28 protein-coding genes are annotated in these 57,671 nt (G+C 61.0%); 11 read left to right on the forward strand and 17 right to left on the reverse strand.

Going from position 1 to position 57,671, the window contains the following annotated elements; genetic code table 11:
* The 9 genes from PO883_RS02715 to PO883_RS02755 form a co-directional block, all read right to left on the reverse strand.
* Window positions 1-15,729 (reverse strand): SDR family NAD(P)-dependent oxidoreductase (locus PO883_RS02715; RefSeq protein ID WP_289308393.1); only part of this gene is annotated, 15,729 nt, incomplete at its 3' end.
* A gap of 16 nt (window positions 15,730-15,745) precedes the next feature.
* On the reverse strand, window positions 15,746-25,195 hold the full coding sequence (locus tag PO883_RS02720) for an SDR family NAD(P)-dependent oxidoreductase (RefSeq protein WP_289308394.1): 9,450 nt from the start codon (window positions 25,193-25,195) through the stop codon (window positions 15,746-15,748).
* Window positions 25,195-27,168, reverse strand: coding sequence for an asparagine synthase (glutamine-hydrolyzing) (gene asnB, locus PO883_RS02725; protein WP_289308395.1), 1,974 nt, complete (start codon window positions 27,166-27,168; stop codon window positions 25,195-25,197). The genes PO883_RS02720 and asnB overlap by 1 nt, the downstream gene beginning before the upstream one ends.
* Before the next feature lie 101 nt (window positions 27,169-27,269).
* Window positions 27,270-27,521: a hypothetical protein gene (locus PO883_RS02730; protein ID WP_289308396.1), complete on the reverse strand. Its 252-nt coding sequence runs from the start codon at window positions 27,519-27,521 to the stop codon at window positions 27,270-27,272.
* Window positions 27,522-27,539: 18 nt separating this feature from the next.
* Complete coding sequence (gene fabD, locus PO883_RS02735; RefSeq protein WP_289308397.1) at window positions 27,540-30,887, reverse strand: ACP S-malonyltransferase; 3,348 nt, start codon at window positions 30,885-30,887, stop codon at window positions 27,540-27,542.
* 87 nt (window positions 30,888-30,974) lie between these two features.
* Complete coding sequence (locus tag PO883_RS02740) at window positions 30,975-31,685, reverse strand: histidine phosphatase family protein (protein WP_289308398.1); 711 nt, start codon at window positions 31,683-31,685, stop codon at window positions 30,975-30,977.
* A gap of 512 nt (window positions 31,686-32,197) precedes the next feature.
* Window positions 32,198-32,515 carry a transposase gene (locus tag PO883_RS02745; RefSeq protein WP_289308399.1) on the reverse strand — a complete coding sequence of 106 codons (318 nt, stop codon included), beginning with the start codon at window positions 32,513-32,515 and terminating at the stop codon, window positions 32,198-32,200.
* Window positions 32,500-33,198, reverse strand: coding sequence for a helix-turn-helix domain-containing protein (locus PO883_RS02750; RefSeq protein WP_289308400.1), 699 nt, complete (start codon window positions 33,196-33,198; stop codon window positions 32,500-32,502). The genes PO883_RS02745 and PO883_RS02750 overlap by 16 nt, the downstream gene beginning before the upstream one ends.
* Window positions 33,199-33,550: 352 nt before the next feature.
* Entirely contained in the window at window positions 33,551-35,209 is a 1,659-nt protein-coding gene (locus PO883_RS02755) for a metallophosphoesterase (RefSeq protein WP_289308401.1), read from the reverse strand.
* Between the two features lie 416 nt (window positions 35,210-35,625).
* Between PO883_RS02755 and PO883_RS02760 the strand changes: the two genes are divergently transcribed.
* The 11 genes from PO883_RS02760 to PO883_RS02810 all read left to right on the forward strand — a co-directional run bounded on the left by PO883_RS02760 (window position 35,626) and on the right by PO883_RS02810 (window position 48,549).
* Complete coding sequence (locus PO883_RS02760) at window positions 35,626-36,177, forward strand: transposase (protein WP_289308549.1); 552 nt, start codon at window positions 35,626-35,628, stop codon at window positions 36,175-36,177.
* A gap of 160 nt (window positions 36,178-36,337) precedes the next feature.
* Window positions 36,338-36,988 carry a TetR/AcrR family transcriptional regulator gene (locus tag PO883_RS02765; RefSeq protein ID WP_289308402.1) on the forward strand — a complete coding sequence of 217 codons (651 nt, stop codon included), beginning with the start codon at window positions 36,338-36,340 and terminating at the stop codon, window positions 36,986-36,988.
* Window positions 36,989-37,088: 100 nt separating this feature from the next.
* Entirely contained in the window at window positions 37,089-37,448 is a 360-nt protein-coding gene (locus tag PO883_RS02770; protein ID WP_289308403.1) for a cytochrome c5 family protein, read from the forward strand.
* Entirely contained in the window at window positions 37,445-38,833 is a 1,389-nt protein-coding gene (locus tag PO883_RS02775; RefSeq protein ID WP_289308404.1) for a D-arabinono-1,4-lactone oxidase, read from the forward strand. The genes PO883_RS02770 and PO883_RS02775 overlap by 4 nt, the downstream gene beginning before the upstream one ends.
* Complete coding sequence (locus PO883_RS02780; RefSeq protein ID WP_289308405.1) at window positions 38,830-40,107, forward strand: alanine racemase; 1,278 nt, start codon at window positions 38,830-38,832, stop codon at window positions 40,105-40,107. Before PO883_RS02775 ends, PO883_RS02780 begins: the two co-directional genes overlap by 4 nt.
* A 31-nt stretch (window positions 40,108-40,138) precedes the next feature.
* Window positions 40,139-40,558 (forward strand): DUF2147 domain-containing protein, encoded by a 420-nt coding sequence (locus PO883_RS02785; protein WP_289308406.1) that lies wholly within the window; start codon window positions 40,139-40,141, stop codon window positions 40,556-40,558.
* Window positions 40,555-41,448 carry a TorF family putative porin gene (locus PO883_RS02790; RefSeq protein WP_289308407.1) on the forward strand — a complete coding sequence of 298 codons (894 nt, stop codon included), beginning with the start codon at window positions 40,555-40,557 and terminating at the stop codon, window positions 41,446-41,448. Before PO883_RS02785 ends, PO883_RS02790 begins: the two co-directional genes overlap by 4 nt.
* A 33-nt stretch (window positions 41,449-41,481) precedes the next feature.
* Window positions 41,482-43,500, forward strand: coding sequence for a neutral/alkaline ceramidase (locus tag PO883_RS02795; RefSeq protein ID WP_289308408.1), 2,019 nt, complete (start codon window positions 41,482-41,484; stop codon window positions 43,498-43,500).
* A gap of 57 nt (window positions 43,501-43,557) precedes the next feature.
* Window positions 43,558-44,886, forward strand: a complete 1,329-nt coding sequence (locus PO883_RS02800; protein WP_289308409.1) for a sphingomyelin phosphodiesterase — start codon at window positions 43,558-43,560, stop codon at window positions 44,884-44,886.
* 5 nt (window positions 44,887-44,891) lie between these two features.
* Window positions 44,892-45,833 carry a lipase secretion chaperone gene (locus PO883_RS02805; protein WP_289308410.1) on the forward strand — a complete coding sequence of 314 codons (942 nt, stop codon included), beginning with the start codon at window positions 44,892-44,894 and terminating at the stop codon, window positions 45,831-45,833.
* Between the two features lie 94 nt (window positions 45,834-45,927).
* The gene (locus PO883_RS02810; RefSeq protein WP_289308411.1) at window positions 45,928-48,549 is read left to right on the forward strand and encodes a hypothetical protein; all 2,622 of its coding nucleotides are present in this window, start codon (window positions 45,928-45,930) and stop codon (window positions 48,547-48,549) included.
* Window positions 48,550-48,739: 190 nt separating this feature from the next.
* Here PO883_RS02810 and PO883_RS02815 read toward each other — a convergent pair whose 3' ends face one another.
* The 8 genes from PO883_RS02815 to PO883_RS02850 form a co-directional block, all read right to left on the reverse strand.
* Window positions 48,740-49,549, reverse strand: a complete 810-nt coding sequence (locus PO883_RS02815) for a hypothetical protein (RefSeq protein ID WP_289308412.1) — start codon at window positions 49,547-49,549, stop codon at window positions 48,740-48,742.
* On the reverse strand, window positions 49,546-49,728 hold the full coding sequence (locus tag PO883_RS02820; protein ID WP_289308413.1) for a hypothetical protein: 183 nt from the start codon (window positions 49,726-49,728) through the stop codon (window positions 49,546-49,548). Before PO883_RS02820 ends, PO883_RS02815 begins: the two co-directional genes overlap by 4 nt.
* Before the next feature lie 204 nt (window positions 49,729-49,932).
* The gene (locus PO883_RS02825; protein ID WP_289308414.1) at window positions 49,933-50,712 is read right to left on the reverse strand and encodes an enoyl-CoA hydratase; all 780 of its coding nucleotides are present in this window, start codon (window positions 50,710-50,712) and stop codon (window positions 49,933-49,935) included.
* A 73-nt stretch (window positions 50,713-50,785) separates the two neighbouring features.
* The gene (locus tag PO883_RS02830) at window positions 50,786-51,982 is read right to left on the reverse strand and encodes an acetyl-CoA C-acyltransferase (RefSeq protein ID WP_289308415.1); all 1,197 of its coding nucleotides are present in this window, start codon (window positions 51,980-51,982) and stop codon (window positions 50,786-50,788) included.
* A 43-nt stretch (window positions 51,983-52,025) separates the two neighbouring features.
* Window positions 52,026-52,472: a PaaI family thioesterase gene (locus PO883_RS02835; protein WP_289308416.1), complete on the reverse strand. Its 447-nt coding sequence runs from the start codon at window positions 52,470-52,472 to the stop codon at window positions 52,026-52,028.
* A gap of 61 nt (window positions 52,473-52,533) precedes the next feature.
* The gene (locus PO883_RS02840; protein ID WP_289308417.1) at window positions 52,534-54,948 is read right to left on the reverse strand and encodes a 3-hydroxyacyl-CoA dehydrogenase/enoyl-CoA hydratase family protein; all 2,415 of its coding nucleotides are present in this window, start codon (window positions 54,946-54,948) and stop codon (window positions 52,534-52,536) included.
* 167 nt (window positions 54,949-55,115) lie between these two features.
* Window positions 55,116-56,906, reverse strand: a complete 1,791-nt coding sequence (locus PO883_RS02845; RefSeq protein ID WP_167094083.1) for an acyl-CoA dehydrogenase C-terminal domain-containing protein — start codon at window positions 56,904-56,906, stop codon at window positions 55,116-55,118.
* An 86-nt stretch (window positions 56,907-56,992) separates the two neighbouring features.
* Window positions 56,993-57,619: a TetR/AcrR family transcriptional regulator gene (locus tag PO883_RS02850; RefSeq protein WP_289308418.1), complete on the reverse strand. Its 627-nt coding sequence runs from the start codon at window positions 57,617-57,619 to the stop codon at window positions 56,993-56,995.
* Between the last annotated feature and the right edge of the window lie 52 nt (window positions 57,620-57,671).

Genomic DNA, 57,671 nt, shown 5'->3' on the forward strand with positions numbered 1-57,671 from the left:
GTTCAACAGGTAACTGTCGCGCAGCACGCCGGCACTGTGCAAAATCCCGGTGAGCGGCCCGAACTCGTCGCAGATCGCCGCCACCAGCCGCTCCACGGCTGCGCCATCGGCCACATCGAGCTGACGGTATACGGCGCCAAGCTGCCTCAACTGCGATTGCTGCGCTTCATCGAGCGCCGAACGGCCGCTCAGTATCACCGTTGCCTGCGGCGTTTGCGCCAGGATGGCCCTGGCAAAGACCAGGCCCAGGGCGCCAGCGCCGCCGGTAATCAGATACACCCCCTGCTCGCGCCAGGGATGCGCCGCCACGGCCGCATTGAGCATTTCATCCAGCCGCGCCACCGAACGGGCCGCACCGCTATAGCGCACCACGGATGCCGTCTCCTGCGCACTCTCGGCGCGCAGGATGGCGGCCAGCTGCGCCGCCCCGGCAATCTCCGACAGCGCGATCAGTTGCGTCCTGATGCGCGGATTCTCCAGCGCGACCGTCTTCAGCAAGCCAGACAAGCCCGCCAGGACTGCCTGCTCGCCATCGGCCGGCACCACCACCTGCACCAGCACATCGCTGCGCGGTTTCTCTTGCAGCAAGGCTTGCATGGCCTCGAATACATGCCGGGCGATACCGGAGAAACGCGCCCCGGCATCATGGCCGGTACTCTGTAACGACTGGCACTGTGCAGATCCCAGTGCGTCCTTGATGCCGGCTGCGGACATGGCGGCCATATCGCATAGCAGCACCAGATGCCGGCTGAACCCGGCCACCTCCGCCACTGGCTGCAACGCTTGCCGCTGCCACTGCGGATGCAGCATCACGACGCCGGACAAGGCATCCGGCAAGAATGCGTCGGCGCTGTCATCGACGCCCGCTTCGCTCGCGGCCATTGGCATCGATGGGGTTGCCTCCCCGGGCACCCAGTAGCGCTCCCTGGCGAAGGGGTAAGTCGGCAAGCTGATACGCTGCGGCCGCTGTGCCGGATGCAGCAATTGCCAATCAAAACTCAAGCCTTGCACCCACATTTCCAGCAATTTCTCGTATTTGCGCTTATCCACCCAGCTATCGATGGCAGTACGCAAGTCGTCGTCGGCGGCAAATGCCGCCAGCACATGTTTGCTGCTCTTGATTTGTCCGCGGTGCACGTTTGCCGTCGCATCGTCACCATCGAGGAATTGCTGTAGTTTGGTACGCAACTCCGACATCGAAGCGGCAACGAAGCCAAGCCGCTCTTCCATTGCATCACGACCGACCTGCAAGGTATAGGCGAGGTCTTGCAGGGCAGGATGTTCTTCATCCAGATAGTGGCCCAGCTTGGCGACCACGTCACGTAACTGCGCGCCAGTCTTTGCAGAGAGCACGATCACCACGGGTTCCCCATCGCTGATAGCGGCACTCGGCTGCATCGCATACTCTTCAATCACCACATGGGCATTGGCGCCACCGGCGCCAAATGAACTGACACCCGCGCGCAATGGAGATTCGACCATGGCGCCGTCCAGTTCAATCAGTGGCCGCTGCCATTCGCTCAAGGTCTGCTGCACGACAAACGGGGTGCTCTCAAAGTTGATATGCGCATTGAGAACAGCGGAATGCAAGGATGGCACCAATTGACGATGCTTCATTTGCAGCAACACCTTGGTGACACCGGCAATCCCGGCCGCGCTTTCGCAATGGCCAATATTCGATTTGGCCGAACCGATGGCGCAAAATCCGGTGTCGGCGGTATGCATGCGGAAGCTGTTGCTCAATCCGGCGATCTCGATCGGATCGCCAAGCGCAGTACCGGTCCCATGCGCTTCGATATAGCTGACGCTGCGAGCGGAAATGGCCGCTTTTTCCAAAGCCTGCGTAATCACCTCTGACTGGGCGCCAGGATTGGGCACGGTATAGGCATTGCTCTTGCCGCCATGATTGATGGCGCTCCCTTTGATGATGCCGTAAATATGGTCGCCATCGGCTTGCGCCTGCGCCAGTGGTTTGAGCAGCAAGGCTCCCACGCCTTCGCTTGGCACATAGCCGTCGCCGCCTTCACCGAAGCTTTCGCAGCGTCCCTTGCTGGAGGCGAATTTACCCTGTCCCAGCGCCAGATATTTGTTCGGATGCAAATTCAGGTTGACGCCGCCTGCGATCGCCATTGCACAATCGCCTTGCCGCAAAGCCTGGCAGGCCAGATGGATGGCGGTCAACGACGACGAACACATGGTGTCGACTGCCATGCTGGGCCCGTGCAGGTCAAAGAAATACGATACCCGGTTGGCAATCGACGCTGCGCTCCCGGACAGCGCCATCGGCTGCCCGCGCAAGGTTTGCTCGGCGCCGTACAGCTGGTATTCCTCGTACATCACGCCAACAAAAACGCCGACCTTGCCGCCTTCCTCGGCCAGACTGCGGCGGCTGTAGCCGGCATCTTCCATCGCGTGATACACGCTTTCCAGGAATAAGCGTTCCTGCGGATCGATCATTGCCGCGTCGCGTGGCGAAATATTGAAGAACAGGGGGTCGAACTGATCGAAATCATCCAGGAAGCCACCCCATTTGCTGTTGGTGGTGCCAGGCTGTGTCTTGTCTGGATTGAAGTACAAGCTGTGATCCCAGCGCCCTGGCGGTATTTCGGTGATGCAGTCGCGGCCATCGCGCAGGTTGAGCCAGAACTGTTCCAGGCTGGCAGCCATCGGATAGCGTCCGGCGAGGCCGATGATGGCGACATCCTGCGTCGTCACGGCTGCGGGCGGTGTTGCCGTCCTGGCGAGGACTGGCTTGGGAGGCGCCACGCTGGCGTGGTGAGCCTTGACCATCGTCGCGGCTACGCTTTTGTTAGTACCAAGCAGCGACTCCAGCCGATCCGGATGTGCGGCGACAAAATAGCCGGCCAGTTCTGCCAGGTTCTTGTTTTCAAAAAAGAGCGTTTTCGACAAAGGTCCGAAATGTTTTTCAAGTTCGCTGGTCAGTTTGATGACCATGATCGAATCGAGGCCGTACTCCTCAAACGGCTGCTCCACAGCGATACGCTGCGGGGCGAGTTTGGTGGCGGCGGCCAGCATGGTCGTCAGATAACGACGCGTGCGTTGATCAAGCGCATCGTCTGTCGGCCGCTGTGGCGCACTGGCAGGCGTCGTGACACCGGGCGTCCCGGCCAGGCGGCGCGCAGCAAAGCCTTGCATGCGCACGCAAACGCGGCCGCTGTCGTCGCACAATGCAAAATCGAGCTTTTGTACCTGGCTACTGGTTTGCGCCGCCGAGCTGGGGGTGATCCAGACCCACATGGACTCACTGCATGGCGCCAGCACCTCAACCCGGGCCAAGGCAAAAGGCAGCATCGGCGTCGGCTGGGCCAGCACGCCATCGTCATCGAGCATGAGCGCCAGGCTTGCCTGCAGAGCCGAATCCATCAAACAGGGATGCAACACAAAGGCATCAGCGCCATCGATCAATGCAGGAGGCAACATCAGATGCGCCAGCACTGCCGTCTGGCCCGCATACACCGCGGCGATGCCGCGCTGGGCCGGACCGTAATCGATGCCGAGCGCCTCGAATGCGGCATACATTTGTCCGGCGTCGAATTGGGCGCGGGTCATCTGCGTCTGCAACAGCGATAGATCGAGCGGCGCCGGAGCGGCATCGAGCTGCTCCCAGCGCATGCTGCCCTGGCTGTGCACGGACGCACCCGTTGTGTCGTCGCTATGGATGTTGAAACCGATCCGGCCTTCCTCTTGCGGATGGAGCCCGATGTGCAAACTGGCCGCATCGGTGTCGATGCCAAACGGCCGTGCCCACACCACATTGCTCAGCACAATGCTTGCCGTTGCCGCCGGCTGCGGCTTGAGATGCTGCAGCGCGGCGCGTGCCATCTCCAGGTAGGCAACGCCAGGCAGCACACGCCGTCCCTGGACGACGTGATCGGCAAGGAAAGATTCCTGGCCGCTGAAATGCGAACTGAAGCGCAGTCCGTCCAAGCCAGAGGTATTGGCCTGCAACAGCGGATGCAAGACCTGCGCAGCAGTTGCCAGCCGGCCCTTGGCGCGCTCCATCCAATAATGTTCCTTGGCAAAAGGATAGGTCGGCAAGCTGATGCGGCGCGCTCCGCCATGAATGCCAAATCCCGCCCAATCGAAATTGGCGCCTTGCACCCACAGCTTCAGGAGCTTGGCATATTGCCCCTGCGCGGCCCAGGCAGCGAAGGTGCGTTGCATGTCGGCGTCGCCGTCGTAGGCAGCCATGCTGTCGCGTTTGCCATCGGCGCGCCCGGCATACAGCTCATCCTGCTGCTGATCGCCGGCGAGGAATGCCCGCAGCTTTTCCTGGACGACGAGGACCGAATCGGCCACCACCGCCAGGCGATACTCATGCGCCACCCGGCCAGTCTGCAAGGTGCAGGCCAGGTCGGCCAGGTCGGTGTGCGCTTGCGCCGCCAGGAAGGCCAGCAAATCCTGCGCCATGACAGCCAGGCGTTCAGCGCTTTTTGCCGACAGCAAGATCGCCGCCGGAGCGGCACTGGCGCGCGCCGGACCTTGCGCTTCCACGTACTCTTCGATAATGACATGGGCGTTGGCACCGCCGGCGCCAAAGGAGCTGATACCGGCCCGCAAGGGATACTCTTTTCCATCCACCAGCGGCCTGTGCCAATCGCCCAGCGCACGCTGCACCACAAAGGGGCTGTCGGCAAAATCGATACGCGGGTTCAGGGTCTCGGCATGCAGCGATGGTGCCAGCTGCCGATATTTCAATTGCAGCAGCACTTTAGTCAGGCCCGCCAGGCCGGCAGCGCTTTCGCAATGACCGATATTGGACTTGACCGAGCCGATGGCACAAAACTGTTTGTCTTGCGTCGTGTGCATGAATGCGCGGCTCAAGCCAGCGATTTCGATCGGATCGCCGAGCGACGTGCCGGTGCCATGTGCCTCGATATAGCTGATGGTGCGCGGATCCACACCAGCGCGCTGACAGGCATCGCGCACCACCTGCGCCTGCGCCAGCGGACTAGGCACCGTGTAGCTATTGGTCTTGCCGCCAGCGTTGATCGCCGTGCCCTTGATCACGCCATACACATGGTCGCCATCGGCCAGGGCCTTGGCCAATGGCTTGAGCAACACGGCTCCCACGCCCTCGCCGTCGATGAAACCGTCGGCATGATCGCCAAAGGAGCGGCATTTGTCGGACGGAGACAACATCACCATCTCGGACAAGGTAACGTAATGCTGCGGATCGACGATCAGATTCACGCCCCCGGCAAGCGCGCAGTCGCTCATGCCGCTATGGATGCTTTCGACAGCCAGATGCAATGCCGTCAGCGATGATGAGCATGCGGTATCGACCGCCAGGCTTGGGCCGGTAAAGTTGAACAGATAAGAAACCCGGTTGGCGGCCGACCAGTAGGCTGCGCCAGTGGGATAGCGCCCGTTCATCACACCAACGAACACCCCCACTTTTTGCTGCGCAGCGAGATGTTTCGGCGTGTAGCCGGCATCTTCGATGGCGCCATGGGCTTGCTGCAAGAACAGGCGCTCTTGCGGATCCATGCGTTCGGCTTCGGCTGGCGACAGATGGAAAAACAGCGGATCGAAATGCGAAATACCGTCGAGAAAGCCGCCAAACTTGCTATAGATCGCACCGGCCTTGCCCTTTTCAGCATCGTAATAATCGCGCCAGTTCCAGCGTTCAGGCGGAATTTCGGTGACGCAATTTTTCCCATCACGCAGGTTTTCCCAGAAGCGCTGCACATTCTCGGCCTGCGGATAACGTCCGGACAAACCGATGATGGCGATATCCTGATTGCTGGCAAGGGGACGGCCAAGCGGCTCAGCGCCAGGCGCAGCTGCTGGCGTCTGCACCGCAACAGGAGCTGGGGCCGCAGGAGTGGGCGCCACAGAAACAGGCGCTGCGGGCATCGCGGCAACCGCGCTCACGCCCAGCAGCGCGGCAAGCGCCTCGCGCTGGGTCGACATGAGATGGTCGATCAGCCCATCGATGGTCTGTACTTCAAAGAACAAGGTACTGCTGATGTTGTCGAGCACCGTGCGCAGGCTATTGGTCAGCTGTACCACCAGGATCGAGTCGATGCCATAGCGTTCCAGGGGTTCAAAAGCCTCGATTTCTTGCGCGGGAATGCGAATCGTGTCGCCAACCATCTTCTTGAAATAGTGGCGCGCCTTGTCGCGCAAGATATTGCTGTCGATCGCTGGCACAACGGCCGGTGCCGCTGCCGCTGCCGTTACCGTTGCCGCGACTGGCGCCGGGACCGCAGCCGCTGCCGGCAAGGGCTGCGCGATCGACGCCACGCCAGCTTGCTCATTGCGAAGCGGCATGACCGTGCGTGCTGTCTGCGCCGGCGTGATCTGGCGTGCCAGGCCATCGCTTTCGCCAACGATGATTTGCTGGCCCATGGCATGTGCCGCATCGGCGGGGAATGTCACCGAGCCGAAGCCTTCGCTTTCCAGTACCTGTTTCCACGCTTGCGGATAGAGTCCGGGCGAGCCTGGAATACGCAGTGCAGGATCGTCATACAACCACCATCCTTCCAGCAAACCGAAGGTGAGATGACTGAATAGCACGTTATCGCTCAGCTCATTCAATAACAGCAGGCCGTTGCGTCGCATCGCCGCCTTGGCGTTACGCATGGTGGTGCGGATGTTGCGCGTGGCGTGCAGCACGTTGGTGGCGATCACCACGTCAAAGCCGCCGGCGTCGATCTGTTGCCCGGCGATCGGGTTGCCGACGTTGAATAGTTTGTACGTCAGATAGGGATTGTCCGGTCCGTATTCACGTTGCGCATGCATCAGGAAAGCCTTCGACAGATCCGTATAGCAGTATTCGGCGATGTGCTGCTGGTAGGGACGCAGCTTGGGGAATACACGGGCGCTGGTGCCGCCGGTGCCGGCGCCGATTTCGAGGATGCGTATGCGGGCTGTTGGATCCTGCGCCAGTCTTTGCTGCACGTACGCGACCAGGACGTCGGACAGGACCGCATTGAAGTAATCCGCAACCAGGTTGTTCTTGTAGATGCCCTCGACCAGCTTGAGCGATGAGTTAGGGAACATGGCGTCCGTGGCCAGCCGCTTGCGCTGCAAGATGTCCGGCAAGGCGCGCAGCATGGTCTCGACCAGTTGCACCTGGGCGCGGCGGTTATCGTCCAGCAGCCACGGCGCTTTCTCGCGATCCCAGTCGGCCCAGGCCTCGGCCAGGTCGATCGTCTTGAGCGCCCTGCAAGAAACGCCGTTGCCGCTGATCCAGCCGTGACGGGTCAACACCACGATGCTCTCATCGAGCCAGCGTTCATACAATGGCGGCAATTGGGCCCGCATCGCAGCGATCTCATGGTCCGCTCCGGCAAACAGGCCGATGGCCTGCAGCTGTCCGAACAGCAAACGCGCCAGCAAGGTATCCATTTCGCTCATTTGCGCACCGACCTTGGCGCGCATGCCGATCACTTGCGCTTCTTGCGGACGGATGGTTTGCTGGATCTGGCCGATGCACGATTGCAGCGATTGCGGATAGGCCGTGACGGCTTGATCGAGCATCATGCCGTCCATCGCCGGCAGGCGCGTGCTCTTGAGCAGCGCAATCTGATTGCTGGCGCCGCTCAGCAGCGTTTCCAGCGCGGCCATGGCTTCCGGCGGTTCAATCGATGCCAGCCCTGCCGCAGCCATGCGTTGTTCATACTCCGCGGTGGCGACGATGCCGACCTTGCCCCAATAGCCCCAGTTCATGACCTTGACAGGCACGCTGCCATGCTGCCCCAGATAATGGGCGAAAGCATCCTTGAAGGTACAGCCGGCAGCATAATTGCTCTGGCCTGGCATTTTGGCAAACGACTGGATCGATGAGAAGAACAGCATGAAGTCCTGGGTCTTGCGGCCAAACACTTGCGCCATGCGCACACTGACGTCGACCTTGGCACGGTAACTGGCAAGGAAACGCTGCTCATCCATTTTCGCCAGGCTTTGATCGAGCAGCACGATGGCCGAATGCACCACGCCATGAATCACGCCGAACTTGTGCTCGATTTCAGCGCACGCCGCCTGCAAGGAAAGCAGATCGCTGGCATCGGCTGCGACATAGTGCGGCGCCGGGCCGAACGCCGACAAGGCGTCGAGCTTGGCCTGGAGCTGCGCATCCGGACGGCTGCGGCCAATCCAGATGAGCTGGGCCTGATAGGTGCGGATCATGTATTCGCTCCATACAGCGCCGACGCCGCCGGCACCGCCGATGACAACATACACGCCGCCCCGGCGACAGGCCGGTGGTTCTGCCTCAGCTTGCAGCATCGGCACAAAACGACGCCGATGCCATTCTGCGTTTCGCAATACCCAGGCATCCCCGCTAGGATCGAACGGCAGGCCGAGGACGGCGTTCAGCGGGTAGTCGTCGGCGTTATCCACGTCGGCAATCCGTATTGCCCAGTTCGGATACTCCTTGGCCAGCGAGCCAAACAATCCGTGCAGGCCGGCGTCTGTCGGCAGCACCGCATCGCTGCCATCGCAGGCCTGGCAGCGGGTGGTAATCACAGTCCAGTGCACGGCCCGCGCATCGTAACCGGCGCCGAGCAGTGCCTTGATCAGCCTGAATGCCCGGATCACGCCGTCACCTTGGCGCTCCAGCAAGGCCTCATCGGAGGGTGCGCTCAGCGCCCGCGCATCGGCGAACCAGAGCAGATGGTCGAACTCTTGCAGCGCAGCGAGCTTGGCTGTCATCTGCGCGATACTATCGTCGGTCCCGAACGCCAGTACCTGGACTGCGGGATGGATTGCCTGAACCGCCCGCCGCTGTTGCGGCGAGGCCCCGAGCAGCACCATGCGGCCGTGGAACGGCACAGCGGCCGGCAGCGGCAGCACATCCCAGACCGGCTGCAGCAAGACCGGAAACGCCGGGTCGGCGGGCGCGGATTTCTCCAGCACGCGCGAACTGTATCCCAGCATGCGCACACACACCGCACCGTTGTCATCGCACAGATCGATATCCATTTTTTCCATCCCGGCTTGCGCGGTGCTGGTACGGATCACCGCCCACATGCTGGCAACGCACGGTGCATACACTTCCAGGGTCTGCAGCGCAAAGGGGAGCGCGGTGTGAGGCGTACCCTCACCCATCAGCAAGCCGATCGACGCCTGGATGGCCGAATCAGTCATGCTCGGATGCAGCACATAGGCATGGCCGGCGACGGCGCCAGGCAAGCTCAGCCTGGCCATCGCCAGGCCCACGCCGACATGGATCTCGGCCACCGCTTGCAGGCGCGCGCCGTGCGCAATTCCCATCGCCCGGATCGCCTCATAACATTGATCTTTTGAGACATCGTTTTGCGTACAACTGGCGCGGATGAAATCCAGGTTCAGTTGCGGCGCCTGCGCCGTCATCGACTGCGCAAACCCTTGCGTATAGACGTGCCCGGCCCGGGCTGCATCGCGTATCTTGAATTCAACCTTGGCGCCGGCATCGCCGCCGGCGAGATCGATCTGCAGTTCCGTGTTCTGCCCGGCTATCGCAAACGGCCGTACCCACACCACATCGCTCAGGCGGATTCCGGTGTCCTTGCCGATGGCCGCAGCCAGTGCTGCGCGCGCCATTTCCAGCGAGAGCACGCCCGGCAGGATCGCCCTGCCTTGCACTTGATGATCGGCCAGGAAAAATTCAGCGCCGCTAAAGCGCGTGCTGAAAGCATGGCCCTGCGCCACCGCCAAAGTGCGTTGCAGTAAGGGATGCGGGCCGGCTGCCGCTTGCGTCATCGCTTCGGCACTGAGCCAGTAGCGGTCGCGGGCGAACGGGTAAGTGGGCAAGGACAGGCGCTCATAGCCGCCACCGTCAAACAGCGGACCGCTGATGGGCTCAGCGCCGGCCAGATACGCCTCGCACAAGTGCGCCAACCCGGCCCGGTAATCGTGCGGCTGGCGCAGGCCGGACAAATTCTGAACGGATTGATCCCACTGCCGCATCAAGACGCCTTGCTGGACTTGTCCGGCCTTGTTGCCCTGCGCGCGCGGGGCCGCCAGCCATGCTTCCAAGGCGGCGACCAGTTCATCGCCGCTTGCCACAACCAGGGCCAGCCGCTGTTCAAAGTGCTGGCGTCCGCTCATCAAGGTGAAGCTCAGATTGCCGCAATCGAGTGCAGGCACCCGCCGGCAGTGGCCGAGCAATTGTTCGGCCTGTTGCCGTAACTGCGGCGCGCTGCGTGCCGAGAGCGTGACCAGATAGGCTGGCTTGATCGCATGCTGGCGCGTGTGCAGCGGCGCTTCGCCAATGACCAGGTGGGCATTGGTACCGCCTGCCCCGAACGAACTGACGGCAGCCAGGCGTGCGCCCGTGGCCGGCGCCGCCCACGGCTGCAACTGGGTATTGACGAAGAACGGGCTGTCGGCGAACTGGATCGCTGGATTGCCTTCGCGATAATGCAGTGACGGCGGTATCTGGCGATGTTGCAGCGCCAGCAGGATCTTGATCACGCCGGTGACGCCTGCCGCGTATTGGCTGTGGCCGAGATTGGTCTTGATCGAACCGATCGCGCAATATTGCTTCTGATCGGTATCGGCGCGGAAGGCTTTGCTGAGCGCGCCGAATTCGATGGGATCGCCCAAGCGGGTGCCGGTGCCATGGGCCTCGACCATCTGGATCTGCGCGGCGTCGATATCGAACTTGTCGTAAATGCGGCGCAACAGTGCTTCCTGCGATTTGGCACTGGGCGCGGTGATGCCGTTGGTGGCACCGTCCTGATTGACGCCCGAGCCGCGGATCACACCATAGATATGATCGCCGTCGGCTTGCGCCTCGCTCAGGCGCTTGAGCACAAGCACGCCGACTCCCTCGCCCGGAACGAAGCCGTCCGCGCCCGCATCGAATGCGTGGCAGCGTCCGCTGGGCGAGAGCATGCCGGCGCGATTGGCCGCGGTGTACAGCTTGGGCGTGGCCTGGAGAAATACGCCACCGGCCAGGGCCATCTCGGTTTCGCCGCTGCGCAGATCCTTGCACGCCATGTCGATCGCCACCAGCGAGCTCGAGCATGCGGTGTCGATCGCCAGCGCCGGACCTTTCAAGTCCAGGTAGTAGGCAATCCGCGACGGAATCACCGACGCCATGTTGCCCCACAAGGATTGCGCCGACGGTTTGCCAAGAAACAGGTCTTGATAATCGCCGCCGCAACAGCCGACATAGACCCCGCAAGCGCGTCCGGCGATCGCCGTACCGGCATAGCCGGCGTCTTCCAGCGCGCTCCAGGATTCCTGCAAGAACAAGCGTTGCTGCGGGTCCATATAAGTCGCTTCGACGCCCGAAATATTAAAGAACAAGGGATCGAACTGATCGATACCGTCGATAAAGCCGCCGTGGCGGCACGCGGCCGGATCGACGTCGCGGCCTGGCAAAGGCCAGCGCGAGACTTCCTCCACCAGGTCGCGGCCGCCAGCGAGATGCTCCCACAACTGCGCCACGTTGGCGGACTGCGCAAAACGGCCGCTGATGCCGATGATGGCGATGGCATCCAGAGCGGCGGACGGTGCGGCAGGCGGCGCTGCCGCAGCACTGCGGGCGGCCGGCTGGTGATCCTTGTACTGGGTACCAATGAAGGCGCTCAGTTTGCGCACGGAGCTGTAATCAAACAGGCAGGTAGTTTCCAGCCCGATCCCGAACGCTGCGTTCAAGGCCTCGACCAGATTGACGCCAAGAATGGAGTCCAGTCCATAATCGGCAAAGGATTGCTCGAGCCTGATCTCGTCCGCTTCCAGATTCAGTGCTGCGCCAAGCTTGTCGATGATCGTCTGGACAATGAATGCCTGTACCTCTGCGGGATCGGCGACGGCGACGGCAGCGGCAACGACAGCGGCAGGCACAGCGGCAGCGGCAGGCACAGCGGCAGCGGCAGCGGCAGGCACAGCGATGCTGGCCGCTGGCGGCCGGGCTTGACGGTCGGCGATCCAGTAGCGGTTCCTGGCGAAAGGATAGGTCGGCAAACTGATGCGGCGCGGCAGGGCGCCCTTGTAGAGAACCGACCAGTCGATACGCTGGCCGCCGGTCCAGAGAACGCACAGTTGTCCCAGGTCGGTACTGGCAATGGCATCGGCCAGCTGCCGGCGGCGCTGCGGATCGGCATCGAGCGCCTGTTGCAGCTCGCCATTCTGCTGCGCCTGGCCAAGCTGCAAGCCATCGATGACATGATCGCCGGAGAGAAATTTTTCCAGCATGGCGGTCAGTTCCGCGATTGAACTGGTGACGCAGGCAAGACGATATTCCATTGGTTCACGCCCGACTTGCAAGGTGTAGGCAAGATCGGCAAGATTCACGCCAGCGGTCGATGCCGTCTGCTGACTCAAGCGGTCGATCAAGGCGCTCACCGTCTGGCAATCCTGGACGCTATCGGCAGCCCCCTTCAAACCGAATTCGTCGCACAGCTTTTCATGCAGCCGCAACCGATCGAAGACGTCGACGCCGTATTCGTCAAAACGCACATCGGTTTCGATCTGCGCTTGATCGACGTGGATCAGCTCGGCCAGATGGCGCCGCACCGCCTCCTGCAATGCGGGTGTTGCGGCTGCAGCCACCGGCTGAGCCCGCGCCAGGAAACCAAGCAGCCTGGCGACGCTGGCGCGCAAGGCAGGTTCGGTGCGCGCCGACAGCAGCACCGCCGCCGGCCGCGCCACCGTCGCGGATACTTGCTGCGGCATATATTCCTCCAAAATGACATGCGCATTGGCGCCGCCGGCACCAAACGAACTGATGGCCGCACGCAGCGGCAATTCACCGGCTGCACCAGACTGGCGCTGCCACGGGCTCAATTGCTGCTGCACTACAAACGGGCTGCGGGCAAAATCGATATGCTGGTTCAATACGGTGGCATGCAAGCTGGGCACCAGCTGCCGATGCTTCATCTGTAAAACGATTTTGGTCAGGCCGGCGATCCCGGCCGCCGCTTCCAGATGACCGAGATTCGATTTGGCTGAACCGATCGCACAGTAAGCCAGGTCCCCGGTATCGACCCGGAAGGCCTGGGTCAGGCCGGATATTTCGATCGGATCGCCCATTTCCGTGCCGGTACCATGTGCTTCCACGTAGCCGATGCTGCGCGCATCGATGCCGGCCTTGTCCAGCGTAGCGCGGATCAGGTCGCGCTGGGCTGCCGGATTTGGCACGGTATAGCCGTTGGTCTTGCCACCATGATTGATCTGCGTGGCGCGTATCACGGCATGGATCTGATCGCCGTCGGCGATCGCCCGCGCCAGCGGCTTGAGCAGCACACAGCCGACGCCCTCGCCCGGAACAAAGCCATTGCCGCCTTGCCCGAAGCTCTTGCAGCGGCCGTCCTCGGATAACATATGCGCCGCGCTCAGTTCCACATAGCTGGAAGGATGCAGGTACAGATTGACGCCACCGGCAATGGCCAGCGCACAGTCGCCCTGCAGCAGCTTCTGGCAAGCTTCATGGATCGCGGTCAGCGAGGATGAACACATCGTGTCGATCGGCAGGCTCGGTCCGTTCAGGTTGAGAAAATAGGAAACCCGATTGGCAACCGAGCTGAAGCTGGTGCGCGGGTGCAGGGTGTCACCCTGCTGCCAGAGCGACGGCCCATACAGGTTGAAGCCGGTCTTGGTGATGCCGGCGAACACGCCGACCCGTCCCTGATACTGCTTGGCCAATGCATCCTTGCCCAAGGCAGCGTCTTCCAGCACTTCCCAGCAAGACTGCATGAACAGTCTTTCCTGCGGATCCATGGCGAGTGCTTCGCGTGGCGAAATACCGAAAAACAGCGGATCGAACTCCGCGAAGCCGTCGATAAAGCCGCCCCATTTGCCATAGCTCTTTCCTGCCTCGACGGCTTGCTTGTGGTCGGCCTCGAAAAAGCCCTCCAGCGACCAGCGCTCGTCCGGAATCTCGCTGATGCAGTCGCGGCCGGCCTTGAGGTTATCCCAGTATTCGCCCAGCGTTCGCGCTTGCGGATAGCGCCCGCTCAGGCCGATGATGGCGATGGCGTCGTCGCTGGCGGCGCTCCTGGCGCGCGCGCCGGCATCGGCTTGATCCACGGCAGCTGGATGTGACGCTGTTGCCGTTGCCGTGCTTGCGTTCTGGCCGCTTTCCTGCCCGGTCCAGCGCAAGGACTGCGCCGGATGATGCGCGCACAGGTAGTCGCTCAGCGCCGCCAAGGTGTGACATTCGTAGAGCAGCGTCTTCGGCAAGGCATCGTAGATGCCTGCCAGTTTCTGGTTCATCCGGGTCACCATGAGCGAATCGATGCCATAGCTCTCGAGAGGCTCGAACGCATCGAACTGGGCTACGTCGTACTTGGTACCGGCGGCGAACAAGATCTTGAGACGCTCGAGCGTGGCGGCGCGCAGTTGCGCCGGATCGGCGACGACTGCGGCCATTGCGCTGGCCGAGGAAGGCGAAGGCGAAGGCGACGGCAACGGCGATGGCATCAGGAACGATCGCACCTTCTGGCGCTGGCCGCGTGCCACCAGCACCTGCCGGCGCCCACTGGCAAGCGCGCGATAAAACGCCGCCAGGCCGGTTGCGGTCGTCAAAGGCGTCAATCCGGCGCTGTCGCGCAGCGCCTGATCGGTTGCGGCATCAACCCGCATTCCGCCATCGATCCAGAGCGGCCAGTTAATCGATACCGTGCGCTGGTGCTGCGCCGCATAGCGATCCATGAACGCGTTGGCCAGGCCATAATCGGCCTGGCCAACATTACCGGTGACACCGGCCAGCGAAGAAAATGTCACGAACAGATCCAGTGGCAGACCCCGGCTGGCCTGGTCCAGATTGACCAGCCCGCGCACCTTGGGCGCCAGCACCTCGGCTAATTGCGCGACGTTCTTGTGCAGGATATAGCTGTCGCGCAGTTGTCCGGCGCAATGCAAGATGCCGTTCAGGCCGCCGAACTGATCCTTGATGCTGGCCATCAACGCTGCCACCGAGCCAGCATCGCTGACATCGAGTTGACGATAGAATAATTGTGGGCTAACGCTTTCCAACGCGATCCGTTGCTGCGCTGTCAGCGCCGAGCGTCCCGCCAGGATGACCCTGGCGCCACTGGCGTGGCGCACAATCTCGCGGGCGAACAGCATGCCCAGGCCGCCTGCGCCACCGCTGATCAGATACACGCCAGCGTCGCGCCATGGGTGCGCCGCGCCTTGCGTGGCGCTGTCATCGATGTACTCTTCCAACTGCATGACAGCGCGCACGCCGGCGCGGTAGCGCACCATGGACGCGCCGCGCTGGCCGCTCTCGGCCAGCAGCAGGGCCGCCACATCGTCCCTGGCCGTCAAGCCGATCAGTTGCGCCTTGATGCGCGGATTTTCCAGCTCAGCGGTTTTCAGAAGCGCGGACAGGCCAAACAGGGTTTCATCTTGCGCATCGCTGGAAATGACGACCTGGACCAGCACCTGCTCGACCGAATTTTGGGACACAAGGGCCTTCAACGCCGCCAGCGCTTGCGCCGCATACGCTTCAAACCGCAGCGCCGCATCAGCGGGACCGGCCCGCATCAGGATGCATTCAAGCGCGCCAACACCGGCTTCCAGATCCTGCGCCACAGCGGCGAACTGCTCGCTCAACAGCAACAGACGGCGGCTGTACACCGGCTTGCCGGAATCGATCACCAGCGGCTGTTCGCACCACGCCGCATCGAACAGGAATACGCCATCCCGATCCGGCGCTTGATCGAGCTCCGGCCCGGCGTGCTGGGCTCTCAGCAGGTTCAGGCTATCGGCTTTATTCAGGTCGCCACTTTTCAAGTCACGCAAAATACCTTGCAAACGATTCAATCTGTTCTCCTGGTTTTCATTCCGGCAGGCCGTAACCGGCCTGCTTCAACACAACTATCGCTTCGTCGAGACTGACCGCGTCAGCCAACACGTCATCGAGCACTTGCCCGACCAGCAACTCGTCAAAGGGTTTTGCCAGATTCGGGATCCAATAGCGGTCCGGGGCAAAGGGATAGGTCGGCAGCGCCATGCGCCGTGGGCGATGTTGATAGAGTCGATCCCAGTCGACAAACTGACCGTCGACCCAGTTCCGCAGCAGTTGCTGTGCACTGGCATGTGGCGGCGCCGGCAGCCGGTCCGCAGCGCCGACTCGCTTGACCGAACCGCGCAACAGGCGCTCGCCCAAGGCCCGGCTCTCAAGGAAGGACAACAATAAATCGGCCAGCTCGTCGAGCGATCCGGCTGACAGGGCCAGCCGCTCCTGCATCGCTTCACGCCCGACCTGCAGCGTATAGGCGATGCGCTCCATCAGACCGGCTTGCGGCACGGCGCTTTTCGCCAGCATGTACAGATTCCTGGCGGCCCTGCGCAAACGGTCTTCGCTGCGCGCCGACAGCACGATCAGATACGGTCCCGCGTTCAGCGGCGCGGCGGCAGGTTGGGCGAGGTACTCTTCCAGCACGACGTGCGCATTGGCGCCACCAAAACCGAAACTGCTGACACCGGCACGACGCGGCAGCGGCTGCCCTCTCTCGTCTTGCGCCTGCGGCCATGCGGAACGCTCGCGCACGATATGGAAAGGACTGCCAGCCAGATCGATGTAGGGATTGATGACGTCGCAATGCAGGCTCGCTGGCAGCAAACCATGCTGCATCGACAGCAAGACCTTGACGACGCCGGCGATCCCCGCGGCGGCTTCGAGATGGCCGATATTCGATTTGACCGAACCAAGACCGCAATGCCCCTCGGGTAGCGGTTTGCCGCCATGCTCTTTTTGCAGATTGGCAAAGGCAAGTTTGAGGCCGCTGATCTCGACCGGGTCGCCCAGGCTGGTGCCGGTGCCGTGCGTTTCGATATAGCCGATACTGGCCGGATCAATGCCGCGCATCGCCGTTTCAAGCAGTTCGGCCTGCGCCCTGGGATTGGGCGCGGTCAGCGAGTTGGCGCGTCCGCCATGGTTCTCCGCACTGCCCAGGATGACCCCGAGAATCGTATCGCCATCGCGTTCGGCCTGATGCAGCGGCTTGAGCACCAGCGCCGCCACGCCTTCGCCGCGCACATAGCCGTTGGCGCGCTCGGAAAAGGTTTTACATTGTCCGTCCGGACTCAACATGCCAGCCATGTGGGCGCCGACAAAGGTGTCGACGCTCAGGGCCACGTTGACGCCGCCGGCGATCACCATGTCGCACTGTCCGCTGCGGATGCTCTCCACCGCCCGGTGCAATGCCACCAGCGAGCTTGAGCAGGCCGTATCGATCGCCTGGCTTGGACCATGCACGTCGAGGAAAAAGGAGACCCGGTTGGCCAGCATGGAGTGGGCGGTTCCGGTCGCCGTATAAGTATCGACCGCAACCCCATGTGCCGTCAGCAGGGTCGCATAATCGGTGGCGGACACGCCGACATAGACCCCGGTATTGGCAGGCAGGCCGCTGGCGCGGTAAGCTGCATTCTCCAGCGCACTCCAGACTGCCTCCAGGAACAGGCGATGTTGCGGGTCCATCAATTCGGCTTCCGCCGGCGAGATATTGAAAAAGCCGGCGTCGAAGCGATCGATGCTGTGCAAAATGCCCGCCTTCTTGGGGAAGTCGGCGGCACGCACTGTTTCCTGATAGGCAGCTCCGTAGCGATCCATGGGCAAGGATTCGATCGCATTCCGGCCCTCGTGCAGATTGGTCCAGAATGCATCGAGATTTTCCGCGCCCGGAAATTTCCCGGCCGCGCCGATGATGGCAATCGGCATATCCTGGCTGGCCGTTGCCGGCGCTACAGGCTGGCGACGCGCCAGGGTCGGTGGCGCCAGTACCGCAGGGCGCGTGATCCGGGCGTGGGTTTGATGGTCCCGGCGCCAGCGGTCCTGCAGCTTGAGCCGATGGGTGCTCAGCAGATGCGTGGCCAGCTGATCGACGTTTTCCATTTCAAAGAACAAGGCCGGCGTCAGGACCACGCCAAAGGCCGCGCTGATGTTGGCGGCCAGCTCAGTCATCGAAATCGAATCGAAGCCCAGGCTGTAAAACGGCGTCCTGGTGTCGATATCGATGGCCTCGAATTTGAGGATCGCCGCCATTCTCGCGCGAATCCCCGCCACCAGGTCGGTCATGATGTTCGTATTTTCAGCTGCCGCATCGGCAACCGCCGTCTGTGCTTCGGCGGGCGGCTGGTCAGCCTGCGGTGCAATGCTGCCAAAGCGCAATCCGGATAAGGTCCCCAGGGTTGCACCGTCGGCATCGAGCAGGTCGACGACACCGCTCAGACCATGGAACAGCAGATGGGCAACCTCGCCTGTATCGAGGGTAAGCTGGTCCATCGCCAACGGCGCGTACCAGGCCCAATCGGCCAATCCATCCTGTTTTGCCAGGAATTGCGTTACCTGCAGGAGCGCTCCCAGCACCATCGGCGCCAGGCTCACATTGGCAGGAAAATGATGCTGCTTCAAGGATGGCTCCTGCACCGTGACCAGGCATGCGCCGCTGGCCAGCATGCGCACCTGCTGCACACTTTCCAGATACGGTGCGTAATCGAGGCCGCCTTCTTTCAATTCATCATAAAACCCGGTGGCGCTGACCGAGCGGCGTACCGGCACTGCCGATACATCGAGCGGCGCCGCAGCGCTGCGCGCAGCGCTGTCTCCCTGCAGCTGGAAGCGGGCCAGCAACTGCGCTACCCCATCCTGCCCAAGCCAGACAATGTGGCCCTCGAAGCGGTTCTCGCCATCGGCGGCGATGGCGCTCTGGAGATGTTTGACCAGACCCCAGTCAATATCGCCATGGCAAACGAGATTGCGCAAGGTCACGCTGCCCTGGACGCCGGACACCCGGGCCAGCGCCAGCGCGGTGTCGAGCACAAAGGTTGGCAAGATCTGTTGCCGGGCTCCGCGATGGAAGGCATAGTCCAGCACATCGTCGATGCGAAAATCGCTGACATAGCGTACCGATGCCAGATCCGACGCGTTACGGCCCATGAAGGGATGCAGCTTGCGCTGCGTCGACAAGGGATTGTCCAATGTCGGCGCTTCCGCATCGAGCTCATACCAGCAACGGATTTTTTCGAACGGGTAATTCGGGAGGGAGATCTTGTACGGCAACTGGCCATTCCACAAGCGATCCCAGTCAATGCTTGCTCCCTGCGCCCAGCAGTGCGCAATCCGCGCCAGATCGCCCGCAGCGACGCCATGCGCGACCTCGGCGTCGTCGAAGCTGTCGTCGCTGGCGAGGATGTTTTCCACAAAGCTGACTGCCGGCGTCGCCTCTCCTTGCACAAATGCTGCCATCGCCTGCACTAGCTGCGCGCTGGTGGAAATCACCGTGGCAAAACGGCATGGCAAGGCATTGCGGCCGACCTGCAGGGTGTACGACAAGGAGGCAAGGTCGGTATCCGGGTGTTGTTCCAGATGGCTGCGCATGCGCTCCAGATAGAGGTGCAGCATGGCCTTGCTCATCGCCGAGAACAGCACCAACCTTGGCTGTGGCAGCGCACCCGATAGCGCCGATGGTTGCGCGTATTCTTCGACGATGATGTGCGAGTTCATGCCGCCCGCGCCGATGGAGGTGACCCCGGCACGGCGCGGATAGACGCGCTCGACGCCATCTTCGATGAGGGTCGGGCGTTGCCAGTCGCTCAGCTCGCGCTGCACGTAGAACGGCGATTCAGCAAACGGAATGTCCGGATTGAGTTCCGCCGAGTGCAATGAAGGAACAATCTGCTTGTGCTTGAGCTGCAACAGGACCTTGGTGAATCCAGCCACGCCGGCTGCCGCCAGCAGATGCGCGATATTCGATTTGACCGATCCTATCGGACAGAATTGCCTGGTATCGGTGTATGCGCGGTAAGCCTGGGTGAGCGCCTTGATTTCAATCGGGTCGCCCAGTTTGGTTCCGGAGCCATGTCCCTCCAGATAGCTGACCGTACGGGGATCGATGGCGGCATCGCGCAATGCCTTTTGCACCACCTTCGCCTGCATGGTGGGGCTGGGCACGGTAAAGCCGTTGCGCACGCCGGCATTATTGATGGCAGTGCCTTTGATGATGCCGTAGATGTGATCTTTGTCCTTGATGGCCTCGACCAGCGGCTTCAGCAGTACCGCACCAACACCTTCGCCCAGGATCGTGCCGTCGGCGCCAAGGCCGTAGCTGCGGATCAGCTCCGAGGTCTTGGTCGTAAAATGCTCCTGCGAGCTGGAAATGAAATTATAGGGATGCAGCAGCAAATTGGCGCCGCCGGCCAGGACCATCTTGCATTGCTTGCCCCGTAGCATATGGACCGCCTGGTCGATGCACGTCGACGCCGCCGAGCACATGGTATCCATGAAAATCGACGGGCCGCTGAAGCCGTAAAAATACGACAGCATGTTCGGCAAGGTCCCGGTATAACTGCCATTGGCGCGCGCGCCGCGGGTCAGCATGTTCTGGAAGCCGAGCAAGCCGTAGTGATTGCTCATGGTGCCGACCAGCACACCGACATCGCCGTCGTACTGCTTGTGCATCTGTTCGCGGGAATAGCCGGCGTCTTCGAAGGCCTCGACACCGACTTGCAGGAACAAGCGCACTTCCGGCGACATCAGTTCGGCGTCGCGTTGGGACATGTTGAAATAGCGCGGATCGAACTTGTCGATATCACTCAGGAAGCTGCCATTCTTGATCGTGCTCTTGCCCAGGATATCGCGTTCATCGTGATAGATCCCGGCATGCCGCCAACGCTCGGAAGGGATTTTCTCGAAACAATGGCGGCCATTCTTGAGCACCTCCCAGAATTGCTCCATCGTGTCGGCGTGCGGGTAACGTCCAGCCAGGCCGATGACGGCGATATCGTGATAATCCGATTCCGCCGGCGCCGGCGGCAGCGCCGCAAGCGCCGTAAAACGGTTTGCCACCGGCACCGCCGCAGCGACCGGTGCCGGGTCCATCGACAATGGTTTTTCCGCCATGCCCATTGTCGCCGGACCGGTTTTCGCCGGGGTGCTCAAGGTCGCCGTCAAGGCAAGCAAGTGCTCTTCCAGAAGATACGTGGCGATTCCTTGCAAATCGACATATTCAAAGAACAGTGTCTTGGGCAGGGATCCGATCCGCTCTTCCAGTTGCAAGGTCATGTCGACCGCCATGATGGAATCAAAGCCGTACTGCTCGAATTTTTCGCTACTTCGGATTTTCGCCGGATCAAGCTTGAGCACCTTGCCGAGCGTCTCTTTCAGCAAGGTCAGCGTCTGCGCCTCGATACTGGCCCCGGCAGGCGCCGCTACCGCCGCAGGCGGCTGGTCCGGCTTGCGGGTTTCCTGAGCCGCCATGAAATGGCGTAAGGCATCAGCCTGTCCATAGGAAACGGCAACCTGGCCGCCCTGGCCGGAGGCGAGGATGGCCGCCATGGCGCCAAGGCCTTGCGCGGTCGGCAACGGTTGCATGCCGGTGCGCCGGCGCATCGCGTCGACATTGGCCTCATCCATCTGCATGCCGCCCGCAGCCCACAGCGGCCAGTTGACCGCGATGGTCTGGCCGCGCCGCAGGCCAGCCTGCACCTGCGCCTGGCGGTGACTTGCATACGCATCCAAAAAGGCATTCGCAACGCCATAGTCGGACTGGCCGGCACCGCCATTGATCGCGGCAACCGATGAAAACAGCAATAAAAAGTCGAGATCAATGTCGCGGGTGGCTTGATCGATGTTCACCACGCCATGCACTTTGGGCCCGAAAACGGCGGCGACTTGTTGCTCCGTCTTGTTGGCGATAAAGGCATCCTGGAGCACGCCGGCGCAATGCACGATACCGTTTAGCGCGCCATATTTCTCAATGATGGCCGCCACCACTTGCTGCACGTCGGCAGCAATGCCAATATCGGCTTCCATGTAGTCGACCGTCACCCCGCGCGCGCGCAAGGCGGCATCGCGGCCGCGTGCCGGCGAGCGGCCGCTCAGCACCAGTGTGACATCACGGGTGTTCGCCAGAAAATCGCCGACAAGGGCGCCTAATCCACCGAGCCCGCCAGTGATCCAGTAGACACCACCTTCCTTGAAGCCCCAGCCAGCAGCTGGCGGCAAGACAATCTCGCGCGCAAGACGCACCTGGCGCAAGCCATCCTGGCCGATACGGATCTCGGCGAACTGGTCGGCCGCGCCGATTTCGGCACGGATCAGATCGGCCAGCTGGTCGGCTGGCAAGCTTTCCAAGCCGGCCACAGTAATCAGTTTGCCTTGCACGCGCGAGCTTTCCTGGCTGGCGGTCTTGAGCAGCGACGCCAACGGCGCCAACAGCCGCCCGCCTTCGGACTCCGGGACGACAATGCAAACCTGTACCTTGCTACGCTCGGCCATCAATTTCTGGACACGGCGCAACACTGTCAGCAAGGCACTTTCCAGGCCTTCTGCCGCCTGCGCAAGAGGCGGCAAAATCAAGGCCTCGACATGCGCGCCCAGCCGCTCGCTCAATTCCTGCAGCAACGCTGGTTGATCGGCTGGCAAGGCCAGGAAGACGCTGAGCGCAGGCGCGCCGGCCACGGCAGGCGCAGCCGGCACCAGAGGCCGCTCATGCCATTCGCTGCGGCTGTACAGCACATCCATGCCGACGGGCAGCGCTGGCGCAACAGCATTGGCGGGAGCCTCAAGCAAGCGCAACGACAAGCCGCTCATGCGCACGCACACCTCGGCGCGTTCGTTGCAGATGTCAATATCGAATTTCGGCATCGACGTCTCTTTCGCAGACGCATCGCTATACCGTATCCACGCCCACATATGCGGCGTGCATGGGGCAATAATACGCAGTTCCTCCAGCGCGAATGGCAGCGCCGGACGCTCTCCACCGAGCAAGGCAACCGTGCCTTGAATCGCCGAATCGAGCATGGCAGGATGCAAGAAATACTGATCAGCCTGCGCCGCAAGCACCTCCGGCAAGCGTAGTTGCGCCAGCACCTGACGCTCTCCGGCATGCACCGATGCCAGTCCTTGCAAGCTGGGGCCATGCGCCATGCCGGCCGCAGCGAGGCGGGCGTAGCAATCGGGTACGGAATGCATGTGCGCGCAGGCGGCTTTCAATTGCGCCAGATCGAGTACCGGATGTTGCGCGTTTTCCTCGACCAGCGCCCGGCCCTGGCTATGCACCACCGGCTGTCCATCGACCATGCTGGAGACGGTATACGCGATGTCCCCTCCTGCCTGGGGCAGCAGGCCAAGCTGCACCGTGACCGGCTGGTCGCCAATCGCCAGCGGCCGCGTCCAGACCACATTTTTCAGCAAGATGTTCTGGCCGCCATCGAGTGCCAGGGCGAGCGCGGCCCTGACCATTTCAAGGTAGGCCACACCCGGCATGACCTTGTTGTGTGCAACCACATGGTCGGCCAGGAAAAATTCACGACCGCTGAATTCGGCACTGTAGATCTGTTGCTTGAGGGTGGAGATATTCTTGTGCAGCAAGGGATGCAGCACATCGATTTGCGCCGCCTGGGCCTGGCTATCGGCACGCACCTTGCTATCAGCAAACCAATGACGCACTTTGGCAAAGGGATAGGTCGGCAGGCGCAGTTTTTGCGGTTTTCCTTCGGCATACAAGATCTGCCAGTCGAGTTCGCCTCCTTGCGCCCACAATTCCGCCAGCTTGTCGAGCTGGCCGTTGGCTGCCCATTGCTGGAGCAGCGCGCGATAACCGTCGTCGGCTGCCAGCAGATCGACCAGTTTGCCGCCTTGATCCTGCTGGCCGCGCCAGCATTGGGCGATGTTCTTTTTCCCGGCAAGCCAGGCTTCCAGCTTTGCCGTCAGATCGGCGCCGTCGCTGACGGCAAAGACCGTCCTTTCCGCCATGGCTTCACGACCAGTTTGCAGCGTATACGCCAACGCTCCCAGATCCACGCTCTTGTGCGATGTCACATAGTCCAGGAGAGCGCTGACCGATTCGCGCAAGCGTTCAGCGTCGCGCGCCGACACGGGCACCAGGTAGACCGGCCCGAGCGCCACATTGGGCCCCGCTTGCGCCACGAATTCTTCCAGGATGACGTGCGCATTACTGCCGCCGAAGCCGAAAGAGCTGACGCCGGCGCGCAGCGGAAGCGCTCCACGGTGCCATGGCGTCGTTTCGGAAACCACAAAAAATGGGCTGTCTTCCAGTTTGATGAGTGGATTCAAACGTTGAAAATTGACATTTCCCGGCAAGGTCTGGTGCTGCATCGCGGCAACCACCTTGATCATGCCTGCGACGCCGGCCGCGCCTTCCAGGTGGCCGATATTGGTCTTGACTGAACCAAGGCCGCAGCTGGCCGCCTGCGCCGTGGTGCCCAAGCGCTCGTGCAGGTCGCGAAATGCTGTCTTCAATCCCATGACTTCAACCGGATCGCCGAGCGGCGTGCCAGGTCCATGCGCCTCGATATAGCTGACACTGTCGGGTGCGATACCGGCCTTCCTGTAAATCTGGCTGATCAGACGCGCCTGCGCCTTCGGATTGGTGACGGTGAGCGAATTGGTGCGCCCGCCGTGATTGGTGCCGATGCCTTTGATAACCGCATGTATCAGATCGCCATCGGCCTGCGCCTGCCGTAGCGGCTTCAACAGCAGCACGGCGCCACCTTCGCCGCGCACGTAGCCGTCGGCGCTACTGTCGAAGGCCTTGCACAATCCATCTTTCGACAACATGCCGTTTTTACTGAAGGCGATGAAGTGGTTGACCGACCAGCACAGATTCACGCCGCCGGCCAGCGCGGTATCGCATTCGCCGTTTTGTAGCGCGCGCACCGCCTGATACACCGAGACCAGCGAACTGGCGCACGCCGTATCGTTGATGATGCTGGGTCCGGCAAAGTCGAAATAGTGTGAAATCCGGTTGGCGATGATCGAATACGCGGTGCCGGTGGGGAAATACGCATCGACTTTCTGTCCGGTTTTTTCAAACAGCTCGGCGTAGTCCCAGTGACAGACCCCCATATACACACCGGTGTTGGAGCCAGCCAGCTGGCTCGGGCGATAGCCTGCATCCTCGATGGCTTTCCAGGACAATTCCATGGCAAAGCGTTGCTGGGGATCCATGTTTTGCGCTTCGCGCGGAGAAATCTTGAAAAATTCGGCGTCAAAACAGTCGGCATGGTCGACAAAACCACCCCAGATGCTATTGGTCTTGTCGTCGGCCTTGCGCGGGTCGCCGTAGTAGGCCTGTTTATCCCAGCGCTGGGCCGGCACTTCGGTGATCGACGATTTCTGTGCCATCAGGTTGGTCCAGAATTCATCGAGCGTATCCGCCTGCGGCAGCCGCAACGATAGGCCGATGATGGCGACATCATCGGGCGTGTCGACTGCTTCCGGCTTGCCGGGCTTGCGCTTGAAATTATTCAGGAAATTCAGCATCAATGGACTCCACTTCGTTGATCTACGGCCCGCACCAGGACTTTTTCAATACGCGCGACATCGATATCCGGAAGCCCTTCTCGTCTGACAAACTGGCGATCGAGCATCGCGCTCGACAATAGATAGATGAAGGCCTGGTTTTCACGCGTGCTGATGCTGGCCGGATCGCTGCTGAAGATCTTTTTGGTCAGGGCCTTGGCGAACCCGATGTCGAGATACGGCATTTTTTTCAACTCCGACTCGGACAGCAGCAGTTCCAGATAATCGGGCCGATGCTGCGCGAATGCCGCGCTATCCGGAGCCCGATAAGGATGCTTATGCTTGCTGATGATGCTAGCCGGGATGCGGTTTTCGAAGGCTTTCTTGATCAGATATTTTTCATTGCTGCCGTCGTCGAATTTCAGGTTGACCGAGGCGGCCAGGTTCACCACATCCGGGTCGAGAAACGGGCAGCGGTTCTCAACCCCATGGGCCAGGCTCATGCGCTCGCCCTGGGTCGACAGCAAATAGCCCGACAGCAGGGTCTTGAATTCAAGCCACTGTGCTTTCTCGATGCCATTCAGGCTGGAGAACTGCGCGTCCTCCCCGGTCAGTTGCAGCAATGCCGCGAATGGATCGGCTTTTTGATTCAACAGGCGGTTGGCAAAACGGCCGTTCTGGAAGCGGATTTCATGCGAAAACAGGCCGGGCATCTGCTCTTGCGTGAATTGCTGGAACAAGCCCAGCAATTTGGCCGCGTGTCCCTCGTCGAAATGCCGCAGATAGGGATACATCCTGGAAATCTGACGCTTGCGCTCGTCATTGTCGTAATTGCCCCAGGACTGGCGCAACAGGGTCTCCTTGAACAGGTCGTAGCCCAGGAATGCCTCGTCCGCACCCTCGCCGCTCAAGACCACCTTGATCCCCTTGTCGCGTACCGACTTCGACAGCAGGTACATGGGCACGAAGGCCGTGCGAAATGCCGGCATCTCGGCGTGATACAGCGCCTGCGGAAACGTCTCGGCGATGTCGGCATGGGTCATCGTGATGGCGCTGTGGCTGGTGCCGAGGAAGCGGCTTACCTCTTGCTGATCATCCGACTCGTCAAAGTATTTATCCTCGAAGCCAACCGAAAAGGTATGTACTTGCTGGTTCGACATCTCCGTGGCCAGCTGGGCAATGACCGCGGAATCCAGGCCGCCACTCAGGTAGACCCCCACTTCGACGTCGCTGCGCAAACGCAGGCGTACACTGTCGCTCAGTGAATTCCTGACCTGCTCGATCGCCTCGGCTTCACTGTCGATGGCATACGTCGGCTTGAAGCCAAGCTGCTCATATTGGCCCTGTACCACCTGTCCATTCGCCACCCGCAGAAAGCAACCCATGGGCAACTGCTCGATATCCTTAAATCCACTCTGGTGCGGCAGCGGCGTCCATTGGGCAAAGATCGAGGCCAGCTGTTGCGGATCGGCGGCAAAGGCAAAGTCCTTCAGTCCCATGAAGGCCTTCATCTCGGAGGCGAACAGGAAGTCGCCATCTTTGCGCGCATAAAACAGCGGGCGTTTGCCATAGCGGTCACGCGCCAGGAACAGGCTTTTTTCCCAGGTATCGTAGATGGCAAAGCCAAACGCGCCGTTCAGGCGCGGCAAGCAGGCTTCCCCCCATTCGATCCAGGCTTGCAAGAGCACTTCCGTATCTGAATTGGTGCGGAATCGGCGGCCAAGGCCTTGCAATTGCGAGCGTAGTTCCTTGTAGTTATACAGTTCGCCGTTGTAACAGATCCAGTAGCGCTCAGCGCTATCGCTGAGCGGCTGGGTGCCCGAAGCCACATCGATGATGCTGAGCCGGACGGTTCCCATCGCCAGCCGGTCATCAATGAAATATCCCGCTTCGTCCGGGCCGCGATGCTGGATCAGTGCCAGCATTTTTTTGATGGTGTCCGGGCTGGGAGCAGCATCTGGACGTGAGGTGTACAACCCGGCAATTCCACACATTTGTAAAATTTCCTTCGATTATGAGAACGCAAACGAGCACAGCGCTCCCGCCATGCGGGAGGCCGTATGTAATAAAACCGTGTCTTGCTGGAACCTGATTCTCAGGCGGCGGCGTTGGCTTCCATTTTTTCGCGCACCGAATCGACCAGGCTGTCGAGGGAGACCAGGATCTGCGTCAGGAATTCGTCGTCGCTGTACTTGAACGCGAATTCGCTTTCCAGAAAATGCATCAATTGCACGTAACCGAAGGAATCGATCACGCCGGCCTTGAACAGGTCGGTTGTGGAGGTAATGTCGTCGCCAAATTCAAACAGAAAGGTCTGTTCAATAAACAGCCTGATTTTCTCTTCCATGATTTCCTCTATGAGCTGTTATTGGGTTACTGGGGTGGCCATGTGGCGCGTCGCGGCCGGCTGCACCGCCACGGCCTTGCCGAGCAATGCCGCAAATCGGGTCGTCAACAGGGTCGCCGTCTCATCCATCAGCTTGACGCCGATGGCATCGACATGCCGCTTGCGCCAGTCTTCCAGCGCAGTTCCCCTGACCCATTGATTGAAGGCACCCAGTGCGGGGCCGCAATGGATTTGAAAGTCGACCTTGTTTTCCATATCGCCAAGCAGCGCCAGGCGGTTGCTGTGGCCAAAGTACCAGCGGAAAATAAGCGCCATCTTCTTTTTTGGATTCTGTTCAGCTTGCGCAATCTGTTCGGCCGGATGGTAACGTTTGCATTCTTCATAGACCTCGCTGAAGCTGCGCTGGAAGTATTTTTCCTGGATCAGCTTTGCCGTTTTTTCATCGATCTGTTCAATCGACTCCACCGCCCGATACACGTCATACAGCTTGTTCGCGCGCACCGGGAAGAAGATTCCACGTTTCAACACCTGCACCCTCGCACCCAGCTCGAACATGTCGCCGGCAGGTGCGTAATCGGTATCCTGGACATCCATGTCCTGCAAAAGATTCTTGACGGCGTCGCTGGTACCGGCTTCCACCGTGCATTGATTGATGGAGCCGGTAACGATGAAGTCGGCGCCCAGGATGAACGCGGCGGCCGCGGCTTCCGGCGTGCCGATGCCGCCGGCGCTGCCGACCCGTATGTACTTGCTGTAACGGTGGCTCGCCATCGCGGCATCGCGCTGGCGCTGTATTGCCGGCAGCAAGGCAGCTGCCACGCCGCTGTCGGTATGGCCGCCGGAATCGGCTTCGACGCAAATATCGTCAGCCATCGGCACCTGCCTGGACCATTGCGCCTGCTGCGTAGTGATCAGGCCTTGCTGCAGCAGTTTTTGAACCAGGCGGTCCGGCGCCGGACTCAAGAAACCGGCAGCGATTTCAGGACGCGAGAGTTTCGCCATGATCCGGTTTTTCGCCGCCACGGTGCCGTCAGCCATCTGCTCCAGGCCACGCAAACGGTACAGGACCAGTCCCGAAGTGATTTGCATATACGCGGACGCTTCGACGTTGCGCACCTGGTGCTTGAGAAGCAGCTCCACGATGGCCTCTTCCCTGGAACCGTTCAGCAGGTTCATGCCATACGCCTGCCCCGGCTTGAGTTCGCGCTGTATCTGCAGGATGGCTTGTTCGACCCGCGCCGCCGACAAGGCGCCGGTACCAAAATACGCCAGCATGCCAGCGCGCGCCATGCGGATCACCATCGCCTCCGAGGCGATGCCATGCACCATGGCGCCGCCGACATAGGCATAGGCGAGCCCGTAGTCAGCCTTGAACTGGGCCGAACCCAGGCTTGCCGCGCTGATGCGCTCCGAGGCAGCCGCCGGCACCGGCCGCACGACAGGCGCCACTTGGACGCTATCGGGCAGGGATCGGGCCGGCGCATGCGCCTTTTTGGTGTCGGCGACCAGCAAGGGGCTTGCCTCTGCCTTGATCTTGGCAATCAGGCCTGTCAGCACTTTTCCCGGCCCCAGTTCCTTGAACTCTTCCACTCCCTGGCCCCACATATAGCAGACCGAGGCAACCCAGTTCACCGAGTGGCTTATCTGCTGTGCCAGCAGGGCTTTCGCGGTAGCGCTATCGTAGGGGCGCGCACTGACATTCGAAATCACCGGAAATGCGGGTTCCAGAAAAGTGAACGGTGCCAGGAAGCGTTCAAACTCGATCTTGGCCTGCTCCATCAATCTCGAATGGAAAGCACCGCTCACCGGCAAGGGCACGACGGTACGGCAGCCCGCTGTGCTCTCCAGGATCGCTTTGGCGGCAAGGATTTCATCACGCGCCCCAGAAATGACAATCTGCGACGGCGTATTGAAATTGGCGATATCGATGTGCTTGAATGCGGCGGCGGCCAGGACGCCGCGGATGGTATCGGCATCCAATCCAATCACCGCCGCCATTGCGCCAGCGGTAGCCTGCGCCATCAATGCCGCGCGCTTTTGCACCAGCTTCAAGCCGGTCTCGAAATCGACCATGCCCGCCGCAAACAATGCACTGTATTCGCCCAGGCTGTGACCTGCCACAAAGGTCGGGGCGCGCCCACCAGCGGCCCGTTCGGCCAGATAGGACAACGCGTTGACCACATACAAGGCCGGCTGCGTGTACAAAGTATGATCGAGTTGCTGGCGCGGATCATTCAGGCATAAGTCCTTGAGCGAATACCCGAGCAGCGCGTCAGCCTGCGCCAGCAAATCGGGAAACTGCGCGAACAGCTCCTGTCCCATGCCTTTTTTCTGGGCGCCCTGGCCCGGGAATACGTAGGCGATCATCTGCGTTGTTTCTCCACTGAGTATGTTCCCGGCAGCATGAGTGCCGAGTTCGTTGACGACCTGCGCAAAACCATCCACCTCGTTCATGAATGGCGACATAACGATGAAGGTACGGTGCTCGCTGGCAGCGCGCAGATGCTGCTTGACGAAACCAGCCAGCGTTCCAGACGGCCCGATATCGACAAAATCGACAGCGCCATGCTCTGCATCAAGCAGGCTGGTCAACGCTTCCCGAAACAGAATGGGCTGGCGGCCGACCTGCCAAAAGTAATCTTGTGATATTGACTTGACTTCGCCTCCGAGCAGGCACGAAATCATTGGGATCTTCGGCGCCTCCCAGGAAAGAAGCGTGTCTGCGCTGTGCACCTCGGCATGACTGGCATCCATCGCAGGAGAATGAAAGCCGTGCGAGATCGGTAATTTCAAGGCGGCGATACCTTGGTCCTGGAGATGACGATAGATCGTCTCCAGATTGGCGCGGGTGCCGGAAACCACAAAGTGCTTGTCGTAGTTGATACCGGCCAGGGTACTAAGCCGGTTGAGTACCGGATCGAGCCGGTACAGCGCCGGATCGTGCAAAATAGTCAGCATCGCGCCCGGCTCGCACAATCGCTCCACGCTGTGCGCTTTATGGATTACATTGCGCAAGATGGCTTCAGGCGCGGCGACTCCAGCCAGCGCCGCCGCCACAAATTCGCCCAGGCTGCTGCCGAACAGATAATCCGGTTTTATTCCACGCGCCATCAAGGCTTGAGCCAGCGAAAATTCCAGCATGAAAATCGCCGGATGGGTATGAATGGTACGGGAGAACTCCGCCGCCTTGCCCTTGCCGCCACCATACAGCACCTGCGTAACCGAATAACCGCACATGGATACGGCAATCTGATCCAGCTCATCCATATAGCGTCTGAAAACGCTGTCGGCGGAATACAGCTGTTGGCCCATTTGATAATACTGGGAGCCCTGGCCTGAAAGGAGAAACACGATTTTTCGCGTCATGGCGTTATCAAACTACTTTCTTCGCTGATTATCTGTGTCGTTCCATGTAAATACATGACGCTATCCAAGCCAACTTAGCCATGCCCTTTACCGATAACTCAACAACGATTCATCATGCATGGCTTCAAGATGCGAAAAATTATTCAGGTAACTCAAGCAGATCCGTCCTTTGCCATATACAAGCTTTGTGACACCTGCGTTAACCAACGACCAGTTCAAATCGAAGATCCGCTGGTCCGGGATAGCCAGCAATTGCTGGCAAATCGCACTGATTGGTCCGCCGGAAGTAAATACAATCGCCGAATTACCCTGTTCGACATGCTCCAGCAAGGGCGTCAGTGCCGCATTGCAACGTATCTGGAAAGCATTCCATGATTCACGGTACTCGGCATCGTGCGCACCGCCTACCCAACGCGCCACGGCATGCTCAAACATCTCTTGAAAGACGATCTCCGGCCTGTCTTGTTGCCCGACGTAGGCCGACAAAGCGGCCAGATCTGGAAACTGCGGCATGAAACGAAGCAGTACGTCGGCGTGATCGAACTCGTCAAAACGGGCATCTTGCCGAATATGCCGCTCGTACTCGATACCAGCAACCGACCATGCCTCCAGACAGGCTTCCAGACTTTGCAGATGGCGACGATGGGTGCCGCTGACAAACAATGAAATCTTCTGGTCAAGGTGGACCAGGCGCTGACCGAGCAGTGCGGATTGACGCCGGCCTAATTCAGACAAATTGTCATAATCAGTTTTACCAAAACTGGCCTGGCCGTGACGTACCAGGTAAATAGCTCCCATCGCGCTTGGTTCCCTTTAGCAAAGCAATCAATAGTAGGGAAAAAGACGATCTTCTCCGTGAAGATCGATTTATAATTGTATTTACACAACCTGGTCGCAGCCATCGCTCGCACCTCACACAGTGCTGGCGAATGGATGCAACGGTTGACGGAAGGCATGTTAAGCAAGGATGTGAACTTGGTCAATATATAATTTTTCTTATTTTTATGCTATTTGCATTATTCCTATTCTATTCGGGTAAAGGGGTAGAATTTCTAGAAAAAGCGCGTTTTAATTTTTATTGATTTTATGCTTTTTGCATTATTCGGCCGCTATATTTATGCCGCTTGCATTATTCGGCTGTCATACGGAGAAAGGGATAGATTTACCAGCAAAGGCGCGCTTAATTCCTGCCATTTTATGCTTATCGAATTATGTTTCTATCTACTAACATGGTCATCGAAATCTGCCACGATGCGTTGAACAAGGTAGGTGTTGTCCTTCCTCGTCTGGAGGGGGTTGTTGCTAAGTAGTCACCGGAAATTTATTGCAAATTCCGCTATGTAACTTGCCATGATGGAATTAACCTCGTCAAGCAGTGCGCTGCCGGTCAGGCGAACGAATTTGCGCCAAACGTACTTGGCCTGCTTCCAGAGGATGTCGATGCGATTGAACTCGGGGCTGTATGGCGGCAGATAGTACAAGTACAGGCCACGGCGCTGCCACTGCCGGCGTTTCAGTTCCATCGTTTCGCCGCGGTGGATGTTTGCATTGTCGAGCACGACAATGCCCGGTACCGGATGCGGCTGTTCCGCGATGCGATCAATAAAGGCGATCACGTCGTCGCGCACAGTGCGCTGTTCCTTGATTGCCCATAGCAGCTTGCCATCATGGCCAGCGCACCCAGAACATTGACGCGCTGCCGGTGCACACCGGCCTCGGCACAACGGCTGTGACCGATTGGCGCCCATCCATATTGAAGCGGCGGATTCGGACTGAATCCAGACTCGTCGAAATAGAGCAGATCACATTGGCCCGTCTGCGCCATGCGCTGCAACGACGCAACGACGCCGCTGGCATATTCAAACGCGGCGGGGTCACGCTTGTCCTTCAAGCTAAGGCGGCATCGCTTGTAGCGAAACGCCATGCGCTTCAGATCTTCTTTGATGCTGTTGCCGCCGAGCGGCGTATGGTCCGCGCCTTCCCACTGCTGCTGCAGTGTCCTGGCAGTCCCGCCCGCATCGCGCGCCAGATCGCCGAGCTGGCTCCGTTCCTCGTCGGACAACTTCGGCGGCTGGCCAGTGTGCCGATCCTCGAACAAACCGACCAGGCCGAATTCATCCCAACGACGGCGCCAGTTCTCGACACTGTTCAGGTGCACCTCGAATTCGTCGGCCACCTGTTGCAGTGTCAAACCTTGCGCCAGCCGGAACATCCCTTGTGCCCGCATCCGCGTGCGCGCATGCGGATGGTAGATCCCCATCTCCCGCAGCGTCCTGCGCTCATCAGCGCTAAGCTTCAATCGCAGCCTCATGTCTGTCACCATCCTGGTCGCTATAGAATTTGACAAGAAAAATCTGGCGATTATTTAGTCGAGACCCCGGCCGACCGCGCTTCGCTGACCGCTATCGTCGGGATGGAACTTCCGTTCAGCATGAAAAGTGGCGACACTGCATACGTGACACTGCCGACGCGCAGCGTTATTCGCATCAATGGTGGCGCTTCAGCACCCGCAGCGCATCGCCAAGCTTATTCAGCTTGGCGATGCGCTGCGGGCCGGTAAACAGGCCGGTTTTGATCATGAAGATGAGGTCAGAATCGAGGCGTGAGAAGCAGGAGAATGGTCGTATGGCCGTAACCAGTCTCCTTCCGTACCGCCTCAAACTCTAAAGCTTCGGAATAGCGTAACAGTAGGACAAATCATAGTCCTGATTGTAAGTGCCGAGGACTCGCGAACGCGAAAAACCCTCCGGACACGAAAAATTTCCTGTCATTGGATTTTTCACTGGAGTTCCGTTAACAGTGCCAAGAACGCCGCCAAAGTATAGCGGTTCCTGATAGTCCGGGTCGTGCTTACGGTAACAAGCGTGCAATGACCAGTCTTGGTTATATGTATCCAACAACTTCACGTCGATAAAGCCCGGACTGCAACTTCCATCACCGGAAAGAGGATTTCTCACCAATTCGCCATCGTTGATATACCCCCACATGCCACCAAAATCGTATTCGGAGGATGATGCCCCTTCCGGCTGCTGCTTGGAACAGATATATACTGGCCAATCCACTCCAGATGTCCCATAGACTTGAGTTTTTAAATAGCCTGATGGACAGGACTGGGCATTAGTAACCGGATTAATCACCGGCGACCCATCATGAATAAATCCGTATGCGCCGCCAAAAGCCAATCTATTGGCTGTGGAAGAGTCCTTCGCCACACTACAATCGATAGTTTTTGGATTTTTCCCGCTATTGGACAAATCGGCAATATCGATTTCGCTGATCGTTATTTTGCAATTATAGTAAGGGTCCGAGAAATCTGCCCTCATGAAACGTCCCCATATGGGAGATCCGGAATGAATAACCGGGACCCAAATATCTTTGGCATGATTGGACGACTGTTTGAACTTGATAAAATCCGTTGTTCCATTGTGCCCTATTTTTTCGTGTCTGTGACCCACGAATACTGCCTTAATGTTCGAGGCATATTTGTCCAACATTGCAATCATTTCTTTATACTCTGGTGCATCGTAATTATTGCCGTAAGCATCGTCAAAGTCATGCCAGTTTAAAATTATAACTTTCCGGTTTTCAACGGCGGTCGAGAAATCGTGTGCGATCCAGTCAGCCGGGGATGTGGCGTCCAAGTCCCATGAGTAGACGCCAAAGCTGTATCCATGCTTAAACTTGGTTTTATATGTCGGGTAGTTATTGAGCTGCACAAAATGAAAGCTGCCGATCTCCCATGAATATGCCAAACTTCCCGATATGTTACGCTGCCATCCCATCTGGGACGAGTTTTTTGAATAGTTGGTAAGGTCATAAGAGACCGTCTTTGAGCGGTTATCATTGAGCCACGAAGCCAGAAATTGCATCATGTCAGCGCCGCAATAATTCCAATTCATCGTGGCCGGCGCTCCGCAGGCATTGATGTTATTTTGATAATCATGGTTTCCAAGTCCAGGCCAAACGGGAAATGAGGTCTGGTTCATATACATATCCTGAAATTTCCCCAGATAGTGGTCCTTGCTGCCGAAACGAGTCAGATCGCCATTAATCACCAGTCCTTTTAAGTTGGTATCTTCAGCATTCTTTAATTCATTAACCCGAGCGACGACGCGTCCATTTGTCTCTGCCGCTTGATCCTGCTCTGGCTTGGCACGATTCGCTGATATCTTGCAATAGTCAGATAATTCGGTATGCTCGGATTCACACCCCCAGTCGAATTGTGTATCGCCTATGAAGGCCAGAGTGAACGTCTGCGCGGCAGCTGTTCCAGGAATTGTGGCGAAAAAGATAAAGACTATAGAATAAAGATATTTTTTCATATGTCCTTGGTCCGTAAAATTCGTTGAAAAGTCTTAGGATTTTTAAATAGATTTCCACTTTATTGCGCTGTCCCAGGCGCTGATATCCCCAGTTTTTCCATGCCGCGCATAGCCATCTGGTGACAATAAGAAACTAAGGGTAATTGCGCCAACTTTTATTTTCTGGTGCGCCATTATTGCGTCACATCTACTTTCGTATTCGATTACCCCTTTTGATGTCATCAATCATGATGCCTCAATGGGTTGTCGCGTGTAAATACACGCATGGGAAATATGGCTTGATTTACAACAAACGAAAATCTATTAATGTGCTAGGGAAGCAATGATTTATTCATCGAACGCTGTGCCGGGCTCGTGCGATTGCAGCGCATGGCGCAGGCGGGCCAATGTGATCTGCTCTATTTCGACGAGTCTGGATTCATCCGAATCCGCCGCTTCAATATGGATGGGCGCCAATCGGCCGCAGCCGTTGTGCCGAGGCCGGTGTGCACCGGCAGCGCGTCAATGTTCTGGGTGCGCTGGGCCATGATGGCAAGCTGCTATGGGCAATCAAGGAGCAGCGCACTGTGCGCGACGACGTGATCGCCTTTATTGATCGCATCGCGGAACAGCCGCATCCGGTACCGGGCATTGTCGTGCTCGACAATGCAAACATCCACCGCGGCGAAGCGATGGAACTGAAACGCCGGCAGTGGCAGCGCCGTGGCCTGTACTTGTACTATCTGCCGCCATACAGCCCCGAGTTCAATCGCATCGACATCCTCTGGAAGCAGGCCAAGTACGTTTGGCGCAAATTCGTTCGCCTGACCGGCAGCGCACTGCTTGACGAGGTTAATTCCATCATGGCAAGTTATGTAACGGAATTTGCAATTTCCGGTGACTACTTAGTTGTTGGCTTTTTCCTTCAGCGCGCGCGCGCGGCACGGGCTCAGCCCAACGCGGCAGTGCGATGGCAAAGCGAAGCATGAACCTGCTCAGGTATGACCTGAGTAAACATGCTCAGGCTTGCATCCCAGGCAAGCCTCCTCCTCCCCGGCAGCCCAAACCGCCAATCGTATTCTGCCCACCCCCGTATGATTTCTGATAGGCTCGGGCCGCGAACCAAGCATCTATTTAGGATTGAATCACATGGTGAAGGCAACAAGCAGCGTGCAGGATCGCAAGCTGAGAGAATCCGAACAGCGCCGTAAAGACATCATCAAGGCGGTCCGGAAACTGATCAAGGCTGGCGGCGCGCGCGCGATTACCTTACGCAAGGTTGCCGAGGAAGCCGGGTTTTCCACCACGGTGGTGTACGCCCTGTTCGAGGACAAGGCCACGCTCATTACCCAGGCCATGGATAGCGACCTGCTCAACCTCGCCAAGGCCATGCGCGCCGCCACCGACCCGGCGCTGCCGCCGATCGACAACATCAAGCGCGCCGGCCGTGCCTACGTCAAATTCGGCATGCTCCATCCCGACCAGTACGCGCTGGTGTTCCTGGAACGCCGGCCGCACGCGCCGGTCGAAAGCGCCAAGATCGAACATGGCAACCAGACCCAGGACCCGTACGCCTTCGGCCACCAGCTGTTCGCGACCCTGGCCGCATCGGGCCAGGTGCGCGCCGACCGCCTCGATTCCATGGGCCAGATCTTCTGGGAAGGCATCCACGGCATGACCTCGCTGCGGCTGGTGTTCGGCGAATCGGAACAGTGGTTCGAACACGCCGCTTTCGACCAGCACCTGGAAGACTTGCTCGATGTATTGATGACAGGAATCCTGCACCGTTTCCGCGTATAAACACCTGCACACACTCAAAAATATAACGTTGTTTTATTTTTGATACGTCGTTATTATCCAGAACGTTGTTCCGATAACTATGCGGCTGCGAGGTGAACGGATGCGAACGATACTGGGCGTGGCGGTTTTCGCGATGGGCTTGTGTGGCTGTTCGGCGTCAGTCGAGAAGCCCGCCTTGGCCGACCTGCAACGGGCCGAGATGGCACGCCCGAGCGACCCGCAACTGGCCGAACGCTACGAGCGATCCTGCATGGCCTGCCACGCCGTCGCGGCCAGCGGCGCCCCCCTCACCGGCTTCACCCCTCACTGGCAACGCCGTCTGGCGCAAGGCATGGACCAGATGGTGAAGCATGCCGTCGAAGGCATCAACGCGATGCCGGCACGGGGCCAGTGCAACGATTGCTCGCCCGACGACCTGCGCGCGCTGACCCGCTTCATGAGCGCCGGAGCCGCACAATGAGCCCCCGGTCCCGGCGCCGCAGGTTGTTCCTGAAAGCCGGGGCGATGGCCTCGGCGGCGGGCCTGCTGGCCAGCCGCGCCACCCCGGCGCTGGGTGCGGCAAGCGCATCGAAGGTCACCTGGAAAAACTGGTCGGACAGCGCGCAGTGCACGGCCAGCACTCTGGCCGCGCCGGCCGACGAAGCTGCCGTCGCCGCGCTGCTGCGCGCATCGGGCGGCGCCGTGCGCTGCGTCGGCGCCGGCCATTCGTTCACGCCCCTGGTGCCGACCAGCGGAACCATCATGTCGCTCGACCGCCTCGCGGGCCTGCGCTCGCACGACAAGACGGCCATGAGCGCCACCCTGCATGGCGGCACCCGCCTGTCGCAAGTGTCGCGCCAGCTCGACGGCGCCGGCCTGGCGCTGCGCAACCTGCCCGACATCGACATGCAGTCGCTGGCCGGCGCGATCAGCACCGCTACCCACGGCACCGGCGCCGCGCTGCCGGCACTGCATGCGGACGTCATCGGCATGCGCATTGTCTCGCCGCAGGGCGACGTCATCGACTGGCAGCAAGAGCGCCACGCCGACCAGATGGCGGCGGCGCGCGTGTCGCTGGGCAGCCTGGGCGTCATCACCGAGCTGACGATGCGCGTGGTGCCCGCACACAGCCTGCGCCGCAAGGTATGGCTAAAGCCGGTCGAAGAGATGCTGCAGCAGGCGCCGGAACTGGCGCGCACCCATCGCCACTTCGAGTTCTACTACCTGCCGTTCACCGGCTATGCCGCCGCCATCACGCACGACGCCTACGCCGGCAGCGACATCCAGATGCCGCCGTCGCAAGACGAAGACATGCTGCGCGACCTGCGCCAGCTGCGTGACTGGCTCGGCAAGTTCCCCAGCTTGCGGCGCTGGAGCGCGGCCAAGCTGATCGACGCCGACCTGACCGAACACGCCACCAACCGCTCGTTTCGCCTGCTCTCGAACGTGCGCCCGACGCGCTTTAACGAAACCGAATGCCACGTGCCGCGCGAGGCGGGCATCGCCTGCGTGCGCGAGGTGATCCGCACGCTCGAACGGCGCAACGACGTATTCTTCCCGCTTGAATTTCGCTTCGTCAAAGCCGACGACGCCTGGCTCAGCCCCTTCTACCAGCGCGACAGCTGCTCGATCGCGGTGCATGCGGCGCACGGCGAAGCCTACGATTACCTGACCTCCGAGATCGGCCCGGTGTTTCGCAAACACGGCGGCCGTCCCCACTGGGGCAAGCTGCATAACTTCAGCTCCGCCGAACTGGCCGCGCTGTATCCGCGCTGGAAGGACTTCCAGGCGCTGCGCCAGCAGATGGATCCGCACGGACGCATGCTCAATCCCCACTTGCGCGCCCTGTTCGGGGTGCCGGCATGAGGCGCCGCACGGCGCTGGCGGCCATCGCCGGCCTGGCTGGCGCCGGCGCGCTGGCGCTGCGTCCGCGCGCGCATGGCGCGCCGCATGACGCCTACTTCGCGCGCATGGCTGCGGCACTGCGCGCGGCCGGCATCGCCACGCCGACCATGGTGCTCGACCGCGACCGCATGCTGGCCAATGCCGGCCAGGTCATGCGCAACATCGGCGGGCGCATGCAACTGCGCCTGGTGGCCAAATCCCTGCCCTGCATGCCCTTGCTCGACGACTTGATCGCGGCAATGCGCACCCAGCGCCTGATGGTGTTCAACCTGGCCTACCTGGAGCAGCTGGCCGCGCAGCGCCCGGCACTCGATCTGCTGCTTGGCAAACCGCTGCCGGTGGCCGCCGCCGCCCAGTTCTACGAGCGCTTCAAGGGCGGGGGCTTCGATCCGGCGTGCCAGCTGCAATGGCTGGTCGACAGCCCGCAGCGCCTGGCGCAGTATCGCGACCTGGCGCGCCAGCGCCAGCTACAGCTGCGCGTGAATGTCGAAATCGACGTCGGCTTGCATCGCGGCGGGGTTGCCAGTGCGGCCGCACTGCAGCAGATGCTCGACATCGTCAAGTCGGAACCGCGCCTTCAGCTGTCCGGCATGATGGGTTACGACACCCACATCACCAAACTGCCGGACCTGCCCGGCCTGCGCGCGGGCGCCCTGGCCGACGCGCTTGGCATGTACCGCGACTATGCGGCGCAGGCCACGCGGGCACTGCATGGCGGCGTGGCGCCGGCCGGCCTGATCCTCAACGCCGGCGGCTCGCCGACCTACCGCCTTCACGACGGCAAAGGCGCGGCCAACGAAGTGGCGCTCGGCTCGGCCCTCGTCAAACCGGGCGACTTCGACACCGAACTACTGGGCGACCTGGCGCCGGCCGCGTTCATCGCCACGCCGGTCCTGAAGGCGCCGGCGCAATTCGACATGCCCAACGGGGTCGAATGGATCGGCGCCGCCGCCCGCGCGTGGGACGTGAACCAGTCGCGCGCCTGGTTCATCTACGGCGGCAACTGGCTGGCCGACCCGGTCTCGCCGGCCGGCATGGCGCCCAGCGGCCTGTATGGAACCTCGTCGAACCAGCAGGTCCTGCTGGGCTCCGGCGCACAGCAACTGCAGGTGGACGACGTGATCTTCCTGCGGCCACGCCAGAGCGAGTCCGTGCTCCAGCAGTTCGGCGACATCGTCGTGATGGAGTCGGGCCGGATCACGCAGCGATGGCCGGTACTGACACCCATGCCATAAGCACAAGGACCTATAACTACAAGGAGACAAGATGCGAGCAATAGCGATGGTGATGCTGTCATGTGCGTGGGTGGCGCCGGCGTGGGCCGCGCCGGACACCGTACCGGGCCTGTGGCTCAGCGCCGACAAGGCCGCGGTCATCGCGTTCAAGGCCTGCGCCGAGCCAAAGGATGCGCTGTGCGGCACCATCGTCTGGGACAAGGACGCCGGCACGCCCGACGACGCGTGCGGCGTCATGATCGCCAAACTGAATACCTGGCAGGACGACGCCTGGCGCAACGGCTGGGTGCACGACCCGCGTACCAAGAAAAACTACAAGGGCATCGTGCGTACCAAGAACGACACGCTGCTAGTGCGCGCCTACATCGGCACCGAACTGCTGGGCGAGACCGAGATCATGACTCGCGTGGCCAGCATTCCCGCCGGCTGCAAGTCGAAGGAGACGCCATGAACAAATTGATCGTGCTGGCCGCGCTGGCAGGCGCCATCCACACCGGCCAGGCCCATGCCAACGAACCGGCGATCCAGAGCTACTCGCTCGACGTCGAAGCGAAGCTGCTCACCGACCGCAAGAACCGCGGCGTATCAGATACCTACAACCGCCCCGGCGCCGAACTGACGATGGAAGCGGTGCACGAATCGGGCGTGGTCGGCTATCTGCAACTGGGCACGGTGCGCAAGGAGATTTTTCCCGACACAAACGGCTTGCAAGTGACCGGGGCGCTCGGCTACCGCTGGGGCAATCCCGACGGCTGGCACTTCGGCGCGGGCGTGGCACAGGAGTGGTTCCCGGGCGCGAAGGCCAACGATGCGCCGACCGGCATCGACTGGACCACGGGCGAACCGACGGGCGTGACCAACACCAAATTCGATACCAGCTACGGCGTGTTCGAATTTGCCTATGGCGCCATCGAGGCGCGCTATCTGTATGTCTTCAGCGACGAACTGCGCGGCAATAACACGGCCACCATCTGCGGCATGACCTATCTGCCGGCTGTGCTGGCCGGGGGCGACCCGGGCAAGGCGATCGCGTGCTACGACGGTGGCCTCAAACACTCGCGCGGCTCGCACCTGCTCGACGTCGGCATCAAGCACAAGCTCGATGGCAGGAACAAGCTGGTCGCGCACATCGGGTTTCAAAAGATGCGCCACTTCCGCGATGCCGATCTGGTGGACTACAAGCTGGGCATCGTGCACACGCGCTGGGGCCTCGATTTCGGCGCGGAGCTGGCCGGCGCCGTCCTGCGCAACCGCGAACTGGCGGTGGTGCCCGATAGTGCGGGAAATACCAGAAAGGTGGATCGGGCGGCGCTGATCCTGTCGCTGGCCAGGCGTTTTTGACGTTTAATCCCGAACCAGATCAAGGAGAGTCACATGGCATCGCACATTCTTTCCCGGCGCTCGACCCTGGCCATGGCGCTGTTGGCGCTATCGGCAACCTGCGGCGCGGCCAGCGCCGATCCTTATCTGGTCGGACGCGGCATGTCCGACATTACCGGCGAAGCCGCCGAAGTGGGCATGATGGGCTATGCCTCGCTCTCGCAGGTGAGCGCCGGCATCCACATGCGCCAGCGCGCACGCGCCTTTATCGTGGCCGACCAGGCCAGCGGCAAGCGCATGGTCTTCGTCAACAACGACCTGGGCATGGTGTTCCAGGGCGTGCAGCAGGCGGTCCTCAGGCAGCTGCGGGCCAGGTACGGCAGCCTGTATGGGGCCGACAACGTGATCCTGGCGGCCACCCATACGCACGCCGGGTCCGGCGGCTTTTCCCACTACGCGCTGTATAACATCACCACCTACGGTTACAACAAACGCAGCTTCGACGCCATCGTCAGCGGCATCGTGGCCGCCATCGACAAGGCGCACCGCGACTTGAAACCGGGCTCGATCGCCATCGGCAAGGGCCAGCTGACCGACGCCAGCAACAACCGCTCGCTGCTCGCCTACCAGCGCAATCCGCAGGCCGAACGTGAGCGCTGGAATAGCCCGATCGACCCGGACATGACGGTGCTGCGCTTCAGGCAGGGCGCCGATGATGTGGGCGTCATCAGCTGGTTCGCCACGCACGGCGTATCGATGTCCCCCACCAACCACCTGCTCAGCCCCGACAACAAGGGCTATGCGGCCTGGCGCTGGGAGCATGACCTCAAAGGGGTGCGCTACAACGCCGACGGCGACTTCGTGGCGGCCTTCGCGCAGTCGAACGCGGGCGACATGACGCCCAACCTGAGCCTCGACGGCACCGGCCCCACCCGCAATGAGTTCGACAACACGCGCATCATCGGCGAGCGCCAGTTGCAGAAGGCGCTGGCGATCTACAACGGCGCGCTCGAACCGCTGGCCGGCACGCTGGACTACCGCCAGCGCTTCATCGATTTTTCGCGCGTCAGCGTGGCCGCCAATTTTGCCGACGGACGCACGCGCGGCACCTGCCCGGCGGCGCTGGGCACCGCGTTCGCGGCCGGTACCGAAGATGGCCGTGGCCTGGATGGATTCAACGAAGGCGACCTGGCCGGCAATCCCTTCTTCCAGGCGATTGGCGGCATCCTCACGCCCGCGCCGCAATGGGTGCGCGACTGCCATGGCGCCAAGCCGGTACTGCTGGCGCCAGGCGTGCAGCAACCCGTGCCCTGGTCGCCGGAAGTGCTGCCGGTGTCGATCGTGCGCATTGGCCAGCTGGCCATCGTGGCCGCGCCGGGAGAGCTGACCATCATGGCTGGCCGCCGCATACGCGAGACCGTGCAGGCCGCGCTGGGCGACAGCGTCAAACATGTCGTCATCGCCGGCTATGCCAACGCGTATTCGGGCTACGTCACCACGCCGGAAGAATACGACGCCCAGCACTACGAAGGCGCCTCCACCCACTTCGGCAAGTGGACACTGGGCGCCTACCAGCAAAGCTACCACGAGCTGGCAACGGCGCTGCGGCAAGGCTTGCCGGCCTATGCCAGCGCGCCCACGCGCGACCTGTCGGACCAGCAGCTCTCGTTCCAGACCGGCGTGGTGCTCGATAACACGCCGCTGTTCAAGGGCTTCGGCGAGGTGGTACGCCAGGCCAATGCCAGCTACGTGCGCGGCCAGCGGGTCGAGGTCGAGTTCTGGACCGGGCACCCGAAAAACGACTTGCGCCAGAACGGCAGCTTCCTTGAAGTGCAGCGCTGGGACGGCGCCGCCTGGCGCACCGTGGCCACCGACGGCGACTGGAACACCATCTACCGCTGGGTGCGGGTCGATCCGGTGTGGGGCAGCTCCAAGGCCGCCATTTCATGGGACATTCCCGCCGATGCCGCCACCGGGCAGTACCGGATCCGGCATGACGGCAACTACAAGAATGGCTGGGACGGCAGCATCCGTGCGCTGACCGGCATCAGCCGCACCTTTCAGGTCAACTAGGCAAACCTGCCTCGCTGTTGGCCATCGAGCCTGGATTTTCAACTACCGGAGATCAGCATGCCGCACGTTTTACGACTTGTTCTATCCTGCCTGTTGCTGGGCACCCTGTTTGGCAACGCGGCGCACGCCGAATCGTATGTGTATGTCACCAACACCACCGCCGCCCCGGTCACGGTCCAGGTCAGCCAGAGCGGCGACGCGCAGCTTGCGCTGGGCAGCAGCTGGGGACGGGAAGCGAGCGTGATTCCCGCCTACGCCACCAGGCGCGTGATGTGGATGAACCGGAATGTCGGTATCACCAACGGCAAGACGTTTTACTTCGACACGACCGTGAGCGGCGGTGGCAGCAGCATGGTGCTGCGCCAGAGACTGACCGGCACGCTCTTCTCAAGCAATCTGTTGCACTCCGCGCGTGGCGCCGGCTTCGACGATCCATGGTACGGCGACCGCAACGTCCATCAGCGCGACACCACGTTCGCGCAAAAGGCATCGGTGGCGTCCTACCGCGCCAAGTTCACCGGCGGTTACGACGACCTCCACTACGTGGTTCACAACAAAAACACGGTCGAGCCGGCAAGCGGGGCCGACGAATTGAAGGTGCTGAGCTATAACGTCTGGGCGCTGCCGGTCGTGGCCAACAATATTTGCGCGCGGCTCGACGAGATCGCCACCAATCTGGACGGCTACGACGTGGTCACGCTGCAGGAAATCTTCGACAATGACTGCCGCGCGCGCTTTCTCTCCAAGGTGGGCGCCGCCTTCCCCTATCAGTCGCGGCTGGTGGATATTCCTTCCAACATTTATCTCAACGGCGGCACCATGGTGCTCAGCCGCTGGCCGATCATGGCCGACGATATCATCGTGTTCGACCGCTGCGTCGGCGACGATTGCCTGGCCAACAAGGGCGCCAATTATGTGCAGATCCTGAAAAATGGCAAGGCCTACCATGTGGCGAATACCCATGCGCCGTCCAGGGATAGCGATGAAGCCCGCCAGGCGCGTTTCGATGCTCTCGGACAAATCCGCACCATGCTCGACAGCAAAAAGATCCCCGCCTCGGACGCGCTGCTGATCGCCGGCGACATGAATATCAACAAGTTCAAGTTCCCGGACGATTACGCGCGCATGCAGTCGATCCTGCGCGCATCGGCGCCGGCCAGCACCGGTTACGCCTATACGTTCGACGCCGCGGTCAATGCCAACGCCACCAGCGCGCTGTCCGGCGGCACCACCGAATACCTCGACTACGTCCTGGTGGCGAACGACAATCGGCAGCCGCTGCGCAAGGAGAACAACGTGCGCATCCTGCGCAGCCTGCGCGACGAGGTATGGTACGCGCATGACTTGTCGGACCACTTCCCGGTGGCCGGCCTGTTCGCCTTCTGAGCCAGATGCGCAGCGCGATCCTGATTGCCGCGTCGGCCACGGCTGTTTTGGCCGCTTATGCCTGTTTCGCCGGGCCGGAGCCGGCGCCCGATACGGCCATGCCGCCTGCGGCCGCGCCGGTGTCGTTTGCGGCGCCGGCCGCTGCCGCAGGCGCGCCCATTACGCGCGCATCGGCCATGGAGCGGCGCGCGGCGGAAGCGGCCACCCTCGCGGCGAACGGCCCGCAGATGCTGCGTGAAGGCCGCTTGCAGGGCTGGTGGCGCTCGGGCCAGGCGCAATGCGCCGCACTCGGGATCGACGATTGCCAACGCTGGCTGCGCGATGCGCTCGCCGCCTGGCCGGACGCGCGCGCGGCGGCGATTGCGTCGCGCGCCATCGAGCGCCTACCCGCCGTGAAGGAAGCGCAAGCGCGCCTGGTGCAGGACATGGACACGCCACTGTCGCAGCGCTTGCAACGCTTGACTGCGCTGCGCGAAGCGACGATGGGACGCGAAGAGGCGCAGGCGTGGTTCGGGCGCGAAAAGGCGCAGGTCGGCTTTTCCGCCGCTGTCAACGAATTCGCAGCCGGCGAAGCGGCGGGAATGTCGCTGGCGGCGCGCCTTGCCCGCGTGGAAGACTTGCGCGGCCAGCATTACGGGGCGTTTTATGACGACCTTCGCGCTGCGGAAGGGCCGATGGGGCAATACCGCATCGAGCTGGGCCTGGTCCGTCTCGATGCTACCGACGCGCAGGCGGCGGACCAGCTAAGGGACCGTTTACTCGCGCGGCATTTTCCACGCGAGCGGGCGCAGGAGATCGCTCAACTGGAAAAGCGCAGCGAGCAGCAGCAGGCGCAGCGAAGCGCATACGCCAACGAGCTGGCGGCGCTACAGCGCCAATATCCGAACGCGGCCGATCAGGACTATCTCGCCAGGCTCGGCCAACTGCGGCAAAAGCACTTCCATTGAATCGGCGGTGCTCTTTCGAGCGAATAGCCTGATAACATCCAGCACGGGCCACGTCAACCGATCGTGACCGGATTTATCCATAGGCTGTCAATCAATGAACTCCGCCGTCCTCATACATCTGCTGCGCGGTGGCGATGGCCTGTCCGCATGGGTAAGTCACACGGCCGACGACGGCATTGACACGCTACTGAGCTGCATCCCGCTGGCCAATCTGCCACTCGCGCTCTATCCGCAGCGCGATGCCTTGCAGGCGGACTGGCAAAGCCTGTGCGCGGCACGCGAACTTGCGCCGGTATGGCCGGCATTCTGGCGCGTGTTCTGGCATACGCTGACGGAGACACGCGAACATGCCCTATTGCCGATGCCGCAACGCGTCGTGCCGGCATCGCGTCCACCGGCCACTGCGGCCCACCCGCGCGCTTTTCGTGGCACCAAATACCAGCTGCCAAAGCAGCCGGTACCAATCCTCGATATATCCGCATGGCTGTCCGACGACCGCCTGCTTGACGGATTTTTTGCGCGCCATGATTTTGCGTGCCTGCCTTGCCTTGACGCGCACGGCCAGCCATTATTGAATTTTCCCGGACCGGATCAGGCACCGACAGTTTTCGGACTGCTCGCGCATGGCGCTGGCATCGAACCGGCCCAGCGGCCCGCGCTTCCAGAGGCATTCCGGCGTGCCTTTCTGTGGTCGTTGCGGACGGAGCCAACGACCATGCTACTGGCCTGGCTCAATGTATGGCGGGGCCTCGGCAGCCCGCATCAAGGCATGGCGCTGGCGCTTCCTGCCCGTTTGTGCGCGCTTGCTCCAGATGCGCACGATTGGGCCACGCTGGCCCTGAATCTGCCTCCATCGCGCCAGATCGTCTTTCTCGGGGCAGTGCTTGCGCAACGCGCCTGCCTGCTGCCGTGCGACGCGTTGGGCGTCACCCAATTGATGGAACTCGACGCCGCAAGCGCGGACGAACAGCGTTTCGACCTCTACGTGAATGCACTGCTCTCCAATCTGAGCCATCAGGTCAGTGCCGCGTACACCTTGTGCGGCTGCCTGCTCGCCAATCGGCGCAAGGACTCGCATCGGAGCACAAACCTGGGCGACTACCTGTATACCGAGCAGGATTGCGCGCACGTTCCGATGGCGGACATCGACCGTATGAGCCGTGCGGTGGGTGCGGACGGACAGTTCTGGGAATTGATTGCGTGGGAAAACTGCGGCAAATTACCCGGCTTCGACCAAGTGCTGCGCGAAACTTGCTGGGAGAAGCTTGGCACGGATGCCGCCGATCAGTGGATGGCCATATTTAAAGACATCCAATGGGATGAAGAGGACGAGCAGAAAATCGCCAGGCGATGGCATGCCTATGCGGCGATTTTCCCAGAGTGGCACCGTGGCCTTATTGCGCTATCAGGCCCGTGGCAAGTAAAGTACGTGCGCATGCTACGCAGCCATGCATCCGGCTGGGACGATGTCGACAGCTTGCGCGAGAGCGTACAGTATCTGCTACCGCTCCAGCAACGGCTGTGCCGCCCGCCCTTTTCAGCCACGGCCGATGGCGACGCCGTGCTGTCATCGATGACGCGAAATTTGCCGGTCGAGGGCTGGCGGCAACTGGCCGCAACCGACGAGCGGACGTGGCTGTTGATCGAACGAGCCGGCCGTCGCGACAACGACGCCAGGTTGATCCGATACGGCTTGTTCAGTCTCGCCCAATGCTGGCCGGCTTTTACGCTGCGGCTCTTTTCCGCGTCACCGGCACGGTTGATGCGCACCGCGCGGCTGTTGGGATGCCTTCGATATGAACGGCGCCGCCAGTTTCTGTCGGAGACGTCACATACGCCGTGGTTTGCCACCAGTTGGGAAGATGGCGAGCCCTATGAAGCGTGCCGCAAGCTGTACCTGCTTTGCACCGAATCGGGCCTGAACAGCCCCGTACCGCGCCGCCTGCGCGATCACGTTGAAGGCAAAACCGCGCTCACGGACAAGCAGATCGCGCGTCACTGCCGGGTGAGTCTGGCGCGGTTGCCGACGGTCTTGCTGGCCGCCCTCGAATGGCATATCTGGCGCAGCATCGACAGGCCTTTCAATCTGCGCGGGCAATCGAGCGCGGCAAGCCATGCCGTACGCCTGCTCGCTGGCGTGGATGACAACCGCAAGGGACTACGGCGCTTCCTGCTGGAGCACGGCCAAGGCCGGACGCACGCCTATCTCGACCATCCGCTCAACCGCGCCTGGTTCGCGCGCCATCCACGCATCAACGCCGACCTGTGGTGCGGGAAAGCGCCTGCACCTACAGGCGAAGGCACGCACGGCATCCGTCTGGCGATCGAAACCGATCCTCTGGAAACCCTGATGCTTGGAACCTACGTGGGCAGTTGCCTCGGGCTGGGCGGGTACTTCGACTATTCCGCGGTGGCCTGCCTGCTCGATGCAAACAAGCAGGTCATCTATGCGCGCGACGCCGCCGGAACGGTATTGGCGCGCCAGCTGGTGGCAATCGATGAACGTGACCGGCTGGTCATGTTCGAGGTCTATCCCACATCGGCGCCGGAATCGCTGGTACGCGCATTTCACGCCTTCTGCCAGGTGTTGGCAAAGGCGCTTGGTATCGACATATATCGCAATCGGGAGCACGAGGAGTACGAGGTCGCCACCATTCTCGCGCGCGACTGGCGGGACGACGGGGCTGCGCAAGACCGCGAGGAATTCCTCGCCTGAATTGCCACCCCGCCGCTTTCGCGTCAGGCGAACTTCGAAAAATCCGGCTTGCGCTTTTCAAAGAACGCGGTGAACGCTTCCTTCGCTCCGGGCGCAGCCAAGTCTTCGTCGAACAGCATACGCTGCTCGCCAACGAGCGCCTCGCTGACTTCGCCGAAACGAACCCGGCGGTAATGAACTCTGGTTCGCCTTACAAGGACTCGTCAGGACCTGCGGACTCGTCTACGTCAGGAACTTGTGCCAGCGGGGTTTCGACTAAATGATCAGGGCATTTCACTTTAGTCAGCTCTCGCTCTATTTGGCCACGGCGCGTATGTTGAAATCCAGCGCTATCGATGAGATCAAGCGGCATTGCCGTTAGAAAATCGATCCCGTAAGCCTTGGCTGCTGCTCCGTAGGGCCCCTTCGCCAGCCGAGCTATTTCCTCAATAATACGCAGTACCGCCCGCAGGTTGCCGGGGTCACTTAGTGCGGATCTTAAGTAGGCATTGACAACTTGCAATGACAGCCGCAACTGCTCTACACCATTCGCCGTCTGTTTCTCTTCAAACCTACGTAAATTATAGGCACGGCTGGTGAGCAGATCTACCGGATGGAGGACGAGGTAGGTTTGACCGCTGTCTTGGCGCATCTCGATCGCACGTTCAAAGACGTGCCGGACACTAAGCGGCGGGACCTTTTCAATAACGTCAATTGACATGAACTTGTCAGGTGTAATCGGTATTTCGACAACGCCAATCAGCCTGGAAATCGCCGACCTTAGCTGGAATTTCGCTGTGCTTCCGGGTATCTTCTGATGGATTGCCTCGACCAGGTCGCGATCACCAAGAAAGTCCGCATCGATGCTGATTGGGGCGCACGTCGCGTAGGGACGAAGGCCGAATACATCTAACCAGACCGACAAGGCCTGCCCACCTACAAGGACACCTTTATTTTGAACGGCTGCGAGGACAAGCTCGACTAACGCTGGAGTGACTGCAACCTGCTCGCGCTCAGTCATCCCTTAAAAGTGTATGTTGACCGTTCTGCAACTTCTTGGGGAATAAAGGAATTTTGTTCAAGTGAACGCTGGCCCGCAGTGACGAGCCAACGCGACTGCTCCTGTCGGCGGTACTTATCCTGCTCTAAATCTTGCGATTCAGATTGCAGTGATTGTTCCTTGAGCAATATGTGGCTCATGATGCCTCTCCAATACGGCGACTTTAGCATAAAATCGGCCGGAGTTTGCACGATAGGGCAGTGCCTTGCTATCCAGGCTGATCGCAGTGTGGCCGACGCGCTCGCTGGGCACACCAGTTGCTGGCTGGAACCCGGATCGACTAATTCGTGATCATCGGCCGGATCCAGCCTTTACGCGTCGGCGCGCTGTGCGCCGCTTTCGGATCAGGCGAACTTGGAAAAATCCGGCTTGCGCTTTTCAAAGAACGCGGTGAACGCTTCCTTCGCTTCGGGCGCCAGCAGCATCGCGCCGAACAAGGCGTTTTCGGCGCCCATGGTCTCGTTGATGGCCGCAGTGCGCGAGCGCTTCATCAGCGACTTGGTCGCGCGGATCGAGGCGGCAGGCAGCGCCACCAGCTTGGCCGCCTGGCGCGCCGCGTACGGACGCAGTTCTTCCAAGGGCAGCACTTTCGATACCAGGCCCATGTCGTAGGCTTCCTGCGCCAGGAACGCTTCGCCGAGCAGCAGCTTTTCAGCGGCGCGCGCGAACCCCGCCATTTGCGGCAGCAGCAGGCTCGATGCGAATTCCGGGCACAGTCCCAGCTGCGAGAACGGCATCGAGAACTTGGCATTGTCGGCCGCGTAGACCAGGTCGCAGTGCATCAGCAAGGTAGTGCCGATACCGACCGCCGCGCCGGACACCGCCGCCACCACCGGCTTGGTGCTGCCGGAGAGCGCGCGCATGAACTGGAACACCGGGCGCATCTCGGGCGGCACGCCTTCGACCGGAGCCGAATTCTTCATGAAGTCGTCCAGGTCGTTCCCGGCCGTGAAAATCTCGGGCTTGCCGGCGATGATAATCGCGCGCACCGCGCTGTCGCTCTCGGCGTCGACCAGGGCGTCGGCCATGGCCTGGTACATCACGCCGGTGATCGCGTTCTTGCGCTCGACGCGGTTAAATTCGATGGTCAGGATGCCGTCGGCCTTGCTCGTCAAAATATCCATGTATTCTCCAAAAAGTGAAAAGGGCGCCGAGGTTAAACCGCAGCGCCCTTGATGCCATTATTTTAACCGACGCTTATACGCGTTCGAAAATGCCTGCCGCGCCCATGCCGGTACCGACGCACATCGTGACCATGCCGTACTTGAGGTTATTGCGGCGCAGCGCGTGGATCACGGTCGCGGCGCGGATCGCACCGGTCGCGCCCAGCGGATGGCCCAGCGCAATCGCGCCGCCCATCGGGTTGACCTTGGACGGGTCCAGACCCAGGTCGCCCATGACTGCCAGCGCCTGTGCGGCGAACGCTTCGTTCAGTTCGATCCAGTCCAGCTGGTCCTGGGTGATGCCGGCGGCGGCGCATGCTGCGGGAATCGCCACTTTCGGGCCGATGCCCATGATTTCAGGCGGCACGCCGCGCACCGCGAACGAGGAGAACTTCGCCAGCGGGGTCAGGTTGTGCTCGCGCAGGATTTTTTCGCTGACGATCAGCAGCGCGCCGGCGCCGTCCGACATCTGCGAGCTGTTGGCCGCGGTGACGGTGCCCTTGGCCGCGAACACCGGCTTCAGTTTGCCGAGCGATTCGATGGTCGAATCGGCGCGCGCGCCTTCATCGGTATCGACCGTGCGGGTCGTGATGTCGACCTGTCCGGTTGCCAGGTTCGGCGTACGGGTGATGATTTCGACCGGGGTGGTCTCGTCCTTGAAGAAGCCAGCCTGCTGCGCGGCGATGGCGCGGCGGTGCGACTCGACCGAGAACGCGTCCTGCTGCTCGCGCGTCACTTTCCACTGCTTGGCCACGTTTTCCGCAGTCAGGCCCATGCCATACGCCATGCCGACGTTTTCGTCGGTGAACATATTCATGTTCATCGATGGGTGGTGGCCCATCATCGGCACCATCGACATCGATTCGACGCCGCCGGCGATCATCACATCGGCTTCGCCGACGCGGATGCGGTCAGCGGCCATGGCGATGGCGGTGATGCCGGATGCGCAGTAACGGTTGACGGTGACGCCGCCGACGGTTTTCGGCAGGCCGGCCAGCAGCACCGACATACGGGCGATGTTAAAGCCCTGCTCCGCTTCCGGGAACGAGCAGCCGATGATGGCGTCGTTGATCAGCGCCGGATCGAGGCCGGGCGCTTGCGCCATCGCGGACTGGATCGCGCGCACCAGCAGGTCGTCCGGGCGCATGGACTTGAACATGCCGCGCGGCGCCTTGCCGATCGGGGTGCGGGTGGCGGAGACGATGTATGCGTCTTGAAGTTGTTTGCTCATAGTGTTCTCTCAAAAATTCTGTGGTTCGAAATGGGATGCTGATTCACCGTTTTTCGGACAAATACCAGTCGACCTGCACCTGCGCCGCCAGCGTGCCGTGTTCGTCGAAGATGTCGACTTCCACCGGAAACGCCACCTTGCCGTCCGCTTTCAGCGTCGCCTTGAGCGCCGCGATATCGCCCGGAACGCGGCCGCTGGCGCGCGTCGCACCCTTGGCCACTTTCTGGTACTGGATGCGCGACTCCTTGGCCACCGGACGCAGACCCAGAATCAGGTCGGCAAAGGCGCCGGCCATGGCCGCGCCGGACGCCGTTTCGGCCAGGGTGAACAGCGCCCCGGCGTGCTGCGTGCCGAGGTGGTTGTTCAGTTTCTGGTCGGCCGGCATCGACACCTCGGAGGTGCCATTGCCGATTGCGTCGATCCGGATTCCCAGCAGCCGCACGAACGGCAAGGTGTCCATCATTTGCTGCTTGATACGGTCATACACCATGCTTGGCCTCACTCGCAGTAAAAATTTGAACGCTAAGCTCAGGATCGACATTGCCGGTCGATCAGTTGCGTACCGGTTTACCGGTTTGCATCATGCCCATGATCCGTTCCTGGGATTTCGGATGGTTCAGCAGTTCGAGGAATGCCTTGCGCTCCATGTCGAGGAACCACTGCTCGCTCAACTGGCTGCCCTGGTCGATGTCGCCACCGGTCACGATCTCGGCGATCATGTCGCCCAGCTTGTAATCGTGGGCGGAGATGAAGCCGCCGTCGCGCATGTTGACCAGTTGCGCACGGATGGTTGCCCAGCCGTAGCGGCCCGTCGCGGTGATCGTCTTCTTCATCGGAGGACGGTAGCCGGCGTCGAACATCGCGCGCGCTTCGACTTTCGCCACGTGCAGCAGTTCGTACGGGTTGAAGACGATGACGTCGTCTTCCTTCAGGTAGCCCATCGCTTTCGCTTCCAGTGCCGATTTCGACACGTTGGCGGTAGCGGCGTTGGTGAAGCCCGTTTTCAGGAAGTGCAGGATGTCCGAACCCTTGGCTTCATTGGAAGCGCGTGCAGCCGCTTCTTTCAGGCCACCGCCGGCGGGAATCAGGCCAACGCCCACTTCCACCAGGCCGATGTACGATTCGATCGAGGCGACGCGCTTGGACGCGTGCAGCGCCATTTCGCAGCCACCGCCCAGCGCCAGGCCCGCCACTGCGGCGATGACCGGCACGTTCGAATATTTCATCGCCATGAAGGTATCCTGCAGCAGCGCGATACCTGGCTCCATGGCCTTGGCGCCGCCTTGCATGAACAATGGCAGTGCCGATTGCAGGTCGGCGCCGGCCGAGAAGGCGCCGCCTTCGGCTGCGTCGGTATTCCAGATGACCAGGCCCTTGAAGTTCTTTTCAGCTTCGGCTTGCGCCATTTTCAGGCCGTTGATCACGCCTTCGCCGATGACGTGCATCTTGGTCTTGAGCGAAATGATCAGCACGTCGTCGTTCTGGTGCCAGATGCGCACCGAGTCGTCTTCGTGGAAGGTGACGCCGGCGGTCTTGCCGTCGGCAGCGCCGGCGCCCAGCACCGGTGCGCGGAACGGCTGGCGCTCGTACACGGCCAGGGTCGAACGTGGCACGTAGGCGTTTTTGGAGGCCGAGAACGAACCTTCAGCGGTGTGCACGCCCTTCTCGGCGACCTGGCCTTCGAAGACCCACGCCGGCAATGGAGCCGAGCACAGTGCCTTGCCGGCGTCGATGTCTTCCTTGACCCAGTTGGCGATCTGGGTCCAGCCCGATGCCTGCCATGTCTCGAAAGGACCGACGTTCCAGCCGAAGCCCCAGCGCATGGCGAAATCGACGTCGCGCGCGTTGTCGGCGATCGAGCCGAGATGCACGGCGATGTAGTGGAAGGCGTCGCGGAAGATCGCCCACAGGAACTGGCCTTGCGGGTTGGTCGATTCGCGCAGCGCTTTCATCTTCTTGACCGGATCCTTTTCTTTCAGGATGCGGGCCACGATGTCGGCTGCCTTGCCGCCGCCGGCGACGTAGTTACCAGTGGCGAAGTCGAGGCGCTGGATATCCTTGCCGACCTTTTTGTAGAAACCGGCGCCGGCTTTCTGGCCGAGCGCACCCGCGGCGACCAGCTTGGCCAGCACTTCGGGCGTTTTGTAGACGGCGAAGAACGGATCGTCGGCCAGGTTGTCCTGCATGGTCTTGATCACATGGCCCATCGTGTCCAGGCCGACCACGTCGGCGGTACGGAAGGTGCCCGACTTGGCGCGACCGAGCTTGGCGCCGGTCAGGTCGTCGACCACGTCCACGGTCAGGCCGAATTGTTCGGCTTCGTGGATGATCGCCAGCATGCCGAAGATACCGACGCGGTTGGCGATGAAGTTCGGGGTATCCTTGGCGCGCACGACGCCCTTGCCCAGGGTGGTGGTCAGGAAGCCTTCGAGCTGGTCGACGATTTCAGGTTTGGTCGACTCGGTCGGGATGATTTCGACCAGGTGCATGTAGCGCGGTGGGTTGAAGAAGTGAACGCCGCAGAAGCGTGCTTTCAGTTCAGCATCGAAGCCGTCGGCCAGGGTGGTGATCGACAGGCCCGAGGTGTTCGAGGCGAAGATGGCGTTTGGCGCGATGTGCGGAGCGACCTTTTTATACAGGTCGTGCTTCCAGTCCATGCGCTCGGCGATCGCTTCGATGATCAGGTCGCAGCCGGCCAGCAGCTCGAGGTTGTCTTCGTAGTTGGCGATTTCGATCAGCGCTGCGTCATCCTTGTTGCCGAGTGGCGCAGGGCTGAGTTTTTTCAGGTTGTCGATGGCGCGCTGGACGATGGCATTTTTGCTGTTACCGCCCGAGACATGCTCGGGCTTGGCAGGGAGGTCGAACAGAACGACCGGTACCTTGGCGTTGACGCAGTGGGCAGCGATCTGCGCACCCATCACGCCGGCGCCGAGCACGGCGACTTTTTTAACGATGAAATTGGTCATGGCTTTCCTTTGTTTTCCAGATTACTGATTGCGTATCCCCGCTGCCGCTTGAGCCGTCGTCCCCGCGACGGCGGGGACCCAATTTCGTCGATTAGCTGCGAACTTGGGCCCCCGCCGAGTGCCACCTTGGCGCGGGGGCGACGGGAGTACGGGGAGCACTTAGCTTATTAGAACAAGTCGGCGTCAAGCGCCATCAGGTTGGCCGAGCCGGAACGCGCCTGGCGGATCAGCATTGCCGTTTCAGGCTGCAGACGGGCGAAGTAGAAACGCGCGGTCGCCAGTTTGGCTTTGTAGAAATTATCGCCCGAGTCTTGCTTGGCCAGCGCGATCTTCGCCATCTGCGCGAAGAAGTAGCTGTAGATCAGGTGACCGACAACGCGCAGGTAAGGAACCGCCGCCGCGCCCACTTCATCCGGATTCTGGAAAGCCTTCATGCCGATTTCCATGGTCAGCTTGGTGACCTTGTCGCCCAGGTCGCCCAGCGGCGTGATGAACTCCGACAGCGCTTCGTCGGTACCGTTTTCTTCAACGAAGTTCTTGATCTTCTCGCCGAACTTGCGCAGCTTGGCGCCGTTGTCCATCAAGACTTTGCGGCCCAGCAGGTCGAGCGACTGGATCGTGTTGGTGCCTTCGTAAATCAGGTTGATGCGCGCGTCGCGCACGTACTGCTCCATGCCCCACTCGGAGATGTAGCCGTGGCCGCCGTAGACCTGCATCGCTTCCGAGGTCGCGATCCAGCCGTTGTCGGTGATGAAGGCCTTGATGACTGGGGTCAGCAGCGCGACTTCGTCGGCGGCGTCCTTGCGCACTTCTTCGTCAGGGTGATGCAGTTCGCGGTCGATCTGCAGCGCGGCGTACGAGGTGAATGCGCGCGCGCCTTCGGCGTAGGCCTTGGCGGTCAGCAGCATGCGGCGCACGTCGGCGTGCACGATGATCGGGTCGGCTTGCTTTTCAGGTGCTTTCACACCCGACAGGCTGCGCATCTGGATGCGGTCTTTCGCATACACCAGCGCGTTCTGGTACGCGACTTCGGTCAGGCCCAGCGACTGCATGCCCACGCCCAGGCGGGCGGCGTTCATGAACACGAACATGGCGTTGAGGCCCTTGTTCGGCTGGCCGATGATCCAGCCCTTGGCGCCGTCCAGGTTCATCTGGCAAGTCGAGTTACCGTGGATGCCCATTTTTTCTTCGATCGCGCCGCAGAAAATCGGATTACGCTCGCCCAGGGTGCCGTCCGCGTTCGGCAGGAACTTCGGTACCAGGAACAGCGAAATGCCTTTCGAGCCTTCCGGTGCGTCCGGCACGCGTGCCAGCACCAGGTGCAGGATGTTTTCGGCGACGTCATGTTCGCCGGCCGAGATGAAGATCTTCGAGCCGGTGATCAGCCACGAACCATCGTCCTGCGGCAGCGCCTTGGAACGCAGCATGCCCAGGTCGGTGCCGCAGTGCGATTCGGTCAGGCACATGGTGCCGGTCCATTCGCCCGAGACCAGTTTCGGCAGGTAGGTTTTTTTCTGTTCGTCGGTGCCGTGCTCCAGCAGGCACTCGTAGGCGCCGTGCGACAGGCCAGGGTACATCGACCAGGCCTGGTTGGAGGAGTTGAGCATTTCGTAGAACGAGTTGTTCAGCACCACCGGCAAGCCCTGGCCGCCGTATTCCGGGTCGCACGCGAGCGCAGCCCAGCCGCCTTCGACGTACTGCTTGTAGGCTTCCTTGAAGCCTTTTGGCGTGGTCACCGACTTGGTCGCCGCATCATAGTGGCAGCCTTCGCGGTCGCCCGAGTGGTTCAGCGGGAACAGCACGTCCTGCGTGAACTTGGCACCCTCTTCCAGCACCTGGTTGATGATGTCGGCGTCGACATCTTCGAATTTCGGCAACTGCTTCAATTCGTCGGATACATTGAGGAACTCGTGCAGCACGAACTGCATATCCCGAATTGGCGCGACGTATTGACCCATGATTTTCTCCTGACGAACGTATGGTTGGTGACCAGGCCAGCGACGTGCTGGACCCGGCAAGGTGATGACTCGATTGCTTGATTCGCTTACTGCGCTTGATTCGCTTGATTCGATTGATTCTTGGACGGATTCTGGTAATTCATGATCAGGCGCTCGAAGCCGCTGCGCGCGCGATCGACACTGCCCGGCCGACGCAGGAAACGCGCATCGTGGTGCAGCGCCAGGATCAGGCCATACATTTCGTAGACCATCTGGCTGGCGTCGGTGTCACGCTTGAGGTCGCCGCACTCGATGGTCTGCTCCACACATCTTAGCAGTGCTCCCTGCCACGCACGCACCATCGACACCAGTTCTTCGCGGATCGGACCCGGACGGTCGTCGTATTCGACGGCGCCACTGATATAGATGCAGCCGGACGCGATTTCGACGCTCACGCGCTTGATCCAGCGGGCATACATGGCTTTCAGGCGCGACAGGCCGCGGGCTTCCTTGACGCTCGGGAAAAACACTTCCTGCTCGAAACGGTGGTGGTAGAGCTTGAGCACTTCCATCTGCAAGTCTTCGCGCGAACCGAAGTGCGCGAACACGCCGGACTTGCTCATGTTCATTTTGTCCGCGAGCAAACCGATCGTCAGCCCTTCGAGACCATCGCGGCTGGCGAGGTCGAGCGCGACGTCCAGAATGGCTGCCCGCGTGAGCTCGCCCTTGCGCATGAATTTGACTGAAGTGTTAATAGATGGTCCCGTTGGTAGTTGAAAATGCGAC

This window comes from Massilia sp. DJPM01 (assembly GCF_030348125.1).
GTDB lineage: Bacteria > Pseudomonadota > Gammaproteobacteria > Burkholderiales > Burkholderiaceae_D > Telluria_A > Telluria_A frigida.

What these genes read in the sequence shown, in the direction of transcription:
- PO883_RS02720 (WP_289308394.1), bottom strand. Translation starts at nt 25,195, where the DNA reads ATGCTGAATTTCCTGAATAATTTCAAGCGCAAGCCCGGCAAGCCGGAA.
- asnB (WP_289308395.1), bottom strand. Translation starts at nt 27,168, where the DNA reads ATGTGTGGAATTGCCGGGTTGTACACCTCACGTCCAGATGCTGCTCCC.
- PO883_RS02730 (WP_289308396.1), bottom strand. Translation starts at nt 27,521, where the DNA reads ATGGAAGAGAAAATCAGGCTGTTTATTGAACAGACCTTTCTGTTTGAA.
- fabD (WP_289308397.1), bottom strand. Translation starts at nt 30,887, where the DNA reads ATGACGCGAAAAATCGTGTTTCTCCTTTCAGGCCAGGGCTCCCAGTAT.
- PO883_RS02740 (WP_289308398.1), bottom strand. Translation starts at nt 31,685, where the DNA reads ATGGGAGCTATTTACCTGGTACGTCACGGCCAGGCCAGTTTTGGTAAA.
- PO883_RS02750 (WP_289308400.1), bottom strand. Translation starts at nt 33,198, where the DNA reads ATGAGGCTGCGATTGAAGCTTAGCGCTGATGAGCGCAGGACGCTGCGG.
- PO883_RS02755 (WP_289308401.1), bottom strand. Translation starts at nt 35,209, where the DNA reads ATGAAAAAATATCTTTATTCTATAGTCTTTATCTTTTTCGCCACAATT.
- PO883_RS02765 (WP_289308402.1), top strand. Translation starts at nt 36,338, where the DNA reads ATGGTGAAGGCAACAAGCAGCGTGCAGGATCGCAAGCTGAGAGAATCC.
- PO883_RS02770 (WP_289308403.1), top strand. Translation starts at nt 37,089, where the DNA reads ATGCGAACGATACTGGGCGTGGCGGTTTTCGCGATGGGCTTGTGTGGC.
- PO883_RS02775 (WP_289308404.1), top strand. Translation starts at nt 37,445, where the DNA reads ATGAGCCCCCGGTCCCGGCGCCGCAGGTTGTTCCTGAAAGCCGGGGCG.
- PO883_RS02780 (WP_289308405.1), top strand. Translation starts at nt 38,830, where the DNA reads ATGAGGCGCCGCACGGCGCTGGCGGCCATCGCCGGCCTGGCTGGCGCC.
- PO883_RS02785 (WP_289308406.1), top strand. Translation starts at nt 40,139, where the DNA reads ATGCGAGCAATAGCGATGGTGATGCTGTCATGTGCGTGGGTGGCGCCG.
- PO883_RS02790 (WP_289308407.1), top strand. Translation starts at nt 40,555, where the DNA reads ATGAACAAATTGATCGTGCTGGCCGCGCTGGCAGGCGCCATCCACACC.
- PO883_RS02795 (WP_289308408.1), top strand. Translation starts at nt 41,482, where the DNA reads ATGGCATCGCACATTCTTTCCCGGCGCTCGACCCTGGCCATGGCGCTG.
- PO883_RS02800 (WP_289308409.1), top strand. Translation starts at nt 43,558, where the DNA reads ATGCCGCACGTTTTACGACTTGTTCTATCCTGCCTGTTGCTGGGCACC.
- PO883_RS02805 (WP_289308410.1), top strand. Translation starts at nt 44,892, where the DNA reads ATGCGCAGCGCGATCCTGATTGCCGCGTCGGCCACGGCTGTTTTGGCC.
- PO883_RS02810 (WP_289308411.1), top strand. Translation starts at nt 45,928, where the DNA reads ATGAACTCCGCCGTCCTCATACATCTGCTGCGCGGTGGCGATGGCCTG.
- PO883_RS02815 (WP_289308412.1), bottom strand. Translation starts at nt 49,549, where the DNA reads ATGACTGAGCGCGAGCAGGTTGCAGTCACTCCAGCGTTAGTCGAGCTT.
- PO883_RS02820 (WP_289308413.1), bottom strand. Translation starts at nt 49,728, where the DNA reads ATGAGCCACATATTGCTCAAGGAACAATCACTGCAATCTGAATCGCAA.
- PO883_RS02825 (WP_289308414.1), bottom strand. Translation starts at nt 50,712, where the DNA reads ATGGATATTTTGACGAGCAAGGCCGACGGCATCCTGACCATCGAATTT.
- PO883_RS02830 (WP_289308415.1), bottom strand. Translation starts at nt 51,982, where the DNA reads ATGAGCAAACAACTTCAAGACGCATACATCGTCTCCGCCACCCGCACC.
- PO883_RS02835 (WP_289308416.1), bottom strand. Translation starts at nt 52,472, where the DNA reads ATGGTGTATGACCGTATCAAGCAGCAAATGATGGACACCTTGCCGTTC.
- PO883_RS02840 (WP_289308417.1), bottom strand. Translation starts at nt 54,948, where the DNA reads ATGACCAATTTCATCGTTAAAAAAGTCGCCGTGCTCGGCGCCGGCGTG.
- PO883_RS02845 (WP_167094083.1), bottom strand. Translation starts at nt 56,906, where the DNA reads ATGGGTCAATACGTCGCGCCAATTCGGGATATGCAGTTCGTGCTGCAC.
- PO883_RS02850 (WP_289308418.1), bottom strand. Translation starts at nt 57,619, where the DNA reads ATGCGCAAGGGCGAGCTCACGCGGGCAGCCATTCTGGACGTCGCGCTC.